Genomic DNA, 57,671 nt, shown 5'->3' on the forward strand with positions numbered 1-57,671 from the left:
CCCGAAATTATCTCAGTGTTGTGCATCTCTTGCAATGACCCTCTAAACATGGCCAAGAATAAGCCCCATGAATCGCACGCAGGAAAAGCGCGATGTATTTGTGGATAACCGTTTGAAAAGCTACAATCACAGCCCCGAAACCGTTCCTCCTATCCACAAAAAGTGCTCCCATTGAAATGACAGAGGAACCCTCCAACGACGCTGGCCTAGGCCTGTGGCTGGCATGCGTTGAGCAGCTCAGCCAAGACCTGCCCGAACAACAGTTCAACACCTGGATCAAGCCTTTGACCGCCGTCGTGGCCGAAGATTTTTCCAAGGTGACGGTCTATGTGGCCAACCGCTTCAAGCTCGATTGGATTCGCGCCCAGTACGCCGCCCGCATTTCGGGGTTGCTGGAAGATTTGTACGGCCAACCAGTCACCCTGGAGTTAGCGCTTGCTCACAGAGAAAGCGTTACCCGCACTTACGTTCGCCCTTATCAGGCAGAACGCAGCTCCCCTTCAGATGCGCCCACGCTGCTGCCCGTCAGCGCCAGTGCCGAAGAGGCGTCTGCGCCCGCCTTTCGCAACCGTTTGAACTCTGCCCTGACGTTTGAAACGCTGGTAGAAGGCACCGCCAACCGCATGGCCCGCTCGGCGGCCATGCACGTGGCAGGCTCGCCCGGTCATCTGTACAACCCGCTGTTCATTTATGGCGGAGTGGGCCTGGGCAAAACCCACTTGGTACATGCTGTGGGTAACCAGCTGCTCAAAGACAAGCCTGACGCCAAGATTCTTTACATCCACGCTGAACAATTTGTTTCAGATGTGGTCAAGGCCTACCAGCGCCGCACGTTTGATGAGTTCAAAGAACGCTATCACTCGCTCGATCTTTTGCTGATTGACGACGTCCAGTTCTTTGCCAACAAAGACCGTACGCAAGAAGAGTTCTTTAACGCCTTTGAGGCCTTGCTGGCCAAAAAGAGCCACATCGTGATGACCTCAGACACCTACCCCAAGGGTCTGACCAACATCCACGAGCGCCTGGTTTCGCGTTTTGACTCTGGCCTGACGGTAGCGATTGAGCCGCCCGAGCTGGAAATGCGCGTGGCCATCCTGATCAACAAGGCCCGCGCCGAAAACGCCGAGATGCCCGAAGAAGTTGCCTTCTTCGTGGCCAAGAACGTGCGCTCCAACGTGCGTGAGCTGGAAGGCGCGCTGCGCAAGATTTTGGCTTACTCGCGCTTCAACCAAAAGGAAGTCTCCATCCAGCTGGCGCGTGAAGCGCTGCGCGATCTGCTGAGCATTCAAAACCGGCAGATCAGCGTGGAGAACATCCAGAAAACCGTGGCCGACTACTACAAGATCAAAGTGGCGGACATGTACAGCAAGAAGCGCCCAGCGTCGATTGCCCGTCCGCGCCAGATCGCCATGTATCTGGCCAAGGAGCTGACCCAAAAGAGCCTGCCAGAGATTGGCGAGCTTTTTGGTGGCCGCGATCACACCACGGTGCTGCACGCTGTACGCAAGATTGCGGCAGAGCGCCAGCAACTGACCGAGCTGAATCAGCAATTGCATGTGCTGGAGCAAACGCTCAAAGGCTGATGGATTTTCCCCTCGCCCGGCTCCAGCCTTGCGGAGCAAAATGAGGGGGTTTGAGTGGCACGAGGGGGCGTGAGAAGATGCGCCGCCACTCATTCCTAAAGAGACCCGCTACTGAAACATAGAGGTTGACATGATCGTCCTGAAAGCCACACAAGACAAAGTTCTCGCGGTCCTGCAATCGGTGTCCGGCATCGTTGAGCGCCGTCACACCTTGCCCATTTTGGCAAACGTACTGGTCAAAAAGACCGGCAACGCCTTGCAGTTCACCACCAGTGACCTGGAAATCCAGATCCGCACCACTGCCGAGCTGGGCGGTGACACGGGCGATTTCTCCACCACCATCGGTGCCCGCAAACTGATCGATATCTTGAAGACCATGCCTGGCGACCAGACCGTGTCGCTGGAGTCACAGCAAAGCAAGATGATCTTGAAAGGTGGCAAAAGCCGCTTCACCATGCAGTCGCTGCCCGCAGAAGACTTCCCGCTGGTGCAAGAGGCCGCCAACTTTGGCCCCGCCTTCAGCGTGCCGCAAAAGGTGCTGAAAGACCTGATGGGCCAGGTCTCGTTTGCCATGGCTGTGCAAGACATTCGCTACTACCTCAACGGCATCTTGTTTGTTGCCGAAGGCAACACCCTGAGCCTGGTCGCCACCGACGGCCACCGACTGGCGTTTGCCAGCTCGGAGCTGGACGTGGATGTGGGCGACAAGCAAGAAGTGATCTTGCCGCGCAAGACCGTGCTGGAGCTGCAGCGCCTGCTCAGCGATGTGGGGGGCGAGAACTCGCCGCGCATCGAGATGCAGTTTGCCAACAACCAGGCCAAGTTCACCTTTGCCGGCATGGAGTTCGTGACCAAGCTGGTCGAGGGCAAGTTCCCTGACTACAACCGCGTCATTCCTCGCAACCACGGCAACAGCGTCACGCTGGGCCGCGCACCACTGCTGGCCAGCTTGCAGCGCACGGCCATCATGACCAGCGACAAATTCAAGGGCGTGCGCCTGACGATCGAGCCTGGTACTTTGCGCGTGGCATCGAACAACGCCGACCAGGAAGAGGCAGTGGACGAACTCGACATCGACTACGGCGGTGACGCCATCGACATCGGCTTCAACGTAACGTACTTGCTGGACGTGCTGGCCAATATGTCGCAAGACATGGTCAAGATTGAGCTGGCCGACGGCAACAGCTCTGCACTGGTCAGCATTCCCGGCAACGACAACTTCAAGTACGTCGTCATGCCCATGCGCATTTAAGGCGCTGGCACACCCGCCAACCAACTGGCCGATTGCGGCTAAAAAGGGAGCTGCCAGCGCAATCTGGCAGCCCTTTTCAAAGTGATTTATTGGTATATCCCAGGCAATACAAGCGTTAAAAGCTCTTGTATTTGCAGCAGCAAGGCACCTTCATGACCGACGAGAACAAGCCAGAAAACCAGACCATTCCCGCTGTAAGCGCACCCGCAGACACAGGCTATGGCGAAGGTTCGATCCAGATTTTGGAAGGCCTGGAAGCCGTGCGCAAACGCCCCGGCATGTACATTGGCGATACGTCAGACGGCACCGGCCTGCACCACCTGGTGTTCGAGGTGGTGGACAACTCCATCGACGAGGCCCTGGCAGGTCACTGCGATGACATCCTGGTCACCATCCACGCCGATGGATCACTGTCTGTCATTGACAACGGCCGCGGCATTCCCACGGGCGTGAAGATGGACGACAAGCACGAGCCCAAGCGCTCGGCCGCTGAAATCGCCCTGACCGAGCTGCACGCTGGCGGCAAGTTCAACCAAAACAGCTACAAGGTCTCTGGCGGTCTGCACGGCGTGGGCGTGTCCTGCGTGAACGCACTGTCCATCTGGCTGAAGCTGACGGTGCGCCGCGATGGCAAGGTCCATGAGATTGATTTCTCGCGCGGCTTTGTGCAAAACCGCCTGATCGAAGTGGTGGACGGTTTTGAAATTTCGCCCATGCGCGTCATTGGCGACTCTGACAAGCGCGGCACCAAGGTGCACTTTCTGCCTGACCAGGAAATCTTCAAGGAAAACTTCGAGTTCCGTTATGAAATTCTGGCCAAACGCCTGCGTGAACTCTCGTTCCTGAACAACGGCGTGCGCATTCGCCTCAAAGACGAGCGCGACGGCAAGGAAGACGACTTCTCAGGTGCTGGCGGCGTGCGCGGTTTTGTTGGCTTTATCAACGCCAACAAGAAAGTGCTGCACCCCACCGCGTTCTACGCCGAAGGCTCGCGCCCTGCAGAAACTTATGGCGGCATTCCCGGCACCGAAATTGGTGTGGAAGTGGCCATGCAGTGGAACGACGGCTACAACGAGCAAGTGCTGTGCTTTACCAACAACATCCCCCAGCGCGATGGCGGCACCCACCTGACCGGCCTGCGCGCCGCAATGACGCGTGTGATTGGCAAGTACATCGACCAAAACGAGCTGGCCAAGAAGGCCAAGGTTGAAGTCTCGGGCGATGACATGCGCGAAGGCCTGTGCTGCGTGCTGAGCGTGAAAGTGCCAGAGCCCAAGTTCTCCAGCCAGACCAAGGACAAGCTGGTCAGCTCTGAAGTGCGCGCGCCCGTGGAAGACATCGTCGGCAAGCTGCTGTCGGACTACCTGGAAGAAAACCCCAACGACGCCAAGCTGCTGTGCGGCAAGATCATTGAAGCGGCCCGCGCCCGCGAAGCCGCCCGCAAAGCCCGCGAAATGACACGCCGCAAGGGCGTGCTCGATGGCATGGGCCTGCCCGGCAAACTGGCCGACTGCCAGGAAAAAGACCCGGCGCTGTGCGAAATCTACATTGTCGAGGGTGACTCCGCCGGCGGCTCTGCCAAGCAGGGCCGTGACCGTAAGTTCCAGGCCATCCTGCCCCTGCGCGGCAAGATCCTGAACGTGGAAAAAGCCCGCTACGAAAAGCTGTTGTCCAGCCAGGAAATCATCACCCTGATTACCGCCCTGGGCACCGGCATTGGCAAGGTGAGCGCTGATTCGGGCAAGAGCAACTCGGACGATTACAACCCCGACAAGCTGCGCTACCACCGCATCATCATCATGACCGACGCGGACGTGGACGGTGCGCACATCCGTACGCTGCTGCTCACCTTCTTTTACCGGCAGATGCCTGAGCTGGTCGAGCGCGGCCACATCTACATTGCGCAGCCACCGCTGTACAAAGTCAAGAACGGCAAGGAAGAGCTGTATTTGAAGGACGGCCCCGCGCTGAACAAGTACCTGCTGAAAATTGCGCTGAACAACGCCTCGGTTTCCACCGGCGGTGCCAGCGCCCGCGTGCTGGAAGGTGAAGATCTGTCCAAGCTGGCCAATATGCACCTGGCTGCCGAAAACGTGATTGAGCGCCTGTCCAGCTTCATGGACGCAGAAGCCCTGCGCGCCATCGCTGACGGCGTGCAAATCAAGCTCGACACACTGCAAGAAGCCCAGGCCTGTGCCCCCGTGCTGGAGGCCAAGCTGCGCGAGTTGACCACCACCGGCATTCCTGCCGCAGTGACCGCCGAGATCGATCCGCAAACGGAAAACCCCATCCTGCGTATCAGCCGCCACCACCACGGCAACATCAAGAGCTCCATCCTGACGCAAGACTTTGTGCGCAGCAGCGACTACGCCGCCTTGGCCGACGAAGCCCAGCACTTCAACGGCTTGCTGTCTGAGGGTGCCAAGGTCACCCGCGGTGAAGGCGACAAGGCCAAGACCGAGAAAGTGGCAGATTTCCGCCAGGCCATGCGCTGGCTGATCTCTGAAGCCGAACGCACCACGGGCCGTCAGCGCTACAAGGGCTTGGGCGAAATGAACCCCGCCCAACTGTGGGAAACCACCATGGACCCGAACGTACGTAGCCTGCTGCAAGTGCAGATCGGCGATGCCATTGAGGCCGACCGCGTGTTCACCATGCTGATGGGCGATGAGGTGGAGCCCCGCCGCAACTTCATCGAAGCCAACGCGCTGCGCGCAGGCAATATTGATGTCTGACCTGTAGGTTCTCATTAATCCTGCAAATATTCTCAAATATTGCAAATGAAAAAAGCCCGGCATTGCCGGGCTTTTTATTTAACGATTAATTAACCGCCAGTAATTATTAAGACATGACTGGGGGCTGCTTAAGGCTGAGCTGAGACCTTCGCCATGGTCACGTGACCGACAGCTCTTGACCCGAAGTAGGCTTTTCGTTGCCAGATTCCCCGCCAAAAATTGTCGCTCAATGGTCTTGGATGAGCCGGCTCGTCTCTCTTTCGGGCTGGCACAAGGCCTTTGAGCTTCTTGCATAAGCTGTTATGCGGAAATTTCTGACACCATTGGACCGTCTGCACCAATAGCTTGAAAGCGGTAGAACTTAGCGGCCGCCCCCATGTGACGAAACTTATGCCGAGCAAGCTGCAACAGCTTCTCGTCGCAAGTAGAGATGACGAACTGCCGTTCGCCTTCCGAAGAACTCTGCAATCCAAGAATTAAATCCAGTAGGGCATACGTATTCAGATCGTCGAAGTGAGTGACCGGGTCATCCATCATGATGGACGAGAAGCCCGACCAGGTCTGCGAACTGCAGGCGGTGAGGAATAGGCCCAGAACGAGGGTCTGCACCTGCGACTGGCTGAAAAAGTCTGTCGGCCGCAGCGTCTCTCCCTTGCGATGGATGCGGATGCCGATGGTCGAATCCTTGCTGGAGACCTCAATGTCACCGAAGCCATAGACCGGACGAAGCCGCTGTTGAATGACGGCTGTCCTCGGTCCATACTCGGTGATGAAGTGCTCCGTTGCGAAGGCTTGTTGCGTGCTGAGAAGCTTCTTGACCTCAGCAAAATACTCGATCCATGGCTGAACTTTCTGCGCGCGGGCAGTTGCTTCCTGAACCACCGTCTCGTTGGCAAGAATGCGCTTGCGGATATTCTCGAAAGCAGCGGATGTTGCGGCGGTGTCAACGGCAACCTCCAATTCCGCAACGCGGTTTCGCAGCACTAACGCGGAGGCCTCGCGTGCCGCGGCGATTTCCACTTGTTTACGGAGCTCCTCCGGCGAAACCGCACGGTCAAACTTTGCAGCTCTCAGCTCCGACAGGACCGACTGAACGTGGACTTGATGCCTAGTCCAAGCTTGATTTGCCTGCTGGTGGCTAGTTCGAGCGGCTGTAACGGCCGCCTTTGCTGCCGCCTGGACTGCCTTCTGACGGTCGACCTGCTCGTTCGCCAATTGAGCTGCAGAACTCGTCGACACCATTTGTTCTTCTGTGGCGTGCCTCGCATCTGTCAGTGCCTGTAGGCTGCTTGCGAGGTTGATTGAGCCTCGATTGGCGTCATTGAGCAACTCAGTCAGGCGCTTCTGTGTATCGTTCAGTGCTGATTCGGTGGCCTGCTTCTGCTCGTCGAGTGCTTGATAGCCCGCCTGGGCAGATGCGAGTGCGGTTTCAGCCGTTTCTAGCAATTGCTTCGCAGAGCCGACGGCCCCCGCCGCGTTCAGCTCGTCCTCATGAATTTCGATATTGAGGCTCTGCACCTGCTGCGGTGTTTCACTGGTTAGCGAAAGCCCAGCTGAGCTCAGCGATGCCTGGTAGTTCGCGCGCTGTTTCTCCAATTGCGACCGCTGCATCTGTGCACGAGTGAACAGCATCTCCTCCTGCTTTACCCGCTCTGCGAGTGTCTCTCGCTGGCCTACGAGCGTCTGAAATGTCGCCCGCTGCATCGCTGCAACCTCGCTCAACTGGACGACGCGGTCGCCCTGCTGCATTCGCCGGTCGATAGCTGCCAACAGGCCTTCCGTACTTCCATGGTCGTGTCCGCACAGTTGGCAATTTGGTCCATCCACATGGCCCCGAAGCTCTGAGATGAGCTCCTTGAGCCTCGAGCCGCTGGTTCTGGCCTCCGCAAGCTCCCGCTCTGCCTGTGCGACCAAGAATTCCTGAGAATGTTCGGCCCGCTGGGCCTCTCCGAATTGCCTGCGTAGCTCCTCGATTGAGGCCTGAAATTGCGTCTCTGCGTTCAACAACTCTACGAAGGTGGGCGCAGCCTGTTCCCACGCTACGGAGATGTCCATAAGCGATTGGAAGCGAAGTCGCTTCTCCGATGCGGCCTTGAATGCGGTCTCGGCCCGTTGGACCGACGCTGCGGCTTCACGTTGAGCGGCTCGCGCTTGCTCCAGGGTAGTCCGTTGTTGGCTCACCTGCGAGGACAGTGTCGCCAGCCTCGCTGCGAGGCTCTGAGCCTGGCTTGTCCGCTCTTGGTACTCGGGCTGGACCGACACAGCCCAGGTGAGCCAGTCACGCCGAAGTTGAAAGCCCTGTTCCTGGGTCTTTAGCTGCGCCAATCGGCTAGACAAGGCGCCAAGGAGTTCTGACGCCTCCTTCTCGTGCGTTTCAGCCTGCTGCAGTTGGGCCTGCCGCTCAGTCAGTTGAGCTTGCATCGGCTCAAGTTGCCCGCGAAGGGTGTCCAGTGTCCCGATCTGCTCAATGGCGCGCGACAGCGCCGCCCGCCAAGCGATTGCCTCGGCCACCGCGGCATCCAGCATGGCCCGCAGGCCTCGAGTGTCGCGTGACGCAATCCCAGAGATGTCGAAACCGGCGGTTGAGATTGCTTCCGTCAGAACGGAGAAGCGGGCATCCAGCGCTTCTAAGGAGGTATCCGAGGCAGCAAGCCCCTCCAGACGCTCCAGTTCCTTACGCTCATGCGAGATGTCCTGCTGGGCATTGGCTATGTCACTGATCGCCTTAGCGTGTTCTTGCACTGCGAGCTTCAGCACGTCCTCAGTCTTCTTGAGGCCACTCGCATAGTCCTCGAAAGCGAGCATTCGTGAGACAAGATCTGACGATAACTCGCACTTTGACGCCACGTCCTGCGTGAGTTCTTGGTTCTCCTGACTGAACAGGTGGGTTGCCCGAAAAAGGTCCACCAGGCTGTCTACTCGGTCAGCGCCCGGAGTCGTCCCCCCGGTTAGCAAACTGAGGACCTCCTTGCGTGGTGTGGCCTTCCCGTTAACCAAGGCGTTGTTTTGATCAGCAAGATTGCGAGTTATGACATGCGTCTTGCCTTCCCGCTCGATCGTTAGTGAGACCTCGGTGGGTTCGCTCTGACTATCGAGGTGCTTGGCGACTCGGGCTAATCCGCCTGGTGCTCTGGTGAGGCGACCAACCCCACCGGTGACGACAAAGTCGAGAGCATCGAAGAACGATGTCTTCCCGAAGCCATTGGGACCGTAGAGTATGGTCACTGCTGAGCCGAGTTCGAACACCTTCTTCGTTCGATAGGCTCGAAAGTTTTGGATGGTGATGGACTTCAGGGTGGCTTGAGCCCTGTCGTCCACGACCTCGGCAATCGCGCTGGGGCTTGGTGCTGACCGCAGAGCTTCAGGAGGACCGTAGGTGCCAGCAACACATTCGGTCAGGATTTTCGAGGCGCTACTAGTCAACGGCACCACGAGCGCCTTAGCAAGTTCTGCCTTGAGATTGCGCTGACGAAGCAGAGTCTGGGCAGACGGCGGCCTTGTCTGGACTCCTGGGGTGATGGGCGAAAGAGGAAGAAAGGGAAGTCTGGCCAAGTTGTCGGCTAAGGCGCCATTAAGACGAACGACGTACTTCCTGCAGAAGTACACGTCGACTTCCACGCGGGAGCAGAAATCTGGGTCCACAGCCGCGTCCGCAGGGAGGCAATACACGAACGCCACGTCCTTCGTCGACCACTGTGCGCTGTTCTTCAAGTAGTGTCTCTTGAAGGCTTCATATAGCGGCTGATAGTCGGTTTGGTCACCGACCGCGAAGGCGGTTAGCGCATGCTGACGCAACATCACCACCACGGGCAGGTAGCCATCCAGCAAGACTACTTCGGAAAACGTCGCTCCCTTGATGAGGTTCGCCAAAGTGGACTGCAGTTCTTCCGGCAGACCAAAAATTTCAGGAGAGCTTTGCATCGAGTGCCTCTTTCAACTCCGCTTCGTTCGCCGCGTTCCGATATGCGTCGAGTACGTCGTGGTACCCAACACGAATGATGGCGCTGCTTGGCTGCGTAAATTTCGCCTCTGTGGACGGATCGTCTGGAGCTTGGTCATAGATTGACCTGAAGCGCGGGTCCCATGGGGTGTTGTCCTCGTCCCGGCTGACAACTACAAGTTGTCCTCTATGTGCCGGCAGGCGGTTAAGAACATGTTTGTCGCAGTCCTCATGGCTGGCTCCCATTACGGCGATGACCTCCAAGCTGGTTTCGCCTTTCACGATGGTCGCCTGGGCACCATTTCCATGAAAGGTAGCCGGATATTGAGCCACATCGAGAATTGAGAAGGTGTGCAGCAAATGCCTCACGGCATGGCCTTCACCAGCCTTCCATGCGTCCGGTGAACCCTTGCAAGCTGTCAGGCTCGCAAAGTTCACGGTGTTATCGAGTGCCTCCGCCTTGAGCGTTCGCAGCTCATCGACCGTCCGCTGATGTGCAGCACCGGCCGCAGCGGTCAAAGGCAGATGCGTGTACTTTGTGGCCAATGACTTTGAAGGTTCGTCCAACTCGTCGTTCATCCACTTGACGACGGCAGGAACGGCGCCGCTTGGTGCTCTAGGGTCATGCATGCCATTAAACGGATGCACGGTAGATTCGCGCAAGGCAACTCGACGGCCAGCGGAACCAGGAGGCAGGGTGGAGGGGTGGATGACCAAGAACGAGTGAATGCATGCTCCGCGCTCGCGAAAGACAGCATCGCGGAAGTTCTCCAAAATGTCTCCCCCTCGTTGCGACACACCTCCATTGCCATATGTAGGCATGCATCCTGGGCGTGAGAAGCGGCTCTGCGTGACAATGACTGCGGACTGGCCGAACTTCTCAGTCTTTCCCGGGGTTTCTTTGCCAGCAACATTCGCCATGATCAAGCATGCCTCATCCCGAGTAACTCTCGGATATCGGCTTGAGTCAAAGAAGGGCCCCACCTGACTCATGAACGAGGCATGAGAGGGGGCTGGATTACATTGCGCTACAAACAACCAAGTCAGCGGAAGGGTGCCGCCCAATTGGCCAGCGCGTACTGCAATCCCTTCAAGCAGCCACTCCCACATTCGTTTGGCGTTCGCTGACCCAATCCAGTCGAAGCAAAGCAGGGTGGCGAACTGATACGGTGCATCGGCGTTCGAGTGAATGCCCTTGAACACGTAAATTGAGCGGCCTTGATACATCGACATGTAGCTGACGTCCAACTCAACCCAGGCAGGTGAGAGCTTGGGTTGTACCCAACTGCGAACCTCTCCAGTCGGTAGCTTCACCCAGGTGACCACGCAGTTCACCCATTGATGAGGCTGTACGCGGTCAGGGTGGTTCCGATCGACGTCATAAGTAGTGTTCGGCTTTTGAACAAGTTCCGCGAACTGGTCTTTGGTCAACCCATCAACCCCGCCGATGATGACCGTTTCAGCTGGCCACTCCGTTGCCAGCATGGCAGCCGTAATACGGTCCACACCCTCTAATCCTGGAATCGTGCACTCTGGAAAGACGGTGAAGTGCGTTTTTTCCGCACCGTGTGAGCACCCACGTGACACCGCCAGAGTCTCCTCAATGCACTGAAGAGCCCGTTGCCGTTCGGGGGGAGTCCACGTAAAGGGCTCCTGCTGCACGAAAACAACATAGGGCTGCGCGATCACCATCGCAACCTCCCCGCGCGGAAGACGCACACCAAGGGCCTCCAAGTCAACTTCGACAACCGCAACCATCCCATCTCCTTATTACTTTTATAGGAGATTCTGACATGCGCGGTAAAAGTTGAACTCACGGGCCGCTCTACACGCACGTCGCTAAATTGCGGCAGCGCGAACGGTCCTTGTTGCATTCGCAGCAGCAGAATTGCCATAGAGCACGGTTAGCGTCTGCTGTGGCCGGCGGCAGCCGTTACGGCAATCCAACCGACCGACGCCTTCCGCTGCATTGCTGCCGTCCCTTTGATCCTAAAGATCTTGAAAAATCTCTCAAGGACCCAAAAGCATGCGCATGTGATAAGAAATGCCGCCTAACCTAGGCGCAAGAAAAATTCTGTCTTTATTTACAGCATCCGCTTGACGCTTCAGCCCATACCGGCCACCGATCAGGGTGAGTAGATCATCTTTGACTGCAAGCAATGCCTCGTCTTTACGGCATGCCCAATTAAGTAGGTGAAGCACATAGTTTTCCGCAGTAAACGACAACTCCGAAAGACCGATAGCTGGTGGGCACTGACACAACAGCAGTCCAAGAGCATCTCGATGCCAGAGGCGGCTAACTCGTCGAATCCCATAAAGACTTAGCGCCCCAGGGTAGTCACGCCAAGCATGCCTTACGGGTAACGCACGAAAATGATGTGCAAGCAATCGTGAGCGAACTTCAGGTGCTACCTGTTGGCAGGATTCAAGCCAAGCATTGGGCTCAGCAAGCGCCCGCCAAAGAATTGAGTTGTAAGCAGCGATAGCACCTGGCAACAGTGCTTCCGCATTTCGAACCACATCTGGTAGCCCCTCCAGAGATGAGCTCAAACCGCGTGCACCAGCAGCGACCTTCGATAACGAGTTTGGTTGTGAAAACCCTTCTCCGTGCTCACGCTGGGTAATCCTTAGATTCGGCAAAAGCTTGCGCTCAAGACTTGCATATGAGTCCTGAGGCAGATGACTTTTCAGGTAAAGCACCCAATAACGATCTCTCAGGGCTAGTGCCGCATCTTTAGGGGGGCGTCCTTGCTTTGTGGGCAACTTTTGCTTTTCCACATAGTCCTCCATGCATATCACACAGTCACGAAATTATTGACTATTGAGACTGCTGGACGAAACCACAGTTGATCTGAAGAATTCGTTACGACACATCAACTAGTACGTCAAATTCGTACCCGTAGCTCTCCGATGCCCCAGATTCCGCAAAGCCCATCGCAAATCTGCCCTGCATGCAAGGCGGATTTGCTCGCGCCTGCAGGGCCCAAGTTTGCAGATGAGGTTTGGAAGGATTTGCGCCAGCAAGGTTTGTCTGCCAAAGACTGGGCCTTGCAGCATGGATTTGAGCCGACCCTGGTTTACAGCGTTCTGTCTGGTAATCGGAAATGCCTGCGTGGCAAATCCCATCAAGTAGCGAAAGCACTAGGCCTCAAATGACCTACTCAGCTTTGCCCCAAGGACCGTAAAAAAAGTGGAGCCCGTGATGGGTGCAACCGTCACGAGCTCCTGTCCAGCCCGCCGGGAGTTGTCCAGCAGGAGTCGACAGCCATAGCTTATCCGCGTCTTGGATGCGGGTGCAACTCCCTCTTTGCCTAACTTTGCCAACCGGAACTTCCGGCCGGCAGGAAGAGCTGCACCCAATGAAATTTCTCGCCACTGGCCTGCAAAGGTCATCGTCATACTTTTTGCGACGCACGCAAACTAACAACTGTAAGCCTTTGTGCTCATCCAAGTATTTACGCAAGCGAAGTAAAGGCCAGCGCCTCCAAACTACCTCACCATCGCTTCACGGCATTGAACAACTCTGGGGGTGCATATGAGCATCACCCCAGTACGCCGCATCGTTACGCGTAGTGGCAAGAACAACAGAGGCAAATTTCCGAGCCGCAAGATGGGTTGCATGATCGAGTGGGAGTCACCCTTAGAAGGGGATGCCATTCGACTATTTGAGTTCAACCCCGGCGTGTACGCCTACTACAGCCAACCGAGTATTGAGCACTATCACGATGCTTGCGGAACCGCACGCAGCTTTGTCCCGGACTTTCGCCTCGACTGGCTGCACGGAGGCTCACTATTGGTTGAAGTGAAATCAGACGCTGATGCGGCCTATCCGCCCACCCAGCGTCTACTTGGTCTCAAAGCAATGGCGATGCAGCTCCAAGGCAAGCCCTACCGCTTGCTAACGCCAGCACTGTTCAATCGCCAACCGCTGTTTGAAAACCTCAAGCTGCTTGAGAGCCACTCAAGGGGCCTTTTATCTCCCGAGGCCATGGAAGAACTAGGCGCACTTTCAAATCACACGGTCTTTCACGTGCGCGATCTTGCTCGCCAGTTGGGTAGCACGCAGATGGTCTTCCGCGCCATTGCGCATGGCCTGCTAAGAGCCGATTTGCAGCAACCGCTAAACACGGAAAGCCACATCTGGCATCCAAATCACAGGGAGGCCGGCGATGGTTCGTTTCCGATTTAAGCGTGGTCTACGATTCTTCGAAGGTACCAAGCGCTGGGCCCTCGAAAAAATCAACGCCGTTGGCATGTTTGTCTTCGAGACTCAGGACAACACTTCAGAACGTATTACGAAATCCATGGAGGATGTGCATAAGGACTGGCTCACCGGTACATGGGTCATTGATGTCGAATCGCTCGGACCTGGAGCAGACTTGGTCTGGCATACAACACCCTGCTCATTGGACGATCTTCCGCCTGCGAAAAAAGCGATTGCATTACCGCGAGCCAAGGTCCTTCAGGCAGTCAAATCGCACTTTGATGCGCAGGGCACTGAGGTCCATTGCAATCCTTCAGTGCTGACGAGCATTGCCCAGAATCGCGCAGCAGAGTTTGGACTCAAGGCTGCTCCGCACTGGAGCACCATATGGCGTTGGTGGAAAAAACTCGAACCCACCGGATGCATGACAAAGCTTGTCGATGCTCCACATACAGGCCGCAAAACTGACCCGACTCAGTTCTCAATTTTTCAAGAGGTAGTTGACGCCCTTTACCTTTCTGATCAAAAACAATCTGGCAAAGACGTTATTGAGGAAATCGATCGCCACTACCAGAGATTGAATCGAGAACGACTTGAGGAAGATCGCCTTCAAGCCCCCTCCCCCGCCACTGTCTATCGCTGGCTGGGAAAGCTGCACTATTCCGTGGTCTCAGCAGCACGCAATGGAAAGGAGTTCAATCGACGTGAGCGACGGCAAGTGACGAAAGCGTTCAATGTCAAAAGAATCCTTGAGCGCTACGAGATTGACCACACGCCAGTGGATGTGCACCTAGTCTGCGAAAAAACTTGGATGGTTCTTGGGCGACCTTGGCTCACGCTCGTCATCGACAAACACAGCCGCATGATTGCGGGCTTCTATATTGGCTACCACACCCCTAGTGCCACTTCGGTGCTATATGCGCTGCGCCAGGCCATTCTTCCCAAAGAGGAGCTTCTTGCAAATTTTTCCGGCATTAAAAACTCATGGCCAGCTCGCGGTTGCCCACTCTCCTTGGCGCTCGACAATGGGATGGATTTGCATGCCAACGCTGTTGAAAATTTCTGCCTAGAGTCGCAAATCGAACTGCATTTCATGGGGGTGGCGAAGCCCGAATTGAAAGGCTCTGTAGAGCGCCTTTTCGGAACACTCAGTCGAGATCTCTTCCATAAACTTCCTGGCACCGTATTTCACAGCGTCGAGGCCCGAGGCGACTATCCATCAGAAGAACGTGCAGCTCTCACTCTTGAGGTTTTCACCGAGATCCTGCTGCGCTGGATAGTAGATGTCTACCACCAGACACCACATCGAGGCCTGAGCGGATACACACCTCAGATCGTTTGGAAAAAAGGCGAATCCTCAGCCGTATTTGATCTGCCTGCATACCCACGCCAACTGGATCTGATGGTGGGTCATGCTGCAACTCGGAGCATTTTCCATTACGGCATTGACTACGACTCTATCCGCTATAGCTCTTCGCCGCTTCTAGCAATCCGAGATCCTAAAAAAGACACGCCGCTCGCCGCTATCAAGGTATATGACGATGACGTGGGATACATCGATGTCCGTGACCCTAAAACAGGTGAATACCTGCGTGTACCGGCTATAGATCAGGAGTACGCATGCGGCATGAATCGGCACGTCCACTCTCTGGTCAGAGATGAAGTACGACGCCGCTTCGGGGATGAGCACACTCGCGAACAGCTGTTGCTGGTGAAAGCCGAAATTCAGGCCATTGTCAAAGCAGCCATTCGTCACAAAAAGGCCGGCGTGCGCAAGAAAGCAGCGGCACTGCGCCTAGAAAGCAGTGAGGCTTTTCTCGGAACTCAACCTGCCGAAGCATTCAACTCAACCTGTTTGTCACAGCCATCGGACACTGAAACCGAAATCACGCTATACGGCACTGGGACTGAAGTCTTGCCGAGCTACGGTCGCCCACTTGGTGGAGGCACGCAATGAAGCCAAATGACGACATCCTGGGTTTGCTGCCACCCAACCATCTAGCTCGCAAAACACATTCTCTGCACCACTTCACTCTGCGCAAAGAACTCATCGCGTTTCCGACTTTTCAGAAGACTGTCGAGGAAATCGCGCTGTTGCACTATCGCTGGAGGCAGTCTGAGGTAAGCGAAGGACTATTGGTATATGGGCAACACGGCAGTGGCAAGTCCACCGCCATAAAACACTACTTGGAGCAATTCAAGCGCAAGAGAGTTGGAGGCCTCAGCAAGATTCCAGTGCTGTTTTCCTTAACGCCCGAGACCCCGTCAGTTGTCTCTCTTTCTGATGTGTTGCTCACGTCACTGGGAGATCCCCTGGCCACACGCGGAACAGCTGCGACCAAACTAAACCGTATCGTTCATTTCTTCAAGGAATGTGGCGTGGAGATGCTTGTTCTGGATGAGTTCCATCACTTTTACGACACGCATCGAATCCTGGAAGGCCGACGAGTTTCCGATTGGCTGAAGAACCTGATGAACCTCACAGGCATCTGCATCGTACTTGTTGGACTCCCTAGATCCATTGCGGCCCTGAATGCAAATCCACAACTGCGGCGACGCTTCAGTGCACCACTCCACCACGCAGAGTTCACATTCAATGATGCACAGGCACAGCACGAGTTTCGAGGTTTGTTGAGCGCCCTGGAGCAACGACTACCGGTCCGCTGCGTACCATCGCTGACAGAACCTGAAATGGCACGCCGCATGTATTACGCTACGCACGGGTTGATCGACTATGTCGTAAAGATCATAGATGACGCTGTCGCGATGTCAGGCTTGAAGGTTGGCGAGTCTATCGGCTTGGAGGCACTGGCCAGCGCATTCAAACGCAAGGTGTGGGCAGAGTGTCCGGATTGGATAAATCCATTTTTGGCCGAAAAGCTTCGGCAACTGACACAAGACAAAGAGCCGTTCGGGGACTGGGATGACCCTGATCAATATCGGCTAAGTACGCGAACACGCACCACTGCACCTAAAAGTAATTTCAGTGCGGAAGGAGGTATGCGTAATGCCCATTATTGATCTTCAACCGTCATTTCTTGTGCGCCCCAGGCTTGCTCCGACAGAAAGCATCAGGTCTTTGCTGCATCGGCTTGCGGTGCAGAACAAGCTACCACTGAGCATGCTTGGACAACCTGGACGCTTAGGTGAAGCTACCCAAATAGCTTGTGAACTCGCATCTGCGGCAGACTGGGATCGTAGTGAACTCATACAGCGTGCGGCATCTGCATCGGCATGCGAATCCGATCAGTCAGATACCTGTCTACGCATCGGCACAGCATTGCTGGGAAAGCGCTGTGTCGTTGGTTTGCAGCGACGTATATGCCCTCTGTGCCTGGTCAGCACTACGTGGACACCTATTGATTGGGAGATACGCCAAAACGACGCATGCCACATCCACCAGTGCATGCTTGCTGACAAGTGCTCTGCTTGCGGAGCAAGCATTGCGTGGCTCTCACACCAGCATGCATGCGATCAATGTGGTCTGGCATGGAGCAATTTCGAAGTCCGGCCAGCATCGCAGTTGAGCTCAACGTTTGCCAAATGGACACATAGCAGCGTGGTCATGGCTTTGCGCGGCATTCAACGAGATGGGCACTCCAAAAACAACGGTGTTCGTCTGGAAAAGCTTTTGCTGATGCTAGAGGTCCTGCGTTGCGAAGTGCTTAGGCAATGGCTGAGTCCCAAGTTATGGGCGGATTTCGGCCATGTCTGGTCGATTCAGCTCCTCAAGGACTCCGACTACCGAAGCTGGCTGTGGAGCGAGATGTTTCTACACGCAGCCAAGGATCCGATGACTCTTAAAAAACGCTGCGTCCGACGGGATCTGTACTCATGATCTCAGCGTACTTCAATGGTTTTGCATCCACTGCACCAGTACCAGGCTTCATTCTTAACGCGTTGAAAAAACTGGGCGAGAACAAGCTACTACACAGATTAGCTTCACGTCCTGTTTTTGATGTTCGCCGACATGGCATCTACGGGGTATTTCAAGCACCAGAAGCTGGTTTATCAACTCCTCGCCATCGGGATGACAAAGGCTGGGATGACGAAGACGGTCAGCAAAGCGAATTAGAGCGATTCCTCGAGGTATGTTGATACTCCCTGAGGCTCTACCAATGGAAGTCCCTCGGGCCTTCCGTTTACGTACTCTAGAGGCCAACTTAGTGCACGGATCACTCTCTTCCTCTTGGATGAGGATCCAAATTTTTCCAACATAACTGCCGACCAAACGAGCCATAACGACTGGATCTATCGTCTGTGTCGATGGTGTCCCAATTGCCTGCAAGGCAGTGCATCGAACTATGGACGTATCGGATGGGAAATCCGATTCGCCGATGCATGCGCTGCCTGCGGCAATTGGCTGCTGGACCGATGCTCCGTCTGCGGTGATCAGGTGTCATGGTCACGAAACCAATACGCAAGATGCCGCTGTGGGACGCCACTTCAAACCAGCAGTTCTTCCTTGGCACCGAAAGCTCTTGTTGGGCTATGCAGAGCTCTCGAGATGCGTGCTTTGGACAAAGCTACGAATGAGTTACCGATTCTCAATGGACTCAGTTTGCATCAGTGCCTGCAACTCATTCGATGGCTTGGTACCTATGGGGCCCTAGCACCTCAGCGAGCACCGCAAAAGCTGATGACCTCCGACAGCATCAACGTATCCTGGTCTGTAACTACTCTGGCCGCCGAGGTCATCGCAAGCTGGCCCATAGGTTTTGTGCGATTGCTGGAGCAGCTGAAATCTGCTGGTGGCACCAAAAGTGCCGGTAGTCTTCAACGCACCTTTCAAGGCTTTTACCAAGCCCTATACGTCGTGTTCAGAGGTCCCGAGTTCCTTTGGCTAAGACGAGCTTTCGAAGACTACGTTGCCGAACATTGGAATGGAAGCATCGGCCGCCGCAACCGGAGGCTATATGACAGAGTCATCGCAAAGATGGAGTGGATACCAACGACAGTTGCCGCCCAACAACTGGGAGTCTCCGTTGCAGCCTTACATCGATTGGGATCACAGGGGCAAATTGATCTACACCGGTACGAAACAAGCATCGGCAGGCAATTTTCAAAAGTTAGCAGAACCTCTTTGAAAGAGCTGATTGCCGGTGGGTCCCTCACGGCAATTACCTTGCTGGAGGCTGCAAAATCACTTGGCTTGAAGAGACAGCGGCTGCAGTCGCTCCTCCCCATGATCTGTCCCGAAGCTTTCAAACTGAAGCCAACCAACATTTGGATGCTTCCGAGAACCTGGCTTGTGGAGATTCTCTCCATCATTCAGCAGTTGCCAAAGCCTGAATCCGAATTAGACAGCCAGTGGGTCTCCCTGGATTGGCTTTTACGTTACGAGGCTCCATGCGAACTCGCGATAGCAGCCCTGATCAACGCACTTCGCAACGGCACCGTACAAGCCGCACGTGAGAAGGAGACGGCTTATTTGTCACAGGTCCACTTTGTTCGCTCGGAAGTTCAGGCTATCTGGTCAAAGCAGGTACCACCTCCGACGACACGGATCAGCCTTATGGAAGCGGCATCTCGATTACGCATCAAGCAAGAGGTTGTATACGCAATTACTCGATCTGGCTTGCTCGAGGCAAAGCACATGAAGATTGGACGACGCAAATCGCTTTGGCTTGAACTAGCCGAACTAGATAGGTTTTCAAGTACCTATGTTTTTGCTCGCGACCTTGCTGATCAATTTAAAACATCGTCGCGAGCTCTAGCAGCCAAACTCAGAAGCCTCGGCATCAGACCAGTCGCAGGTCCGGGAGTTGACACTTGCCGTCAGCTCATATTTCGAACTACAGACATTGGTATGGTCATCCATGTGCGTACGGATTCCAGTTGAGTTGATCATCTGTACTTGTTACGGCTGACCAGCCTACTGGTGGTTGTCGGTTTGATGTTGATCAACGGTCAGCGCGGATGCTTATAGGAACGCAAACGCATTACCTCGCGCATCGTGAAGTGCGTGATGCTCTCCGCCATGTGCTGCCCTGTGCTGGGCCAAGCGCTCGGGGTCAATCTTCAAAAACACATTTTCATGTTGCCATCCCCGGGGCAACGCACCACCAAGCAGCTCGGTCAGCAGTTCGTAATCTCCACCGTAGTCGTAGCAGAGGACAGGCTTGGGTTTGGTTGGTATTGCAAGCAGCCAATCACGTAGCTCTAAAGCCAGCTGCGAAGTTGGCATCGAGCGGCCAGGAAAGCTGCCGAGTTGCGGCAGAACAGTTGCCTGCACGAACGCATTACAAGCAGGCAGATGGAAATCCGAGCATTCGCCGTAGAACTCTTTCCCATCCTCACTCACGATGGCGATGCTGATGAGCTGGCGGTCTTTCCAGTCGGTAAATTCAGTATCAATAAAATATCGCGTCTTCCAAGGACTGCGTGGACTTCTATGCACCACCGGCTCATTTGGGGTCATGCTCATCATCCTTATGCGATTTTCTGGGTAGTGCATTGCTTAAGTGCGGGTCAGCACTTTGCGAAGCGGCGTCGGCTTGAATAAGTTTTTAGAACACCGGTTGCAACCTCTCGCTTACCAGCTTCTTTGCATCCTCAATTTCCTGATCGCTCGGAATGATCTGGCCGACGCATATTCTTCGAGTTTCCGGAATAACGCAGTATGAGGATGAGCCGCGGTCTTCAACAGCATTCGGATACGTAACTGCTGTGATGCCCAATGGCCCCAGCGCGTTACTTAGCTGCAGCCAGCCAACGCTCATGAATTCTTGGCTCGCGAGCTTCCTATCAATCAAATCGCTTCGAATCTCTTCGAAGATTTGGCTTCTCGTTTGGTCAATATGTTCAAAGTGCTTCTTAAGAGCATTAGCCATCGCAATAGGTTGATTTGAGCCCCAGTCGCCAGAAAGATGAAGCACGCTTCCAGGCTTGAATCGAAAACATATCTTTAGAATCAGTGGATCGCCGGTATGGCCGTCGAAAAGGCGGCGCCCTATGCGATCCACAGCTGCCTTGTAAGTGCCAAAGTGTGAGAATGCGGCAAACCGCAGCTTCTTAGCTTCAAGCATCCCATGATAGAGGTGCATCATATTTAACTTTCGTTCTAAAGAATCAGCTAAGCCAACCGCCGTAGGCGGGTCGACTTGAGTGATGGGTCAAACCTAATAGTCGCCTCTCGCGCCTATTAGGCGCTTGCTCTATTTTTCTTTACAGGTGCTCATCCTCAGGCCTGCCGCCACAGTTAGGAAAGCCGAGTTCGAACAGAGCGGAGAGCGGGGCTAGTGGATCACTTCTGGGTGGAAATCAACAGTCCTGCGCTATCTAACCAAGCACTCCCGGGACGTCCTAAACGAATTTGATCGCATCGTTACCACGACGAATCTAAGCAGTTGATCCAGAGGCCGTGAGCAGGCTACCAGAGTGGTAGCCTCCGGGTGGTGAGATATCAAGCGGATCTAGTAAAGCGACAAAAGTTCAAGCTCATTGTGCACATGCAGATCACAGAATTACCCGCCACCTCGAAGTTGTGGTGACGGGCAGTACGGCCCCAGCTTATGCAGCCACTAGCATAGGGAATGCCCGGAATCCATACTGACGCGCCCAGATACGCTGTCCATTTGGCAATGTGCGATAGGGACGAAACACTATCTTCATACCGGCAGGGATCGGGAAATCAAAACTCATCTGCTTACTCATACTGCGGTACCTCCTTTCCCAGACGAAATTTGCCTATGGAAAGATGAACTGAGATAGACTCGCGGTCGCCAAACACGCATTGAGATTTCAGTGCACCTTCCTTAACACCCGTCGCCTGGCGCGTGTCTATAGGATGACAATGGGTCATACGCTTTTGCTTATGACCCATTGTTTTTTCTGCCTCAGACATAGTGCTTCATGAAGCGATCAAGCTTCTTGCCGGCAATCGTCAACCAAACACCCAGCCCGAATGCAGCAATCAGCAAAATGAAGCTGATGGGGTGCTCCGGGATCCACCATGTCGGCAAAGACGGATAGAGCTGGCTAATCGATGCTTGGGATGCTTCTGAACCCTTGGCAGTTGCGGAAACGATAGACACTGCCTGAGCGCCAACCTTGGCATACAAGCCAGCAACAAGCCACCCAACAGCGACGTTCCAAAGCACAGTTCCTAGTGCAATCAGCCGCTTTGGCTTGCTCCAAAAGTAGTGATGAAGTCTTTCCAACAGAGCATCGATCATTACTTTTGCTCCTTGCGAACGCCTTTGAACGGCTCCTTACTGGACGTTTTCACGTCCATAAAGCGACCTGTCGTTGTGTCACGTTTGACGTAATTACCAGCCGGTGTCTGGGTTTGACTACGCTGGCGTACAGCACCAACACGGTGTCCATCACCAACAGGCGGATTCTTAGCCATAGCAATTCCTTTAAAAGCACGACTAAATGCAGTCGTACTGATAAATATATGTAGTCGAAACGACTATGTCAAGCATTCGTAAACTTGCTATATTTCTGCCACTGCTATGATCTTGAACATGCCTAGCACCCAAGACAAAGACTCAGAACACGCCTCCTCACTCACGCTGAAGCAGCGCGAGCGCTTAGCGTTTATTGACTTTCAGCTTTATTTCCTGGGAGAGCTTCGCCGCAATGACTTGGTTGAGCGGTTTGGCATTTCGGCGGTAGTCGCTACGCGCACAATCGCCGAGTACCTCGCTTTGGCTCCAAATAACTGCAAGTTGGATAACAAGACTAAGGTTTACCGCCCAGAGCCTGGCTTTAGTCCATGGCATCAGCATTCCGTAGGTCAGGCTCTAGCGACCCTTGCTCAAGGTCTCACACTGAGCTTTGGACACGAGCAGAACGCGCTTCTGCCAAGCGAGCTTTCGCCCGAACTATCAATGCCTCGGCTCGAAATTCTTGCGCCAGTGGCCCGCGCAATTCATCAAGGCAAAGCCATCAAGGTCAAGTATGTCTCTTTGAGTAGTGGCGAAACAGAGCGAGAAATTGTTCCATTTGCACTTGTCAATAATCGCGTGCGCTGGCACATACGGGCATATGACCGCAAAAACAATAAATTTCTGGACTTTGTTTTACGCCGAATTCTTTCAGTGTCGATTCTTGAAGATGAACCGGTTCGCGAACATGAGCGAGCCACTTCTGACATTGAATGGAACCGAATCATTGGCCTAGAACTGGTTCCTCACCCCAAGCTCAAACGGCCAGAAGTAATCTTGCACGACTACGACATGACTGACGGAGTGCTCAAGGTCAACGTTCGCGCTGCAAATGTTGGGTACCTGATGAGGCTGTGGGGAGTTGATTGTTCTCCTGACCACTCAGCATCAAAAGACAACGCAGAAGAATTTCATCTTTGGCTACGAGACCCGCTCTCCATTTATGGAGCTCCGGGCTTGGCACTTGCTCCCGGATATGCTCGCCCAGTGACGCCATAAATCGCCTAGGATTCCGTAGACACTTTTGAGCCGTTGGGAATGGCGTCGTTCAAACACTACCGGCGGAGTGCCGCCAGCAGTGCTGTAGCGCCGCTTGGGGTTGTAAAACATCTCGATGTAATTAAAGACATCGGTCCTCTCATCGTTACGACTCACATTTTGAGCCGTATTTGTTATATTGCGGCTCATGATAAAGGATCAAAAATGGGTTTGGCAGCTTTCTGAATGGCCCAAGTTTGTCTATGACGGTAAGTTGCTTGCTCCTGCGTTGGCTGAAGCCCATTGGATGCATGGCATGTTGGCAGGAAAGTCACAAACCATTGGGTTTGAAGGCGTCCAACAAATTGCGCTGGATGCTCTCGTCGATGAGGTCATCTATACGGCCGCCATCGAGGGGGTGCGATTCCCGCGAGAGCTTGTGCATTCCTCGGTGGTGCGCAAGCATGAATTCTCCTCAAGCAGGACGGATAGCAGAAACGTCGATGGTTTAGTTGACGTTATTGACGACGCCATAGCTCATGCAGATCAGCCGTTGGACGCTGACAGACTGTGTCGCTGGCAGTCTGCGTTATTCCCAGGAGAGGTTTCCCACACCCTAAAGTGCGTGGTTGGACACTTCAGAGATGGCCATGGGCACATGCGGATCGTGAGCGGCAGCCATGGACAAGAAGTTGTTCACTATGAAGCCCCACCGTCATCGGACGTCCCCAAGGAGATGGCGCGTTTTCTCCAATGGTTCGACGATACGAAACCTACTCAAAAGCAACCCCAAGATTTGTACTATGACGGTTTTGCGCGAGCAGCAATTGCTCATCTCTGGTTCGAATGCATCCACCCGTTTGAAGACGGCAATGGCCGTGTGGGACGAGCTATTGTGAGCATGGCTCTGGCTCAGAGTTTGCGGGAGACAACCGGGCTGTACAGCCTGTCATGCCAGTTGTTCACTGCTAGGAACGAATACTACGAAGCCCTAAATTCAGCCCAGCGTGGAGAAATGAAAGTGAGTGACTGGGTGAAGTGGTTCATAGGCCAAAGTACCAAGGCATGTGCCATTGCAACCAAGAACATAGACCAAATTATTGAAAAGCGTCGCTTCTGGGAAAAGGTCCAAGACAGTGCTCTGAACGAGCGCCAAAAACGAGTGCTTCATCTCTTGCTAGACACAGGGAGCCGCACAGCCCCTGATGGTTTAAACGCTGAAAAATACATGGCCCTAACAGGCGTGTCTAAAGCTACAGCAACGCGAGATCTTTCCGCGTTGGTGAATGTAGGGCAACTCTGCACCCATGGAGTTGGTAGAGCACTCCGCTACTATTTGGAGCTAAATTTCCGTGAGGCCGGTCCGCATCCTGCGCCATGTGTAAAGGGCTAAAAGCGCTGATAATTTAGGCTAAATGAATTGGCACTATTTTTCCGAATTGCTCTCGCCTAGGAATTTTGTAGTCCTATGAGAAATGTCTGCCTCCAAATTTTCACTAACGTTGCCAACCTCCGCTGCAGGCGGTCATCTAGTTTGCAAGCATTTTGATAAACAACATGACCTGGTTTAGGTTCTCAGAAGCCCTGCAACGACTCTCAATCGTTGCGAACAAGAAAAGCCCGGCAATGCCGGGCTTTTTTATTTTGAAATCACTCAGTCTGAACTTATCGCTAAATAATATTTTTTGGACTGCAACTGCGGCAAAAGGCCAATCGCCATCATCACAGGTTCAAGTCCATACCGAGCATGTTGGCAAGACCAAAGGTGAAGAGCCCTACGAGCAGCAGCGCGACCAAGAAGAGGGCGACCACCATGGCGCTCTTGCGTAGCAGCACGCGCCTGTCTGCGCCCTTCTTGCCTTGGTCGTAGTGCCACTTGATGGCAAAGAACATGCACGTGCCGAACATGAGGACTTTGAACGTAACGAAGACTACGGGGACCCAATCGATCATTTTGAAAATTTCCAGCCTATGACTTAACACTGTCTATCGCAAGGAGCGCAACCTCCCACAGATCAGAGGAGCGCAAACGTCAGCGGCTGCCATACACGGATGAGGTTGCTGCACGTTCCGGGACATGGTACTTAAAAGCAATTTCCATACATCGAGACGAAACATCGCCCTTAAAAACCATGCAAGATGACAATTTGCCCATCTGGTTGCCACGATTAGCCGTGCAGGGCGGAACACGTTTTTTACAGATCGCAGATGCGTTGCAGGCAGCAGTGGCCAACGGATCTTTGGCCCCGGGTGACCGCCTGCCACCGCAGCGCCAGCTGGCCGCACAACTGGGCGTTGACCTGACAACCATCACGCGCGCATACGACGAAGCCAGGCGCCGCCACCTGCTGGAGGGACGCGGGGCACGCGGCACTTATGTTGCGGCACCCAAAGTCGAGCTGAATCCCATCCTTGATCTGAGCATGAACACCCCGCCTCCGCCGGATGGCGTGGACTTTGACGACATGCTCAAGCAAGGCTTGTCTCAGGTTTTGATGAGGGCAGATACTGAATTGCTGATGGCTTACCACCTGGGTGGAGGCAGCGATTCAGACCGCAAGGCTGCAGCCCAATGGCTGGAGCCGATGTTTGGGCATCTGGATCCAGAAGAGCTTGTTGTCTGCCCGGGTGCGCAAGCGGCGATTGCCGCATTGATTCTTGCGCTGACGCAGCCTGGAGACGTGATCCTGGCAGAACCACTCAGCTACCCCGGCTTGCTTGCCGCAGCGAGCCAGTTTGGCCGGCGCATCATTGCAGTGCCTGCGGACGAGCAGGGCATGCTGCCAGAGATGCTTGAGCAGGCATGCCGCCAGCACAAACCGGGGCTGGTCTATCTGAACCCGACGCTGCAAAACCCGACCGCCATCACCATGGCAGAAAGCAGGCGCTTGGCGCTTGCCAGCACCGCCAAGCGCTGCAATGTACGCATTGTTGAGGATGACCCCTACTGGCTCCTTGCCGATGCGCCACCACCACCGATTGCCACGTTTGCCCCGCAGCAGGTGGTCTACATATCCACCCTGTCCAAATGCCTGACGCCCGGCTTGCGTGTTGCCTTCGTGCTCATCCGTAATCGGCATGAACGTGAGCGTTTTCTGGTCGCGCTGCGCTCATTTGCGCTGATGGTTGCGCCTCTGACGGCTGCGCTGACCACGCAGTGGATTTTGGATGGCTCGGCTGCCCAATTGATGGAAGGCGTGCGCAAGGAGGCACGTCTGCGCCACCGGATGGCCAGAGATATTCTGGCGGGGCGCTACAGCGGCGCTGGAGACGGCCTGCATGTCTGGCTGGAGTTGCCTGGGTATTGGAGCTGCGCACAGCTGGCGCATGCCGCCGAAAGCGAGGGCATAGCCGTCACGCCGGCGCAGGCATTCGCCACGGGCAGCGCATCCGTAAATGCCATACGGATCTCTCTGGGCAGCATCAAGGACCGTGCACGCTTACGGGCGGGCCTGCAACGGCTGTCTCACCTGCTGGCGCGGCGACCAGAGTCATTCAGCGCCGCTCCATCGAGCTGAATGCGGCCATTGCTGCCCTCTCTTTTTGTGGTGCACATAGCTTTTGCACGCTGCAATGTTCTGCAGCCGATCCCCATGTGCATGACATTCGGACAACAGATACAGAAAACACCCACCACCATGGCCCCCGGCATGCGCTATGGTTAACCCCTCTTCACGGATACGTGCTCCAGCACGCAAAGCACCATGTTCCATCTTCGTACGACCACTTCCGCCGCCTTGCTCGCCCTGTCTCTTGGCCTGAGCGCCCATGCAGATACCCCCGCGCAATGGCAGGCTCTGACCGCTCCGTTGAAAGTCAACCTGGAGCAAGCTATTGCCAACACCACGCAAGCCGTGCCAGGCACCGTTATTGAAATTGATCTGGACGACGGAGATGGCGCTGGCGTGCGCTACGAAGCCCAGGTACTGACAGCGCAAGGCGAAAGCGTAGAAGTGTGGGTGGACGGCGTGACCGGCCAGGCCCGCATGCATGAAAACGACGGCAAGGCCAAGCGCCGCGATGCAGAACGTGCCAAAACCGCCAAAATCAGCATCGTGCAGGCCATTCAGGCAGCCACCGCACACACGCCGGGTAAGCCTGTCAAAGCCGAGCTGGACAACCACTGGGGCAACGTCAGCTATGAGGTCGATGTGCTCAAGGCTGACCACACCGTCATGGCAATCAAAGTGGATGCCATCAGCGGCAAAATTTTGCGCGCCAAACCCGACTAAAGACTCTGCCTGACCCTTCAGGCCGCTGTACAAGCCTGTGCCCGGTGCACAGGCTTTTTTACGTCGCTACAAACGTCTGGGTGCGGCGGGCTATAGTGCGGCCCGCAAGCATGCATTAAGGTGGCCCAGCACGGGCGATTGCGCTTGTCATCGCACCCGCCATTGCAAGCGCTGGCGATTGACTGTTTTGTCATCCTTGCAAACACCTTTAAAACAATAGCTTTTAACGCTTACCAGTCAATGTTTTCAGATAGTTTTCTATTTGAAAACGTTACCTAGCAAGCACAATACGCTCCTTTTTCTTCTTAAAGCAGCCAGGCTGCAGTACCCGCGCCATGAAATCCGCCATCCGCATCGTGGACGTTGACCGCCTCGAAACCTGGAGCAAATACAAACCCGGCATGTGCGACACCTGTGGCGCCAACTGCTGCACCATGCCACTGGAAGTGCAATTGACCGACTTGGTACGTCTGGGGCTGGTCGATCCCTTTGAGGTAGACAACGTCGAGCCCAAACTGATTGCCAGGCGATTGCTCAAAGCCAGGCTGATTGACCACTACACCCCCCGGCACAACATCTTCACCATGGCCCGTCGTGCCAGTGGTGACTGCAGCTTTCTGGATGCGCAGACACGCCGCTGCACGGTGTATGACAAGCGCCCCGAAACGTGCCGCCTGCACCCCAAAAAAGGCCCAAAACCGGGCTGGTGCGCCTATGGTGACCAGCGCATGCGTTGATGGTTACAACTTGGAATGACAAGGCAGGCCTGGCAAGATATCGCCATGCCTTTGCACATCCCACATACCCCCTGGAACCCCACCGAAGTACAGGCCACGGTTCGCAGTTATCTGGACATGCTGGTTCAAGAGCTGGCAGGCCAGCGCTACAACAAATCAGCATGCAGACAGTTGCTGTTCGACGCATTGGCAGGGGAAAGATCACACGCTTCGATTGAGTTCAAATACTGCAACATCAGCGCTGTTTTGCAGTTGCTGCACTACCCCAGCATCAATGGCTACAAGCGCCGCATCAACTTTCAAAAAAGTTTAATGCAAGAGGTAGAGCGGCAAATTCCGCTGTACCCACAGTTATCGGCCATTGTGCAAGCTGCGGTTGAGCAACCGGCAGCAGAACCGATGGCACCCAAGTTCGAACAAGCACTTCAAACGCCGCCTTCTAAAACCCATCAAGTCAGCGAAGCACTTGCGCAATATGCCGTGCGCAGCCCCGTCAAACGTGACTACCTGGCACAGGAAGCGCGCAATCAGTCGCTGGGTCTGGCGGGAGAGCAGTTTGCTTTGGCTTACGAGCAATGGCGCTTGCAACAGCAAGGCTTGCCCGGTTTGGCACTGCGTGTTGAACATGTCTCGCAAACGCTGGGCGATGGGTTGGGCTTTGACATTCGCTCTTTTGATGCCCAAGGCAATGAGCAAATGATTGAAGTAAAAACCACCCGCTTTGCCAAAGACACACCGTTTTTTGTCACGCGCAATGAGCTGGATGTGTCGCAGCAAGCCGCTGAGCGCTTTCACCTGTACCGCATCTTTGAGTTTAGACAGCAGCCTAGGCTGTTCACCTTGAAAGGTGCCATTACCGAGCACTGCCAGCTCGATCCTGTGACATTTCGCGCTTGTTTTTAAAAGCCAATCACACCGCCATCCAATCACCGTTTTGCACCACAGGCCGTGCAGATGCAAAGCGCCGGCAAGGCAAAGACACTGCGTAGCAAGGCATGTGTTTCGGGCTAAGCAGCCCATAAAAAAAGCAGCCTTAAGGCTGCTTTTTTTGACAAGGAATTCTCAGCGGCTTATGACTCGCCAGACAGTTCAACCTGGGGGTTATCCAGCTTGGTGGCCTGAATCTTGTCAATGATCTTGCCATCCATGTCTACCACCTCAAACTCCCAGTTTTCCCAGACCACTTTGTCTGTTTCCGCTGGCAGTTTGCCGGTCAGCAGCATCATCATGCCGCTCAAGGTTTGGTAGCGGCCCTTTTCTTCTTCCGGCACCGACCTAAGGCCCAGGCGGTCTTTGAGTTCAACGATCGGGATGTGGCCATCGAGCAGCCAGGAACCATCCGTGCGCTGCACGGCCCATGCATCGCTGGGGTCTTCGGTCACGAATTCGCCAGTGATGGCTTCGGTCAGATCGCGCACCGTGACAATGCCCTGCATTTCGCCGTATTCATCAATCACAAAGGCCATGGGCGCACCAGACAGCTTGAAGCTCTCCAGCAGTTCCATGCCGGTGATGGTTTCCGGAATGTAGATCGGCTTTTGGATCAGGTCCTTGGATTCCAGCAGCTCGCGCTGGCCCTTGAGGGCATTGGCCAGCCACTGGCGCGAATTGATCACGCCCAGCAGGTTTTCAAAACTGCCATCAATCACGGGATAGCGTGCGTGGTCGTGCGACTCCACAATCGCCATGTTTTCTGCAAACGGCAGGTTCACGTCCAGGCACACCACATCAGAGCGCGGCACCATCAGTGAGGAGATCTGGCGATCGTCCAGACGGAACAGGTTGCGAATCATGGTGTGCTCGTTTTGCTCAATCGCACCCGATGTGGTGCCCTCAGCCAGCACGGCATGAATTTCATCTTCCGTCACGGTGGAATCGTTGCTCTCACGCACCCCCAGCAGCTTGAGCAAGCCGTGGGTGGACGAGGTCAGCAAAATGACAAATGGCTTGGTGATTTTGGCCAGCAAATTGATGGGCTTGGCCACCAGGCGGGCAATGCTTTCGGGGTTGGTCTGGCCCAGACGCTTGGGCACCAGCTCGCCAACCACAATCGATACATAAGTGATCAGCACCACCACAATGGCAGTGGACAGGGTGCTGGCGTATTTGAGCGCCATGCCTTGTTCAACCATCCACATGGATAAAGGCTGGGCCAGAGCGGCTTCACCAAAAATACCGTTCAGCACACCGATAGAGGTGATACCAATTTGAATGGTCGAGAGAAAACGTGTGGGGTTTTCGCCCAGCTGCAGCGCGGCAGCAGCAGCAGTATCGCCCTCATCTATCAGCTTTTGAAGCCGTGCCCTGCGTGCTGTCACCAGCGCGATTTCGGACATGGCAAAGACGCCGTTCAAGATGATGAGGGCGATAAGTATAGGAATTTCCATGATGGTGTTGAGCGTCCTTTCAACGTCGCTCTATTGCAAACAATAACAGTTAGAGATTACTGGATAAAACCAAAGTACAGGCCCAGCAAAATTGCAACCCCCAGCAGAACGCGGTAGATCACAAAGAATCCGAAGCCCTTGCTCGAGATCAGGCGCATGAACCAGACAATGACTGCATAGCCCACCACGAAGGCAATCACGGTGGCAGCAAGCGTCATGCCCCACTGTTCAGAGGTCATGGGTTCGCGCTTGAACAGCAGCATGTAAAAGCCCGACATCAGCACTGCAGGAATGGCCAGCAGGAACGAAAAGCGTGCCGCAGCCTCGCGGGTCATACCCAGCAAAAGGGCAGCAGTAATCGTGCCACCTGAGCGCGAGACGCCCGGAACCAGTGCCATGGCCTGTGCCAGGCCCAGCAAGACGCCATCTTTCCAGCCCAGATGGCCAATTTGGCGGGTTTGTGTGCCGCGCTTTTCCGCCCAGCCCAGCAGCAGGCCAAAGACGATCAGCATGGTGGCTGTCACCGCCAGCGTTCTGAATGAGGTTTCAATCCAGTCGCGCAAGAGCAGGCCCAGCACACAGATAGGGATGGTGCCCAAAATAACAAGCCACGCCAGCTTGGCATCCGTGTCCAAGGCCTCGCCGCTCTTGCGGCTGCCAATCAAAGGCAAGCTGGCAAACCATGCAAGCAGCATGCGCATCACATCTTTGCGAAAGTAAATCAGCACCGCCAGCTCTGTGCCCAGCTGGGTGATGGCTGTAAAAGCAGCCCCTGGATCTGCACCACCAGGAAGCAGGGGGCCAAGAATGCGCAGGTGAGCGCTGGAAGAAATAGGCAAAAACTCGGTCAAGCCTTGGACCAATCCAAGAATGATCGCGTCCAGCCATCCAAAGGTGGCATGCATAGCGTAAGTGGGTAAACCATCAAAAAAGCAGTCCAGCAGTGTAGCGCCAGCGCTTCTTAAACACTGCCGCCAGGGTGGCGCTACAGGCGCTGACGCGCGCGCATCCACACATGCCAATGGAATGCAAGGCGGATGCAGCCAGAGCAGACCCAGCCTTCAAGGGGCGCACAGCAGCCGGACGATCCGTTTTCTTGATGCATCGCTGCTCATCGAATTTATGTTCATGTTTTTTTATATAAATCTAGTGTTCAAGCACTTTAAAAATAATAAAAAATACATTTCATGGATCAAGAAATGCTTTAAAACACTTTTTTCAAGCATTTTTTCTGCCATGACGGTCAAGTGTTTTGCAAAAAAATATCTTTTGATACGACTAGATTCTGAGTGAAATCTGGCTTGAATGCATGCCTTAGAGCTGAAGATGGCTGGTCTTTTCTGCCAACTTTGCACACAGCATGTGGATAACTTTCTTCAAAAAATTGTGGATAGCTTTCGGCTACACCTGCATCGCTCGGATGGCACTTATCCACAATGTTCTTGTTTCACTGGCTTGTGAGTAAGTGAGCGATGATTGAAAAGATTTTTTCAACACTCTCACCCTCTTTATTCTTTACTTTTCCACATGCTTATCTGGAAGATTTAAGGCATATGCATGCAGTGATTCCCTTGGCAAACCACCTCACTCATCCACAATCTATAATGATTTTTCCACAGCGTAGATCTGCTTGAATTTGTTGCCGTTCACTCAGAAAAGCGATGGAGCATTGCTTAAATTTTCAGCGAATTTACGCATGCCAGTCATCCAAGAAATAAATAAAAAGATGAAATGCATGCGTTTGACTTGTATTGAAAATAATTTTTCACACCCTGCAGCACAGCTTTCTCGTTCAAAACCTCACAATGAGTCAAAAAAAATGGGCCACGCAGGCCTTGGATTCCTTTGATTCCGTGGTCGCATCCATCCCCGGTTTTCGTGTCCGTGAGGGACAGCGAAAAATGGCCGCCCAGATCGCGCAGACGCTCTCCAATGCGCAGCTGGGCAAGGTGGAAGAGGGCGCTGCAGACCCGCAGCGCGCCATCGCGGTCATTCAGGCTGGAACCGGCGTAGGCAAGTCACTGGCATATGCAGCGCCTGCCATTGCCATGGCTTTGGCACGGGGCACACGCGTGCTGATTTCTACGGCCACCGTGGCTTTGCAAGAGCAGCTGGTCAACAAGGATCTGCCCGCGCTGGCGCAGCAACTGCCCACGCCTTTCAAATTTGCACTGGCCAAGGGCCGAGGCCGCTTTGTCTGCAAGCTGAAGCTGGAGCGTCTGGCCAGCTCGGGAGAAAACAGCGACGAAGTGGATGACCTGTTTGCCGAAGAAGCCACAGAACAGCGCAAAACACGCCCCAAGGCAGAGACCGAGGCGCGCATGCAGTTCTACACATCGATGGCTGACGCACTGGCCACTGGCCAGTGGAATGGCGACCGCGACAGCCTCACCCCGCCGCCGGAAGCCGAGGCATGGGCACCGCTGGCCGCCGAAGGCAGCTCTTGCACGGGGCGCCATTGCCCGGCCTTTGACAACTGCACGTATTACGAACGCCGCAAAGAGATGGTGGCCGCGCAAGTCATTGTGGCCAATCATGATTTACTGCTTTCCAGTCTGGGAGCACGCTTGCTGCCAGAGCTGGACAACAGCCTGCTCATCCTGGACGAAGCCCACCATTTGCCGCAAACCGCGTTGTCACAATTTGCGTGTGATATGGACATGAGCCGGCTGACATGGATCGACAAGCTGGCCAGCCGTGCATTGCGTGTAGGCCAGTTGATGGAGGTCGATGAGATTGCCGACATTGCCGGTTACAGCAGCGGGCTGCGTGAGCACCTGACTGAGCTGGCACGTCTGGTCATGTCGCTGTATGGCGAACAGCTCAAAGGCCAGAAAGACAGCTGGGGCCCTGCGCGAGTGCGCGTGCCACGTGGTGATTTGCCAGACCCCTTGCTGGAGCCTTTGGCGCAAGTCATGCACAACGCCAGCGGCTTTCTGGATGTGTTGCGCGCCATTGCCAAGGCGCTGAAAGCTGAGATCAAAGACAAGCCCGATGAGGCGCAGCGCCTGTCTGCACTGTATGCCCAGGTGGGCACGCTGGCCCCGCGCCTGGAGGCCGTGCACGACACCGCCCAGTTGCTCAGCCAGCAGCCAGAAACCCGTGAAGACGGCTCCCAGAGCGTGCCCAATGCCAAATGGTTCACGCTGGAAATAGATGGCGACTTCATCGTGGTCAAAGGCCACGCCAGCCCCATCTTGCCCGGTGCCACGCTGCGCCACCACTTGTGGAGCCAGGTGCGCGGCGCGGTGCTGACCAGCGCCACGCTGACCAGTTGTGGCGACTTTGATTTCTTCTTGCGAGAGGCCGGTCTGCATGGCGATGCAGCAGTGCAGACGCTGGAAGTAGCCAGCCCGTTTGACTATGCCGCCCAGGGCACTTTGGTGGCCCACCAGACGCAGGCCGACCCGCGCGAAGCCGCTGCGTTTACCCGTGAGATGGTGGAGCGACTGCTCAATGACTTGAGCCGCGTGCAAGCCGGTGCGCTGGTGCTGTTTACCTCGCGTGATCAGATGCGCCAGGCTGTGGATGCGCTGCCCAGCGCCATGCGCAATTACGTGCTGGTGCAAACGGCCATGCCGCGTTCCATGTTGCTGGCCGATCACCGTGCGCGGGTAGAGCAGGGCTTGCCTTCCATCATCTTTGGCATGCAGTCGTTTGGTGAAGGGCTGGATTTGCCCGGTGCGCTGTGTGAATCGCTGTTCATCACCAAGCTGCCGTTTTCGCCACCCGATGACCCTGTGGGTGAGTCACGCGCTGAATGGCTGCGCAGCAGCGGGCGCAACCCGTTCAACGAGCTGGTGGTGCCCGCCACAGCCATTCGACTGGCGCAATGGGTAGGGCGCGCTATTCGTACCGAAGAAGACCAGGCCCACGTCTATTGCTACGATCGGCGTCTGGTGGCTACCAGCTACGGAGCACAGTTGCTTAAAGGCCTGCCACCGTTCACGCTGGAAAAACGCATGGCATGAACGTGCAACATCACAATAAAAGGAGCTACCAAGGCTTACCAATACTAGTTTTCAATGTGATTTCATATTGAAACATAGACTGTTAAAGCGCTAGCAGCTCATTTTTTAAAACTCCATTGAATGAAAGACATCTCTTGAGCACCACGACTTTCCCATCCTGCCCCCAATGCGGCCAAGACAATACCTACCCTGACGCAGCGCTGTTCATCTGCCCTGACTGTGCCCATGAGTGGTCAGAGCAAGCTGCAGCTAGCGACGATGATGATGGCCCCCGCGTAATCAAAGATGCCAATGGCACCCCTTTGGCCGACGGAGACACGGTGTTGCTGGTAAAGGATTTGAAGGTTAAGGGATCGTCCACCGTCATCAAGAAGGGCAGCAAGATCAAAGGCATTCGTCTGGTCTATGACAACGGCGACCACGACGTGGACTGCAAGACCGACCAAGGCCCTTTCATTCTGAAATCTGAGTTTCTGAAAAAGGCGTAAAGCCGCAGCCATTTGTGCTGATTTTGCGAAGGTGCATCAGCGCAGATGCCCTTCGCCACCAAGGCACTGCATCCAAAGCCTTCAGCGCCAGACCCTCGCTGTGGGGGCTGTTTGAACGCCCCCGCGCTCAGGGCGGCACCCATTCGCAAATCATGGTTTTTTGTGAAGGTGGCAGTTCGTCAAGAACGCTCTAACTTACTGAAGGCAAATAAGTTTCTTGTACTTATCGCCATATTTTTCACAACAAAAATGGCTGGTGCTTTCCAAAAATAAACGTTAGCGCTAACTCTCGCCAGCACGCATTCGCTGCGCGACATACGATGACGCCCCCGACGGCCAACCGCTACTTTCTCTGACTTGTGCTCACCCCTGTGCACAAGACACTGGTGAGTACCGGCGCCGTCGGTTTTTTTTCTCCCTAAAAAACCATACATCAAAAAATCATGACAAGCGTGATCCAACTGATACCTCAGGAGCTGCTGCCATGCGTGCATTGACACTCTTGCTTCTGGCCATTCTTGGCCTGCCACTGACTTTCGGCGGCAGCTACCTGCTTGCCTTGGGTGGCAGTCCTTTCTACCTGTTGAGCGGCGTGGTCGTATTGATCGCGGCGTTCGGTGTTCTCAAGCGCAAGCGCTGGGCTACGCCGGTATACGCCATCTGGCTGCTGGTGCTGCTGGCCTGGTCACTGTGGGAGTCGGGACTGCACTGGTGGCCACTGGCAACCCGTCTGGGCCTGCCTGCCATCATTGGTTTCATCATGGCGATTCCTGCTTCGCGCCGCAGTGCTGCTGCGGGCACAGCGCCTTTCGCTGCGGGCATGCCTGTGCTGGCAGCGTCGATCCTCTCGGCTGTAATCGCCTTCATCGGCATTCCTTTTCACCTCCATGAGACGGCCGGCAAGCTGTCAATGGAAGTGGTCAATCCCGATGCCAAAACTGGCGATAGCCCAGCCGCTGAAGGCGACTGGACCGCTTACGCGGGATCACACCACGGCCAGCGCTTTTCCAAGCTCACACAGATCACGCCTGACAACGTGAACCAGCTGGATGTAGCCTGGCAGATCCGCACAGGTGACATGAAGGGCCCGGGCGACGTGGGTGAAACCACCTACCAGGCCACGCCACTGAAAATTGGCGACAGCCTGTACCTGTGCACCCCGCACAGCCTGGCCATTGCTCTGGATGCTGATACGGGTGCCGAAAAATGGCGCTTTGATCCGCAAGCGGGCATGGAATCTAACCGCCAGCACCAGACCTGCCGCGGCGTTGCTTTCCATGCAGATGCGCCAGCTACTTCTGCTGCAACTGCAGTGGCAGCGACGACTGCGACAGCCAGTGCAGCACAGTGCAAGCACCGCATCTTCCTGCCATCTTCCAACGCCAAGCTCTATGCGCTGGATGCCGAAACCGGCAAGTTGTGCGAAGACTTCGGTGACAAGGGTGCGATCGATCTGACGCACAACATGCCCAACAAGCAGCCCGGTTATCTGAACCCCACATCGCCACCCGTGATTGCGGGCGATACGCTGATCATTGGCGCATCGGTCAACGACAACTACGCCGTGGAATCCCCCTCGGGCGTGATTCGTGCGTACGACGTACACACCGGCAAGCTGCTGTGGAACTGGGATTCTGGCAACCCTGAGGCCACCGAGCCTTTTGATCCAGCCAACCCCAACCAGGTCTACAAGGCATCTTCGCCCAACAGCTGGACGGTGTTCTCTGCCGACACCGAGCTGGGCATGGTCTACGTGCCCATGGGCAACCGCGTACCGGACCAGCTGGGTCAATACCGCAACGCTGACGAAGAAAAGTACACCGCCGCCATCGTGGCGCTGGACTTAAAGACCGGCAAGCTGCGCTGGTACCAGCAAACCGTGCACCACGACCTGTGGGACATGGACCTGGGATCGCAGCCCGTGCTGCTGGACCTGGATCTGCCCCAGGGCCGTACACCTTCACTGGTGCTGCCCACCAAGCAAGGTGATGTCTATGTGCTGGACCGCCGTGACGGTACGCCCATTCATGCGGTCACCGAGCGTCCTGCACCTCAGGGTACCGACGTGCCCGGCGAACACACCGTGCCCACACAGCCTGTGTCGGCTTTGAGCTTTGAGCCTCCCAAGCTGACGGAGTCAGACATGTGGGGTGCCAGCTTGATCGACCAGATGATGTGCCGTATTCAGTTCAAGAAACTGCGCTACGAAGGCCGCTACACCGCACCTTCACTGCAAGGCACACTGGTGTATCCCGGAAACTTTGGCACCTTCAACTGGGGCTCCGTGGCGGTGGATCCACAGCGCCAGGTGATGTTTGGCATGCCAACCTACCTGGCTTTCGTCTCGACACTGATCCCCCGCGACCAGCTCAAGGGTGACACCGTGATGAATCTGGGCGAGCAAGGTATCAACGCCAACGAAGGCGCTGGCTACGCTGTCAAGATGCACCCCTTCCTGTCGCCCATGGGCGTGCCTTGCCAGACTCCTCCATGGGGAACCGTGGCAGCAGCAGATTTGCGTACCGGCAAGATTGCCTACCAGTACCGCAACGGCACCATCCGCGACCTGTCACCCATCCCTCTGCCCATCAAGGTAGGTGTTCCCGGTATCGGTGGCCCCCTGATGACGGCTTCAGGCGTTGCCTTCCTGGGCGCTGCAGTGGACAACAACTTCCGCGCCTATGACGTTGCCACGGGTGATGTGCTGTGGAATGCCCGTCTGCCTGCAGGTGGCCAAGCCACTCCCATGACTTACCTGAACAGCCAGGGTGAGCAGGTGGTGGTGCTGGTGGCCGGTGGTCACGGCTCCATTGGCACCAAGGCGGGTGATTACGTGATCGCCTACAAACTCAAGAAGTAAACACGCTGCATGAACAGGGCTGATGCACTCAGCCCTGCAAGCAAGGCCTCTTCAACCTCTTTAGGGAGTGTTTGAAGAGGCCTTTTTTTGGGCTTTATTCGGCCATCCCTGCACACAGGCCATGCCTCTGTACGGTACCCCAGTCCTCGGCATAGACAGCCCATAGACAGCCAGTAAATCGTTGGCAGCCGCATGGCCAGGCAGTGCGCAGGCCCTCATTGCTCCTGCAGTCCTGCGTTGAAAACATCCGCATGACCGCTGCCTTGTCAGCAACAGACAGCCAGGACAAGGTCACAAGCGCCTGACAGGCCTGCACCAGCAGGACATGGGGGGTAGGGTGCCGAACCCCTTAACAGGCACGTACAGGCTTGCTCTGCTGCTGCAGACAGGCCTGTCAAGCTGAGACCAGCCTTGAGCTGGTTCCGGTACTGCCCAGGCACCGATCACTGAACGGTTACTGAACTGAGAGATTTCTTCTTGCTTGCTGCAGCTTCAAAAAAATTGCTTTCTGCGATCTGTCCTGATTCGATAGCTGCAAACGTCCAGAGCGTAGAGCTCATCCCCTTGAACGCCGGAAATCAGATCGAACGTGTTGTGAACGCACATGGTGCTTTTCACACAAGCACCGCAGTGATCGTTGAATATTTTTGAATGACTCTTTGGCACGTCTCTACGCTGGCTAAAACACTGTCCACTGCTGTGCATAACAAGCTGTGCATAAGTTTTCATGACAGAGAAACTTTGCACGCTCTGGCTGTCTGGCAGCTGAAAACAAATTTTCAGCCTCGCTGGTACGAAGGCTCTTGGATTTTCAGCTCAATGAACTCTTTTTTCCAAAGTCTGACAAGCCCTTGAAGCGCTCCTCATCTGTTTACTGCTTTGGATTTTGAGTTTGAGGTGACTTGTTCTTTTAAATTTTTTATAAGAATAGTAGGTAGTAGTAGGTCTCTACATTTTTTGTGGATAACTTCACATTCAGACCTGATTTCAACTACTTGCCTACGGCCAAATCATGTGGGCCAGACCCTGTTGCTGTTGTCGTGCAAACAGGGATAACTTCCAAATTTTTTGAATTTTTGTGGATATCTATGTTTTCTTCAGTGATCTATCCACAAGTACTGCTTCACTCTGATGTAACTTAGTTTTATGCGTTTATCTACTATGAAATAAGCGTTTAAAGCTATCAAATTTGATGTGAATAACTTTTAAAGCAGCACTTTTCCTAAGAAGAGCCATCCTGTGAACATCCCGAAACCCTGCGGGAAGACAAAGAGGCCATTGAAAAACGGAACAGATCCTGGATAGAGGCTTCATTTGCGCGAATTTTTTCGCGCGGTTGTTATTCTTTATGTTTTCTATTTTTAATTAGTAGTAATAGTAAGGATGGCTTGCTTCTGTGGATAACGTGAAAACGCTTTTTCAGATCAAGACGTTACAAAATTTCAAAGTATGTGCTGCAAGGCGGGATGAACGGTCACGCTTTTGGGTACAACTTCAGCACATGTCACCTTGGTGTGGATAAGTAGGTAGTTGCTCTTTTTTTCCACACAAAGTTATGCACAGGCAAAAATTGCCTTGCATGCCGTTCTTTCTGCACGACTTCAATGCAGGTAACTGCGTTACAAAAAAGTGAGCAACGCGGCGATGTAACCCAGTTACCGGGTAAACCCTCGGTTACATGGCGTGCTGAATTGGATGGTTAAGTCGTTGTTTTTATTTTTGTTTTTGGATGTACCCAATGTGGGTGAACACCCACATTGAAAGTGACGGCCATCGGCTGTTGCATTCCTCAATAGGTTTCAGCCATTGCAGTGCCCGCCCGCTATGCGGTGTCTACGGCATCAATGCGCACAGGGCTGTGGGCGAGACAGCAGGGCTGTGCACAATGAAAGATTTTTTTCAGCCACAAAAAAAGCAGGCCGAAGCCTGCTTGTGCAAAACGCCCGAAGGTTTTATGCAGCCGGTGAAGCGGTCACTGGTGCATGACTGGCGGGGCCATGGCCATGGTGACCACGTTTGCCATCCATGCGCTTTGCGCCAGAGCCTGCGTGGTGCTTGCCTGGGTGGCGTGCTGTCAGCTCATCAAAAGCTTTTTGCTGGCTGGGGTTGAGGCTGCTGTAGAAACTGCGCGTGGCTTGATCGCGCTGTTCGGCTTTGGCGGAGCGTTCCTTGCGCAGCTTTTGCGCCAGATCGAGCCGCTCGGGTGTTGTCAGCTTGCGCAGATCGGCTCGCTCGCCATGGGCCTTGGTGCGAGGCTCAGGGGTGATTGCCTTGGCATATTTGTCCCAGGCTGCCTGTTGATTAGGCTGGATCTGCAAAAGTGTTTTCATGCGCTCTGTGCGTTCTGCATGAAACTTGGCAAAGTCGGGTGCCGTGTGGCGTGGACTGTGCTGGACTGCGGAATGGGCAGGGGCTGATACGGCAGGCTGTGCAGTCTGGGCGTTGGCGCTGAGGGCAAACGTGCCTGCCAAGGCAGCAGCGGCGACAGTGGCGGTCAAAGTACGTTGGAAGCGTTTCATCACAAGTTCCTTTCAAGCGGTGTTGCGGTGAGACAAGCGTTTGCTGTGTCCTTGGATGCAAGTTTGAGGGCACTATGTAAGGGACTCGTGAGGCTTTGCTGCTGCTGTGTAAAGTAATACAAAGCTGCATGTGGCACGGTATGAAGGCTCAAGCGTTTTTTGCTCACGAGCACATATGGTGTAACTGCCAGTAGCTCATAAATTGATAAGACAGGCCCGCCCGTGCTGGGCCTGTCTTGGTTTTGTTTGAATGAATCAGGAAGAGGTGGCTGCGTGTTCAAAAACATGATCGTGTACCGCATGGCGGCGCAATGGGAAGGCTCACTGGAGCAGGTGCAAGAGGCTCTGCAAAAGACGCCTTTCATGGCTTGCGGCGCAACGCAGGAACAATCGGCAGGCTGGGTGCCGCCACGCGGTGAGGAGCACGGCCTGCTGGCTGAAAGCGTTGGTGGTCAGTGGATCCTGCGCTTTATGAGCGAGTCCAAAATGCTGCCCGCCAGCGTGCTCAATCGCAAGGTGCAGGAGAAGGCTGACGCGATTGAAAAAGAGTTTGGCCGCAAGCCCGGCAAGAAAGAAAAGCGCGACCTCAAAGACGAGGCCAAGCTCGATTTGCTGCCCATGGCTTTCACCAAGCAAAGCAGCCTGTGGGTGTGGATCGATCCGCAAGCCAAGTTTTTGGTGCTCGATACCGGCGCTCAGGGCAAGGCTGACGAAGTGGTCACGCTGCTGGTAGAAGGGCTCAAGGGCTTTGGCGTGGCCTTGCTGGACACACAAACCAGTGCCCAGGCTGCCATGGCCCATTGGCTGTTGACGCAGGAAGCTCCTGTGGGCTTTAGCATTGACCGTGAGTGTGAGTTGAAGGCGGCTGACGAATCCAAGGCGGTGGTGCGTTATGCCCGCCACCCGCTGGATATTGATGAAGTCAAGCAGCATGTGGAGCATGGCAAATTGCCAACCAAGCTGGCTATGACGTGGGACGACCGCGTGAGCTTTTTGCTGACCGACAGCCTGCAAATCAAGAAAATTGCATTCACTGATACGGTTCTGGATCAAGCCGGTGATGAAGGTGGCTTTGACACCGATGTGGCCATTGCGACGGGCGAGCTGTCCAAGCTGATTCCAGACTTGATCGAAGCCTTGGGTGGCGAAGGCCGCACCGAGATTGGCCAGCCCGCACCGGGTGCAGAAACTCTGGCGGTGCGAGTGGCAGGCAAAGGTGCTGTGACAGGCCCGGCCCTTGCTCCGCAAGACACAGACCCGCAAGACGCACCGTTCTAAGGCATGGCGGCCGCTGTGTGCGACTGCATGGTATGCACAGTGGCCGACATGGCTACGCGGTCACGGCCATTGCGCTTGGCCACGTACATGGCTTCATCAGCCGCACCGACCAGACGCTCCCATGAGCTGCCATGCGTGGGTGTGCCTGCATACACTCCCACGCTGATGGTGGTGTGCAGCAGCTTGCCGTTGGGCAATGGCATGGGAGATTTGCGCACTGCCTGGCACAGGCGCTCAGCCAGATGGAACGCCTCACGGGCGTGCGTATTGGGCAATACGACCACAAACTCTTCACCGCCGTAGCGGGCGGCAAAATCGCTGGTGCGACGGTGCTGCATGACAGTGCGCGCAATGCTTTGAATGACGTAGTCACCCACCAGGTGCCCATAACTGTCATTGACGCTTTTGAAGTGGTCGATGTCCAGAACCATGATGGACAGTGCCTGTCCCTGCTGCGCAGCCGCTTCAATGGCGTGTTGCAGGATCTGCACCAAAGCTGCACGGTTGGGCAGTTGGGTGAGTGGGTCAAGCTGGGCTTTGCTTTGCTCCATCACGGTCTCCCGATCCCGCAGCATGATCAAAAAACCAATGCTGCGAACACTCAACTGAAGCAGCACCCCCAGGCACAGCGCCCATAGCAGCAGCGTGTTTGCTGGCGAGGTACTGGCGGCGCCGTCAAAGAGCGCGGTGGTTCTGAAAAGCTCCACGGGCAAGATCGCGAGCATGTGTACCAGCACTGCGCCTGTAACCAGAATCCAGCCCCTGCCGGGCGTGCTTGTGCGTATGCGCAGCAGCACCACCACGGCGAAAACCAGCTGCAGCGCAACCATCGCTGCATGCAGCTGGTGAAAGCGCGTTAGGTCCTGAGGCAGCAGCCATGCCGCCAGCAACAGCGACACTCCTGTAGGTAGCAGTACGGTGGTGGCATCGCGGCCCCTGTCGCTGCTTTGCCTGAAGCGCTGGATGGCCACAGTGAACACGCCAATGGCCATGCTCAAAAGCGCTTGAGAGACCACCAGCAGTGCGATCAGGTTCCATCTGGTATGCAGGGCAAGTAGCCCGTAGGCAAGCGCACTGAGCAGTGTGCTGGCCAGCGTCAAAGCCATGCCTTGTTGCCAGTACTGGCGGCCCAAGGCCCACATGACCCACACCACCGTGAAAGCAGACAGGCAGGCCATGCCATAGGCCGTAAAAAAGTCTGGGAGCAGGGGAGTCATGGCGATGCCTTAGATAACAAGAGACAAGAAATGTGTCTGCATGTATCTCAACGGCAAAACATGCCTCAGCTTGTAGGCTGTATCCGCTTTTTAGTCAGGGGGCAATGCTCAGTGCTCGACGGCGCTCCTTGTCGGCATACATGGCCATATCGGCCTGATGAAAGGCCTCATCGACGCTGGTAAAGCCCGAAACATGGACCAGACCCACGCTGGCTCCCGGGTAGTGCAGCGGCTGTCCATCATCGAGCGTGATCTCGCATGCAGAGGCTTGTCGCAGGCGCGTTTCTAAGGCGGTGAGCGCGTGTTTGAGCCCTTCATCAAAAGGCGCAGGCCCTGGGGTGACCACCACAAACTCATCACCTCCCATGCGTGCCACCATGTCGCCGCCGCGCAGGCTGTGCTGCAGGCGCTGTGCCAGCTGGCACAGCAGCCGGTCGCCTGCGGCGTGGCCATGTTCATCGTTGATTTGCTTGAAGCCGTCAAGATCTACGAAAGCCACCAGCACAGACTCGCCACTGCGCTGTGCGCGTGCCAGCAGGCGCTGCAGCTCATTGATCAAGGCCGTACGGTTGGGCAACTGGGTGAGCGAGTCAGTCAATGCCAAATGCGTCAGCATTGAGTTGCGCTCTTTCAGCAGCTCCAGCAATTGCTCTCTCTCTACATGGTGGCCGATCAACTGGGCAAACAGCTGCAGCACCACTTCTGTTTCAGAGGGGAGCGTGGCATCGCTGGCACTGGCGGCACACAAGGTGCCATAGACGCTGCCATCAGACATGCGCACCGGGGCACTGACATAGGTGCGTATGCCCAGCGCTTGTGCGGCCTGCGAATCACCCCAGTGCTCCTGCACATTGCTGGTACACATGCGTCCTTCTGCCAAAGCGCGCTGACACAGCGTGTCGTTCCAGGGAACGCTCAGCCCCTCAGGAATCTGCATTTGCTGCGTATTGCGGGCATACAGCACATGCTGCAGCGCTTGCTCGAAGTCGATGGTGGTCAGGTAGGTGGATTCCAGCCGCGTTACCTGCCCGAGCATTTCAAGCAGTGGACGGACCAAATCTTCTTGGCTTTTGGCAAGCTTTAAAGATTGAGAAAGGCTAGTCAGCAGGTTATCCATGGTCAGGCAGTGGGAAAGAAGAATGAAAAACGCTGTGACACAGGCGTTCTTGTGAGGTTTTCAGGTGCATGGCAACACTGAAAGCATAGGCCGCTTTGCGGGGTTATGAAGGCAGAGTTTGTCTACTTTGTGATGCCAGTGTTGCTGAATGTTCGGGTGCTTTCCGCTGGGTTGGTTTGATTGTTTTTGTGTGAGCGCTTCAAGTGATCGATAAAACACGAGGCCATGCTCTATTCCTTAGAATGCCTTGAGTGTTTGCTATCGGTTTTGAGTTTTGACAGTAATTTCTTCACAAGCAATGGACCTCGTTGCTGCACCTTCCCCCTGGGGAACCCCTGTTCAGCGTGTGGCCCAGCGCCGCAACAAGCGAGATGCGTTGCTTGTCACCGCAGCCCGGCTGTTTAAGCAGCAGGGATTTGCATCGGCCTCGCTGGATCAGATGGCCGCACAGCTGGGCATTACCAAACCGACGCTGTACTACTACGTGCGCAGCAAATCGGAGCTGGTCCAGGCCTGTGCGCTGGCCGGTTTTCAGCAAGCGATTGAAGGAGTGCGTGAAGCCCTGCAATCGGCAGGAGAGGCAGGTCTGGAAGCCGCTCTGAAGGCCTATGCGCGGGTGCTCTCAACAGATTTTGGATGGTGCATGGTGCGCATTGATGAGTGGGAGCTACCCGCTGCATCTGCCCAGCACATGCAGCAGCAGCGCAGCATTCTGGAGAAAGGACTTGCATCAGCGGCTGCGTCGGCCACGCAAGTGGCGGTATGGCTGCGAGCACTGGAAGGCGTGGTGCTGAGTTTGCCCAAGGCCCATGTCAACAGCTTGATTGCGCTGCTTTGTGCGCAGCACCGGCCTCTGCAATCTCGCAAGGAGGAGCCTGCGCCATCGACCGAGCAGCCACGCAGTGATCGACAGGCAGGGCGCAAGCGGCCAGTGGTGGCACAGGGCCAGGCGGCTCTGGCTGCACCTGCTGTGCAGCCTTCGTCTCTTGCTGCTGCTCAAATTTCAATGCTGCCCAGCCAGGAGTGCTCTGCCCCTGCCGTTGCCCAAGTGCCGCTGGCTGGTGCAGTGCAGCGGATCATGGAGCGCCCCGATCCGGCTGAAGTCAGGAAGGTCAAGCCGGCGCTGAAACCGCGTGCGAAGTCCATGCAGACAACGGCACAGATCAATCTTTTCTGATGCGAATCTTGGATGCAAAAAATGTGCGTGACTTTGCGCCGCGCCACAGTCCGCCAAGATGGATGGACAGACGCATCCAGGAATAAAAGCGCGGGCAACGCAGATAAAAAAAGGGCCAGCAACCCCAAAGATTGCTAGCCCTGACGTTGCCTGCGCAGGCCTTATACGCGTTCAAAAATGGCGGCAATCCCCTGGCCACCACCGATGCACATGGTTACCAGTGCGTAGCGGCCACCTGTGCGGTGCAGCTCATAAATCGCCTTGGTGGTAATGATGGCGCCAGTCGCTCCCACGGGGTGACCCAGCGAGATGCCAGAGCCATTGGGGTTGACCTTGGCGGGGTCCAGCCCCAGCTCCTGAATGACCGCGCAGGCCTGGGCTGCGAAGGCTTCGTTGGCCTCAATCACATCCATGTCCTGAATCTTCAGACCTGTGCGCGCCAGCACCTTTTGTGTTGCGGGGACAGGGCCAATGCCCATGTAGGCGGGGTCAACGCCAGCGTGCGCATAGCCCACCAGACGCGCCAGAGGTTTCACCCCCAGGGCCTGAACACGGTCACCGGCCACCAAGGTGACTGCGGCTGCGCCGTCGTTGATGCCTGAGGCATTGCCCGCAGTGACGCTGCCGCCTTCTTTCTTGAAGGCCGGTTTCATGGCGGCCAGGGTATCAACAGTGGTGCTGCCACGCACGTGTTCATCCGTGTCAAACACGATGGTGCCTTTGCGCGAGGCGATTTCCACGGGAACGATTTGCTCTTTGAAGTAGCCTGCGGCAATGGCTGCTGCTGCGCGGGTTTGGCTGAGTACGGCCAGCTCGTCTTGCATCTGGCGGCTGATTTTGTAGCGATCGGCCACGTTCTCTGCCGTGATGCCCATGTGCATTTTTTGCCAGGGGTCATGCAAGATGCCCAGCATGTAATCCACGCTCTTGGCATCGCCCATGCGTGCACCCCAGCGCGATGCGGTGTCGAAGTAGGGGCCACGGCTCATGGATTCAGAACCCCCGCCAATGGCCACATCACAGTCACCCAGCGCAATGGATTGGGCTGCAGACACAATGGCTTGCAGGCCAGAGCCACACAGGCGGTTCACGTTGAAGGCGGGCGTCTCGATGGGGCAGCCGGCATCAATGGCTGCCACGCGAGCCAGGTAGGCATCTTTGGTATCTGTGGGAATGACATTGCCCATGACCACATGGCCCACGACATCGGGGGAGATTCCGGCCCGCTCTATCGCAGCCTTGACGGCTGTGGTGGCCAGCTGGGTGTTGGCTACATCTTTGAGAGCACCACCAAAAGTGCCAATGGCGGTACGTGCAGCGCTGACGACAAAAATTTCACGGGTGCTCATGCGTTGTCTCCAATGGTTGTTTAGGCAAAGCTGACAGCCATTGTGCGTTTGCAGCAACCAACTGCCAATCGTGCGTGTGACAGAGACAACGTGCAGCCGCTGCCACCTGCACAGTGGCGGCCACGGCTGCTGGGTTCAGGCGACGGTGTAGCCTTCTTCGGTAATAGCACTGGCCAGCGCTGCACGCGGGCTATCGCTGTGCACCACCACCTGCCCCGTGGTTCTGTCGATGGTGGTCTGGGCTTGTGCATCTACCTGACTGATGGCTTGCTGGACAGCGCGTTCGCAGTGGCCGCAAGTCATTCCCTGCACTTGAAAAACATGTTCCATGGTTGGCTTTCAATGGTTCGAGATGCCGCTAAATGTACCGCGCAACGCACATGTGTTTCACGTGGAACGCCGGGTCGGTGGCGCACCTGTTTAGTCATAGCAGCTTCGAGTCCGGAGAAGTAGCCCCAAGAAGGGGTTTTCTTTAGGCTTGTTTGTCAGACTTGTCTGGCAAACTTGCCAGACTGTTCCTGTTGCCTGTGTGCTTAGCTCTGCACCTGGGAAAGACGGTGAACAAGAAGCCTTGGTGGCGATACCAGGGCTTTGCGTCTTTTTAAGTGTGAGCGATAGAGAGGAACTCAGATCATGGATCTGTTTGCGCTGATGCGGATGTTCACGATCAAGGTGCGCATGTTGGGTGCCATTGCCGTGGTGCTGGTGTTGCTGGGCCTTTTGGGTGGGGCAGGCATGTTTGGCATGTTTCGCCTGCATGACCTGAACCAGAGTTTTCTGAACGGACCTTTTCAGCAGGTGGGCCTGATGACCAAGGTGCAAACCAGCTTGGCATTGGTGCGTTCTCTGGAAAAAGACATGGTGATTCAGTACGAGCAGCCCGAGCAGCTCCAAAAGACCCATACAGACTGGCAGGCCAGCTTGCAGGCGGTGCGTGCTGCAGGCGAGGAATTTGCCAAAGCTGCGCCGCAGCAAGATGTGCAGGTGATTCAAACACTGCTCAAGCACCTGGACCAATACCAGGAGCTGTTTGTGCCTGTGGCACGTCAGCTGCTTGCAGGCGGGTACGACAGTGCCACCGTGGCGCAGCGCGTAGGGCGGCGTGCCAGTGCCGAGTTTGTTGAGGCAGAAAAACAGTTGCAATCGCTGGAGCAGCTTTTGCAGACCCAGGCACAGGAGGCGCAGGCGCGTGGTGTTGAGGTGGCTTCACAAACGCAGTGGCTGTTCATCTTGGCGCTGATCATTACCACGGCAGTGGTCGCTCCGCTGACCCTGCTGAACATGGTGTCCATTTGCCGCCCGCTGCAAGACGCGAAAAGGCTGGCAGATGCCATTGCCCAGGGCGACTTGACCGAAAAGCTGGATGTCGTGGGTAAAGATGAGGTCTCTGATCTGCAAAATGCACTCAAGACCATGCAGACCAACCTCAATGGCATGGTGGGGCGTGTGCGCGATGCCAGCGGCAACATCGCAACCGCAAGCCAGGAAATTGCCACGGGCAACGGTGACCTGTCGGCGCGCACTGAGCAAACCGCCAGCAACCTGCAGCAAACCGTAGCGTCGCTGTTGCAACTGACATCCACCGTACAGCAAACGGCATCGTCCGCGCAGACAGCCAATCAACTGTCTGCATCGGCCTCGCAAACAGCGGCGCAGGGCGGTACTGTTGTCGCGCAGGCGGTGCAGAGCATGCATGAAATTGCCGCATCGAGCCGCAAGATTGGCGACATCATTGGTTTGATTGACTCGATTGCTTTTCAGACCAACATCTTGGCGCTGAATGCCGCAGTGGAAGCGGCCCGCGCCGGTGAACAAGGCCGGGGCTTTGCCGTGGTGGCCGGTGAAGTGCGCTTGCTTGCACGGCGCAGTGCCGAAGCTGCCAGCGATATCAAGCGGTTGATTCAAAGCAGCGTGAATGCGGTCGATGGCGGTGTGAAACACGTGGAATCTGCAGGAAAAACCATGCAGGAAGTCGTTGGCAGTATTCAGCGTGTGGGCGACATCATTGGCGAGATCACCGCTGCAGCCAACGAGCAGTCGGGTGGCATTTCTCAGGTCAACCAGGCCGTGGGAGACATTGACCGCATGACACAGCAAAATGCCGCCCTGGTAGAAGAGTCTGCGGCTGCGGCCGAATCGCTCAAGGAGCAAGCAGAGCGTCTGGCGGGCGTGGTGCAGCAGTTCAAACTCGACCACCAGGCCAGTGCAGGCTATGCACAGTCCCACACAGGTTTTTCTGGCGTGGCCCAGCCTCAGGCACTGCGAAAACCTGCGCAGGCACTGTTGAGCTAAATAAAAGATAGCTACTAACGCTTGCGTGTACTTGTTTTCAGATATCTAGAGCATTGAAACTCAATGTAGTAAAGCGCTGATAGCTATCATTATGGTTTAACCATTAAAAAAGGGCTTCCGTACGGAAGCCCTTTTTGCATGCGGCAAAGCAGCGGGGTGTGTTTAGGGCTTGAGCAGGCCTTCGGCGCGCAGTGCAGCTTGAACGGCGGGGCGGGAAGAGACACGTTGCTGGTAAGCCTGCAGGTTTGGCAGGTCAGACAGATCCAGGCCCACCACTTTTCCCCAGTTAGTGATCGTGAACAGGTAGGCATCGGCCACAGTGAACTGGCTGCCCATCAGGTAATCCTTGCCTGCCAACTGCTGCTCTACCCATTCAAAGCGGCCACGCAGCGCTTGGCGCACCGTGGGCTTGTATGCCTCGGGGGTGCTGGGCCTGAACAGTGGGCCAAAGCTTTTGTGCAGCTCGGTGCCAATAAAGTTGAGCCATTCCAGAACGCGATATCGCTCCATCGTGCCCACGGCAGGCAAGAGCTTTTTCTCGGGTGCTCGGTCTGCCAGGTATTGCACGATCACCGGGCCTTCACGCAGGCTCTGGCCATCATCGAGCACCAGAAAAGGTACATAGCCCAGTGGATTGATGGTGTAGAAATCTATGCCATCTGGCAACTGGTGGCTTTTGGTGCTGGTCAGAATGTATTCGCAGGCAATGCCGGCCTCCTCGGCAACGATATGGGGCGACAAAGAGCAGGCACCTGGGCTGAAATAAAGCTTCATGTTTCTCAAACCTTTCTTGCAATGCTGGGCGATAAGGCCAAGGCCATGCTACGCCTTATGCGCGGTGCAATAGTGCCAAGAAGCCGTACCTCAGACGCGGTGGCGTGCAGCGCCAAGACAAGATAGGCAAAGGATGGGAAAATTGGGGGTTTGCCTGCGCCTGAAAGTTTTTGGTGGCGCGCGGGCTGCATCAAGCGCACGCCTGCAACGGTTGCGAAGGGCGGGTGAACCACCACGCCGCCTGCGACGGAGAAAACCATGCTGTACCCCCAAGAATTTGATGTGATCGTCGTCGGCGGCGGTCACGCTGGCACCGAAGCGGCGCTGGCCGCAGCCCGTATGGGCTGCAAAACTTTGCTTTTGACGCACAACATTGAGACCTTGGGTCAGATGTCGTGCAACCCTTCCATTGGTGGCATTGGCAAAGGCCACCTGGTCAAGGAAGTGGACGCCATGGGCGGTGCCATGGCGCTGGCCACCGATGTTGGCGGTATCCAGTTTCGCATTCTGAACAGCTCCAAAGGCCCGGCTGTGCGCGCTACCCGTGCGCAGGCAGACCGCATTCTGTACAAGGCGGCCATCCGCGAGATGCTGGAAAACCAGCCCAATCTGTGGCTGTTCCAGCAGGCGGTGGACGATCTGATGGTGGAGGGCGATCGCGTGGTCGGCGCCGTTACGCAGGTAGGCATCCAGTTCAGATCCAAGACCGTGGTGTTGACGGCTGGAACCTTCCTGGACGGCAAGATCCACGTGGGCCTGGACAACTACGCCGCAGGCCGTGCGGGCGATCCGCCAGCCGTTTCACTGTCTGCGCGTCTGAAAGAGCTGAAACTGCCCCAGGGCCGCCTGAAGACCGGAACCCCTCCGCGTATCGACGGCCGCTCGATCGACTTCAGCCAGTGCACCGAGCAGCCAGGCGATGGCATGCCCGGTGGCATGAATGAAGGCCATGTGCCAGTGTTCAGCTACCGTGGTCACGCAGACATGCACCCACGACAAATGCCGTGCTGGGTCACGCATACCAACGAGCGCACGCACGAGATCATTCGCAGCGGTTTTGACCGCAGCCCCATGTTCACCGGCAAGATTGAAGGCGTGGGCCCGCGCTACTGCCCCAGCGTGGAAGACAAGATCAACCGCTTTGCAGACAAAGACAGTCACCAGATCTTTCTGGAGCCAGAAGGTCTGACCACGCACGAGTTTTACCCCAACGGTATCTCGACCTCTCTGCCTTTTGATATTCAGTATGCGCTGGTGCGTTCCATGAAGGGGCTGGAGAACGCGCACATCTTGCGCCCCGGCTACGCCATTGAATACGACTACTTTGATCCACGTGGTCTGAAGTCCAGCTTTGAAACCCGCCAGATCAACGGACTGTTCTTTGCCGGCCAGATCAATGGCACGACGGGGTACGAAGAGGCCGCGGCCCAGGGCATGTTCGCCGGCATCAACGCTGGCTTGCAAGCGCGCGAGATGGGTGCCTGGTTGCCCCGCCGCGATGAGGCTTACCTGGGCGTGCTGGTGGATGACCTGACCACGCAAGGCGTGACAGAGCCTTACCGCATGTTCACCAGCCGTGCAGAGTTCCGCCTGCAGCTGCGTGAAGACAACGCCGACATGCGCTTGACAGAAATTGGTCGAAAGCTCGGTGTAGTAGGTGATGCACAGTGGGAAATGTTCAATCGCAAACGTGACGCTGTTTCACGTGAAACAGAACGCCTGAAGGCCACGTGGGTGAACCCCCGCAGCCTGCCCGCAGCTGAAGCAGAGCGTGTGCTGGGCAAGAGCATTGAGCATGAGTACAGCCTGTTTGACTTGCTCCGTCGTCCCGGCGTGTCTTACCCCGCCTTGGCTCAGATGAGCGAAGGCAAGTACCAGTCCGCCGAAGTTTCACGTGAAACACTGGGAGACCTGCACGCAGCGGTGATCGAGCAGGTTGAAATTGCAGCCAAGTACTCGGGCTACATTGATCGTCAAAAAGACGAGGTCGAACGTGCCGCTCACTATGAAACACTGAAGCTGCCCGCCGAGCTGGATTACATGCAGGTGGCAGCCTTGTCGATTGAGGTGCGCCAAAAGCTGCAAAAGCACCGGCCCGAAACACTGGGCCAGGCGTCGCGCATTTCCGGGGTCACCCCGGCTGCGGTTTCTCTGCTGCTGATCCACCTGAAAAAAGGCGGCTTCAAAGACTTTGCACCGTTGAAGGAGTCGGCATGAGCGAATTGCGCAGGCAGCTGGAGCAGGGCGCAGCAAAGCTGTCGCTGAACCTGTCGATAGAGCAGCTCGATAAGCTGATGGACTTTCTGGATCTGCTGCAAAAGTGGAACAAAGTCTACAACCTGACGTCGGTGCGTGACCCGCAAGAGATGATGTCGCTGCACATGCTAGACAGTCTGGCGGCAGTGCCTGCGCTGCGCCGCCATGTGGCTGAACTGAGCAAGCCTGCGGGCAAGCGTGTGATGCAGCTGGACGTTGGCTCTGGCGGTGGTCTGCCTGGTGTGGTGTTTGCAGTGTGCTGCCCCGAGGTCGATATCCACTGTGTAGACACCGTGGGCAAGAAGGCTGCCTTCTTGCAGCAATCGGCAGTGGCGCTGAAGCTGCCCAACCTCAAAGGCATTCACGCGCGTGTGGAAACGCTCCATGGTCCCTATGACATTGTCAGTTGCCGTGCCTTTGCATCATTGGTGGATTTCACTACCTGGTCGCGCGCGGCGATTGCGGCTGATGGCATCTGGTTTGCCATGAAGGGCAAGCACCCACAAGATGAAATAGATGCACTGGGTAACAACGTGCATGTGTTTCACGTGGAACCTTTGAACGTTCCTGGGCTGGATGCGGAGCGCTGCATCGTGTGGGCGAAACCCGTCGCCGACACACTTTGAACCGCCACTGAACGCACTCCTGGCATAAACTCGGGTTTTCGTGAAACCTTGTTTTGCGAAACAGAGTTTTCAATGCGGGGGTGGCGTTGGCAAGATACACGGCATGCCCTGTGTGCCGCATTGAAAGGCCAAAGCTTACGCGCTTGGCCTTTTTCCTTTGTGTAGCAATGCTTTGCAGCACAAAGGGTGTTTCATAAAGAGCGCATGGCGCCCTTCACCAGCTTTTTCTCATGGCCCAAATTTTCTGTATAGCCAACCAAAAGGGTGGCGTCGGCAAAACAACAACAGCAGTGAATCTGGCCGCCGGCTTGGCCAAGGTAGGCCAGCGGGTATTGCTGGTGGACCTGGATCCGCAGGGCAACGCCACCATGGGTTCAGGCATTGACAAGCGTGCTTTAGAGCTGAGTGTGTACGACGTGCTGCTGGAGTCTGCCTCTATTCAGGAAGCCGCCGTGCTGTCTGAAAAGTGCGGCTATCACGTGCTTGGTGCCAACCGTGAATTGAGTGGTGCAGAGATTGAACTGGTAGCGCTGGAGCGCCGCAATGAGCGCCTCAAGACGGCGCTGGATGCAGTCAAAAACGACTTTGATTTTGTGCTGATTGATTGCCCGCCAAGCTTGTCCATGCTCACGCTCAATGGCTTGTGTTCGGCCCATGGCGTGATCGTGCCCATGCAGTGCGAGTATTTTGCGCTGGAAGGCCTGACCGATCTGGTCAACACCATCAAGCAGGTGCACGCCAACATGAACAAAGAGCTGAAGATCATTGGCTTGCTGCGCGTGATGTTTGACCCCCGCACCACCCTGCAGCAGCAGGTGAGTGACCAGCTCAAGGCCCACTTTGGCGACAAAGTGTTCGACACCGTGATTCCCCGCAACGTACGCCTGGCTGAAGCCCCCAGCTACGGCGTGCCCGGCGTGGTGTTTGACCCTTCCGCCAAGGGCAGCAAAGCGTTTATTGACTTTGCCAAAGAGATGGTCAAACGCATTGACAAGAAATAGGTCTTCACGGAAAACGCCCTCTGAGACAGATACAACAAGCGTTAACAGCTACGAAAAAGCAAGTGACTGATTCTGTGAATTCTCCCCGTGTATTGCTGCTGCCTGGCTGGCAAAACTCTGATGCCGGCCACTGGCAAAGCCGCTGGGAAGCGCTGCATGGCTACGAGCGTGTGCAGCAGCATGACTGGCAGCGCCCGCTGCGCGGAGACTGGTCTGCGCGCCTGCAAGACACGGTGATTGACAGTGCCCAGCCCGTGGTGCTGGTGGCACACAGTCTGGGCTGCATATTGACCGCATGGTGGGCAGCGCATTCCCCTGTGGCCAAAACCCGCGTGCAGGCTGCTTTGCTGGTTGCTCCGGCGGATGTGGAACAAGCGCACATTCGCAATCTGTTGCCCGGCTGGTCACCGCTGATGCTGCTGCGCCTGCCATTTCCCAGCGTGCTGGTGGGCAGCCAAAATGACCCGTATTGCACACCGGCGCGCACACAGCAGATGGCACAGGCCTGGGGATCGCAATTTGTGGACCTGGGCTGTGCAGGTCATATCAATACCGACAGCGGGCTGGGCGATTGGACCGATGGCCATGCTTTGCTGCAATCACTGATGAAAGATTAAGACCATGGTGACCAAGAAACCCAAAGGCCTAGGACGTGGTTTGGAAGCGTTGCTGGGGCCCAAAGTAGAAGATGCACTGGCTGCCGCATCCACGGATGTGCCCAGCAGCTTGCCGGTCACCGAGATGGTGGCAGGCCAGTACCAGCCACGTACGCGCATGGATGAGGGTGCGCTGTATGAACTGGCCGAGAGCATCAAAGCGCAGGGCATCATGCAGCCAATTTTGGTGCGCAAACTGCTCAAGGGCGAGCATGCCGGCAGGTATGAAATCATCGCGGGGGAACGCCGCTTTCGCGCCTCAAAAATTGCAGGCTTAGACAGCGTGCCCGTGCTGGTTCGTGATGTGCCGGACGAAGCCGCCGCCGCCATGGCGCTGATTGAAAACATTCAGCGCGAAGACCTCAACCCGCTGGAAGAAGCGCAAGGTCTGGCACGGTTGGTCAAAGAGTTCAATTACACGCACGAGCAGGCGGCTCAGTCCATTGGTCGTTCGCGTTCTGCTGCATCCAACTTGCTGCGTTTGCTGAATCTGGCAGAACCGGTGCAGACCATGCTGATGGCCGGTGACATCGACATGGGCCACGCCCGCGCTCTGCTGGCTTTGGACAAGGCAGAGCAGATCAGCGCAGGCAACCAGATCGCAGGCAAGAAGCTGTCGGTGCGAGAGGCCGAGGGGCTGGTCAAAAAAATTGCGGAAAGCAACGACGGTACGGCGGCAGCCAAGGGCAAAAAAGTAGCCAAATCGCGCGATGTGCAGCGCGTGGAAGAAGAGCTTTCTGACCTGTTGATGGCGCAGGTGGAGGTGCGTGTGAAAAAGCGCGTCAAACGCCACGGCAAGCTGCAGGACATGGGCGAGCTGGCCATCCAGTTTGGCTCGCTGGAAGAGCTCAATGGCCTGATCGAAAAACTGCGTGGCTAAGATCTGCGCACCATGCAAAAAGGGCTTCCGAGGAAGCCCTTTTTTGTTGCCTGTCAGCGCTGTTTACTTGCCCACTTTCAGCTGACCGCCGCGGCCAAGGCCACCCTTGACTTCCTGGGCCTTGTAGTTGCGCAGAGACACCACCATGTTGTTGTAGGCATCCATAAAGGCGGCAACAGTTGCCTTGCCTTCTGGGGTGCGCGAGAACCCGCCCAGACCGGCTGCTGCGCCACCACCAAACGCCCCCAGTGCTGCGCCATAGTTGGTGGCTGTGGCATTGCCTTCGGAGATGGACAGCTGCACACCGGAGCGGATGTCAAACATGGTCATGGTGACCACCGACTGCTTGCTTTGCAGGTTGCCTGCCAGTGCGCCCGCTACACCACCGAACAAGCCGCCCAGACCTGCGGCCAGACCACCCACCGATTCGTTGCTGATGATGATGGCGGGTTCCAGGTAGTAATCGGCGGCAACGCGCTGCCCCTTTTGCTGGCGCGAGCCGGCACGGAATTCGCCGGAATTGCGTTGCTTGTTCGTGATGGCAGAAAGCTTGCCTTCCGTGCGGCTGTTGCCAATGGAGGTGATCACAAAGCAGTTGGACTGCTGGACCGCCAGACGGATCAGGGGCTCGATATTGGTCACCTGTGTGGCCTGCCCAAAGCTGGCAAACCATTCCTTGCCGCGGCCGTCGTCAACGGCCAGCGTGCCCAGGGGTGCATCGCAGCGTTCCAGAGATGCATTGGCGTTGACGCTTGCGGCACCGCCTGCAGCACCTGTGGCGGCTGTGGCTGCATTGCCTGTGGTGATCTGGCCACCACCGGGGGTCACGCAGGCAGTCAGAACCAGGGTGCTGGCAGCTGCCAGCAAAGTCAAAGTCTTCTTGGACATGGATGAGGTCTCTTTCAGTCAATAAAAACGGATAACAAAACGGGGTGCGACACAGCTCAATGCAAGTACCAGCTGGAGCCTCTCCAGTGCCAGTAATACGGTGCTGTGGTGTACCAGGCTCCCCATGATTTGCGATCCGCCTCGCGGACCTGGTACTGTTCGTGTTCATTTTTCTTGGCGGCCTGGGCCTGGGGCAGCAGGCGCAGGGCCTCTTTATGGCCTTTGGCCGCTGCGCGCGAGAGCCACGCTTCAGCCTCGGCGGGGTCTGAGCCCATTTCCTCAAAGCCGAGCAGATACAGGCGGCCCAGTGCAAATTGCGCGTCGACCAGACCCTGATCGCCAGCGCTGCGCAGCCACTCTATGGCTTGGAAGCTGTTGCGCTCTACGCCGTCGCCGCGCAGAAAACGCAGTGCCAGGTCATAGGCTGCTTTGGGATTTTTCTCTGCCAGCTGGCTCAAGGCTGCGAGCCTGCGTTCCGCCTCTGGGTCGGAGGGCGGACTGACGGCAGTCACGGTGTTGCGATGCTGGTCCACACACTGGCTGCCCGTGCAGACGCGAACGGTTTCTTGGCGAGACAATTGCTCTGCCGGTGGCTGTGCTGCGCAGCCTGCCAAGATGAACGCAGGCAGTACATACCATCCAAAAAATTTGGACATAGCTCTCCCCCCCCTCTTTCTCTCATTTATGTAAACGGCGTAATTTTGTGGTTTTTCTTGCGAAAAGGAAACTTTGTTTCTTTTAGAAGCTTATCGAAAGATTTCTACTATTCTTTGTGAGAAGTCATAGGGTAATTAATGTGCGTGGTGCATGGTCGCGGGTTGCTGCCTGCAGGTGCTGTGGCATTGATCTTTCGGGCAATATCGCGGCATGCATTTTCTGAACAAGCTGATATGGCCAATCCCCGCATTACTGGCCTGGGGCCTTGCCTGGGCCAGCTTTGCCGTGGGCCAGGTCTGGTTGCCATGGTGGGGGGCGCTGTGCGTTGCCTGTACCTGCGCTCTGGCAACCAGCCTGTGGGGGGGCACATGGTGGCGCCGCGTGATGATCGCCTTGGGCTTTCCTCTGTCATGGATGGTGCTGGCAGCAGGCAGCTTTCCCGCGTGGCTGTGGCTGCTGCCGCTGGCGCTGCTGCTGCTGGTGTACCCCATCAATGCCTGGCGCGATGCGCCGGTATTTCCGACACCCAAAGGTGCTCTGGACGGCTTGGCTGCGCACATTGCACTGGCTGAGGGTGCGCACGTGCTGGATGCCGGTTGCGGGGCGGGTGATGGTCTGAAAGCCTTGCGCAGCGCCTGGCCGCAGGCGCGTATTTATGGTGTGGAGTGGAGCTGGCCGCTGCGCTGGCTGAGTGCACTGCGCTGCCCATGGGCGGTGGTGCGCAGGGGTGATTTGTGGCAAAGCAGCTGGGGTGATTTTGATCTGGTCTATCTGTTTCAGCGCCCGGAGAGCATGAGCCGTGCTGCGGTCAAATCATTGGGTGAAATGCGCCATGGCTCGTGGCTGGTGAGCTTGAACTTTCCCATCCCGGACGTGGCACCGGTCTACGTTGCCGAACTGGAAGATGGCCGTGAAGTCTATGCCTATCAGGCCCCTTTGGCCGAGGTGGACTACGACAGTGTGCTGAGCGACGAAATCGCGGGCATGCTGCCTGTGCGCCCGCAGGGCATTGTGGTGCAAGGCCAGAGTCTGTACCCCCGCAAAGGCCGCCCCGGCGGCAATATGCACAGGCACTAGGGCGCTGTGGGCGCAGACTGCTGCTGCCCTAAAAAGGTGGCCGCCGTCATGCCTACGGTGCGGCGCACCAGGGCGCTGAATGCGCTGTGCGTGTAGCCCAGCTCAGCCGCGATGTGCGCAATGGGCAACTGCTGTGCAGCCAGTGCC

48 protein-coding genes and 1 pseudogene (1 of these 49 cut by a window edge) are annotated in these 57,671 nt (G+C 55.9%); 29 read left to right on the forward strand and 20 right to left on the reverse strand.

What is annotated here, in order from left to right:
- Positions 1-176: 176 nt before the first annotated feature.
- The 3 genes from dnaA (at position 177) to gyrB (ending at position 5,570) form a co-directional block, all read left to right on the forward strand.
- Positions 177-1,583 (forward strand): chromosomal replication initiator protein DnaA, encoded by a 1,407-nt coding sequence (dnaA, locus tag H9646_RS03420; protein ID WP_191721938.1) that lies wholly within the window; start codon positions 177-179, stop codon positions 1,581-1,583.
- Positions 1,584-1,713: 130 nt separating this feature from the next.
- Positions 1,714-2,835 (forward strand): DNA polymerase III subunit beta, encoded by a 1,122-nt coding sequence (gene dnaN / locus H9646_RS03425; RefSeq protein WP_191721939.1) that lies wholly within the window; start codon positions 1,714-1,716, stop codon positions 2,833-2,835.
- Positions 2,836-2,987: 152 nt separating this feature from the next.
- On the forward strand, positions 2,988-5,570 hold the full coding sequence (gyrB, locus tag H9646_RS03430; RefSeq protein WP_191721940.1) for a DNA topoisomerase (ATP-hydrolyzing) subunit B: 2,583 nt from the start codon (positions 2,988-2,990) through the stop codon (positions 5,568-5,570).
- Positions 5,571-5,870: 300 nt separating this feature from the next.
- Here gyrB and H9646_RS03435 read toward each other — a convergent pair whose 3' ends face one another.
- From H9646_RS03435 to H9646_RS03445, 3 genes are all read right to left on the reverse strand, one after another.
- Positions 5,871-9,491 (reverse strand): AAA family ATPase, encoded by a 3,621-nt coding sequence (locus tag H9646_RS03435; protein WP_191721941.1) that lies wholly within the window; start codon positions 9,489-9,491, stop codon positions 5,871-5,873.
- Positions 9,475-11,016 (reverse strand): hypothetical protein, encoded by a 1,542-nt coding sequence (locus tag H9646_RS03440; protein ID WP_191721942.1) that lies wholly within the window; start codon positions 11,014-11,016, stop codon positions 9,475-9,477. The genes H9646_RS03435 and H9646_RS03440 overlap by 17 nt, the downstream gene beginning before the upstream one ends.
- A 504-nt stretch (positions 11,017-11,520) precedes the next feature.
- A complete protein-coding gene (locus tag H9646_RS03445) occupies positions 11,521-12,288 on the reverse strand; it encodes a hypothetical protein (RefSeq protein ID WP_191721943.1) in 768 nt (255 codons plus the stop codon).
- Positions 12,289-12,420: 132 nt separating this feature from the next.
- Between H9646_RS03445 and H9646_RS03450 the strand changes: the two genes are divergently transcribed.
- The 7 genes from H9646_RS03450 (at position 12,421) to H9646_RS03480 (ending at position 19,556) form a co-directional block, all read left to right on the forward strand.
- On the forward strand, positions 12,421-12,666 hold the full coding sequence (locus H9646_RS03450) for a DNA-binding protein (protein WP_191721944.1): 246 nt from the start codon (positions 12,421-12,423) through the stop codon (positions 12,664-12,666).
- A gap of 379 nt (positions 12,667-13,045) precedes the next feature.
- On the forward strand, positions 13,046-13,699 hold the full coding sequence (locus tag H9646_RS03455) for a PDDEXK family nuclease (protein WP_191721945.1): 654 nt from the start codon (positions 13,046-13,048) through the stop codon (positions 13,697-13,699).
- Positions 13,680-15,671 (forward strand): DDE-type integrase/transposase/recombinase, encoded by a 1,992-nt coding sequence (locus tag H9646_RS03460; RefSeq protein WP_191721946.1) that lies wholly within the window; start codon positions 13,680-13,682, stop codon positions 15,669-15,671. The genes H9646_RS03455 and H9646_RS03460 overlap by 20 nt, the downstream gene beginning before the upstream one ends.
- Positions 15,668-16,735 (forward strand): TniB family NTP-binding protein, encoded by a 1,068-nt coding sequence (locus tag H9646_RS03465; RefSeq protein WP_191721947.1) that lies wholly within the window; start codon positions 15,668-15,670, stop codon positions 16,733-16,735. The genes H9646_RS03460 and H9646_RS03465 overlap by 4 nt, the downstream gene beginning before the upstream one ends.
- A complete protein-coding gene (locus tag H9646_RS03470; protein WP_191721948.1) occupies positions 16,722-17,552 on the forward strand; it encodes a TniQ family protein in 831 nt (276 codons plus the stop codon). The genes H9646_RS03465 and H9646_RS03470 overlap by 14 nt, the downstream gene beginning before the upstream one ends.
- Positions 17,549-17,812 (forward strand): CBS domain-containing protein, encoded by a 264-nt coding sequence (locus H9646_RS03475; RefSeq protein WP_191721949.1) that lies wholly within the window; start codon positions 17,549-17,551, stop codon positions 17,810-17,812. The genes H9646_RS03470 and H9646_RS03475 overlap by 4 nt, the downstream gene beginning before the upstream one ends.
- 541 nt (positions 17,813-18,353) lie before the next feature.
- Positions 18,354-19,556, forward strand: coding sequence for a hypothetical protein (locus H9646_RS03480; RefSeq protein WP_191721950.1), 1,203 nt, complete (start codon positions 18,354-18,356; stop codon positions 19,554-19,556).
- Positions 19,557-19,637: 81 nt separating this feature from the next.
- Here the strand turns inward: H9646_RS03480 and H9646_RS03485 are convergent, their stop codons facing one another.
- From H9646_RS03485 to H9646_RS03500, 4 genes are all read right to left on the reverse strand, one after another.
- On the reverse strand, positions 19,638-20,135 hold the full coding sequence (locus H9646_RS03485; protein WP_191721951.1) for a 3'-5' exonuclease family protein: 498 nt from the start codon (positions 20,133-20,135) through the stop codon (positions 19,638-19,640).
- An 88-nt stretch (positions 20,136-20,223) separates the two neighbouring features.
- On the reverse strand, positions 20,224-20,763 hold the full coding sequence (locus H9646_RS03490; RefSeq protein WP_191721952.1) for a hypothetical protein: 540 nt from the start codon (positions 20,761-20,763) through the stop codon (positions 20,224-20,226).
- Positions 20,764-21,552: 789 nt separating this feature from the next.
- Complete coding sequence (locus H9646_RS03495) at positions 21,553-21,891, reverse strand: hypothetical protein (RefSeq protein WP_191721953.1); 339 nt, start codon at positions 21,889-21,891, stop codon at positions 21,553-21,555.
- A complete protein-coding gene (locus H9646_RS03500) occupies positions 21,891-22,067 on the reverse strand; it encodes a hypothetical protein (RefSeq protein WP_191721954.1) in 177 nt (58 codons plus the stop codon). The genes H9646_RS03495 and H9646_RS03500 overlap by 1 nt, the downstream gene beginning before the upstream one ends.
- 118 nt (positions 22,068-22,185) lie before the next feature.
- Here H9646_RS03500 and H9646_RS03505 point away from each other — a divergent pair, with 118 nt between their 5' ends.
- The gene (locus tag H9646_RS03505; protein WP_191722288.1) at positions 22,186-23,106 is read left to right on the forward strand and encodes a WYL domain-containing protein; all 921 of its coding nucleotides are present in this window, start codon (positions 22,186-22,188) and stop codon (positions 23,104-23,106) included.
- A gap of 18 nt (positions 23,107-23,124) precedes the next feature.
- Here H9646_RS03505 and H9646_RS03510 read toward each other — a convergent pair.
- Positions 23,125-23,259: pseudogene (locus H9646_RS03510) on the reverse strand (IS3 family transposase); the annotation flags it as partial.
- A gap of 34 nt (positions 23,260-23,293) precedes the next feature.
- Here H9646_RS03510 and H9646_RS03515 point away from each other — a divergent pair.
- On the forward strand, positions 23,294-24,478 hold the full coding sequence (locus H9646_RS03515) for a Fic family protein (RefSeq protein ID WP_191721955.1): 1,185 nt from the start codon (positions 23,294-23,296) through the stop codon (positions 24,476-24,478).
- A 329-nt stretch (positions 24,479-24,807) separates the two neighbouring features.
- Here H9646_RS03515 and H9646_RS03520 read toward each other — a convergent pair whose 3' ends face one another.
- Positions 24,808-25,038, reverse strand: coding sequence for a BPTI domain-containing protein (locus H9646_RS03520; RefSeq protein ID WP_191721956.1), 231 nt, complete (start codon positions 25,036-25,038; stop codon positions 24,808-24,810).
- Positions 25,039-25,217: 179 nt separating this feature from the next.
- On the opposite strand from H9646_RS03520, the gene H9646_RS03525 reads away from it, so the two are divergent.
- The 4 genes from H9646_RS03525 to H9646_RS03540 all read left to right on the forward strand — a co-directional run bounded on the left by H9646_RS03525 (position 25,218) and on the right by H9646_RS03540 (position 28,957).
- A complete protein-coding gene (locus H9646_RS03525; protein WP_191721957.1) occupies positions 25,218-26,603 on the forward strand; it encodes an aminotransferase-like domain-containing protein in 1,386 nt (461 codons plus the stop codon).
- Positions 26,604-26,789: 186 nt separating this feature from the next.
- Positions 26,790-27,317, forward strand: a complete 528-nt coding sequence (locus tag H9646_RS03530; protein ID WP_191721958.1) for a PepSY domain-containing protein — start codon at positions 26,790-26,792, stop codon at positions 27,315-27,317.
- 335 nt (positions 27,318-27,652) lie between these two features.
- On the forward strand, positions 27,653-28,054 hold the full coding sequence (locus H9646_RS03535) for a YkgJ family cysteine cluster protein (RefSeq protein WP_191721959.1): 402 nt from the start codon (positions 27,653-27,655) through the stop codon (positions 28,052-28,054).
- 45 nt (positions 28,055-28,099) lie between these two features.
- Positions 28,100-28,957: a DUF3883 domain-containing protein gene (locus H9646_RS03540; protein WP_225213972.1), complete on the forward strand. Its 858-nt coding sequence runs from the start codon at positions 28,100-28,102 to the stop codon at positions 28,955-28,957.
- A gap of 167 nt (positions 28,958-29,124) precedes the next feature.
- On the opposite strand, the gene H9646_RS03545 is transcribed toward H9646_RS03540, so the two are convergent.
- Both H9646_RS03545 and H9646_RS03550 read right to left on the reverse strand, forming a co-directional pair.
- The gene (locus H9646_RS03545; RefSeq protein ID WP_191721960.1) at positions 29,125-30,441 is read right to left on the reverse strand and encodes a hemolysin family protein; all 1,317 of its coding nucleotides are present in this window, start codon (positions 30,439-30,441) and stop codon (positions 29,125-29,127) included.
- A 56-nt stretch (positions 30,442-30,497) separates the two neighbouring features.
- A complete protein-coding gene (locus H9646_RS03550) occupies positions 30,498-31,346 on the reverse strand; it encodes an undecaprenyl-diphosphate phosphatase (protein ID WP_191721961.1) in 849 nt (282 codons plus the stop codon).
- A gap of 7 nt (positions 31,347-31,353) precedes the next feature.
- Here H9646_RS03550 and H9646_RS03555 point away from each other — a divergent pair, with 7 nt between their 5' ends.
- The 4 genes from H9646_RS03555 to H9646_RS03570 all read left to right on the forward strand — a co-directional run bounded on the left by H9646_RS03555 (position 31,354) and on the right by H9646_RS03570 (position 37,760).
- The gene (locus H9646_RS03555; protein ID WP_191721962.1) at positions 31,354-31,734 is read left to right on the forward strand and encodes a hypothetical protein; all 381 of its coding nucleotides are present in this window, start codon (positions 31,354-31,356) and stop codon (positions 31,732-31,734) included.
- Positions 31,735-32,246: 512 nt separating this feature from the next.
- Positions 32,247-34,412 (forward strand): ATP-dependent DNA helicase DinG, encoded by a 2,166-nt coding sequence (gene dinG, locus H9646_RS03560; protein WP_191721963.1) that lies wholly within the window; start codon positions 32,247-32,249, stop codon positions 34,410-34,412.
- Positions 34,413-34,546: 134 nt separating this feature from the next.
- Entirely contained in the window at positions 34,547-34,900 is a 354-nt protein-coding gene (locus tag H9646_RS03565) for a zinc ribbon domain-containing protein YjdM (protein WP_191721964.1), read from the forward strand.
- Between the two features lie 484 nt (positions 34,901-35,384).
- Entirely contained in the window at positions 35,385-37,760 is a 2,376-nt protein-coding gene (locus tag H9646_RS03570) for a glucose/quinate/shikimate family membrane-bound PQQ-dependent dehydrogenase (RefSeq protein ID WP_191721965.1), read from the forward strand.
- 1,952 nt (positions 37,761-39,712) lie between these two features.
- On the opposite strand, the gene H9646_RS03575 is transcribed toward H9646_RS03570, so the two are convergent.
- A complete protein-coding gene (locus H9646_RS03575; RefSeq protein ID WP_191721966.1) occupies positions 39,713-40,279 on the reverse strand; it encodes a Spy/CpxP family protein refolding chaperone in 567 nt (188 codons plus the stop codon).
- 273 nt (positions 40,280-40,552) lie between these two features.
- Between H9646_RS03575 and H9646_RS03580 the strand changes: the two genes are divergently transcribed.
- Positions 40,553-41,557: a recombination-associated protein RdgC gene (locus H9646_RS03580; RefSeq protein WP_191721967.1), complete on the forward strand. Its 1,005-nt coding sequence runs from the start codon at positions 40,553-40,555 to the stop codon at positions 41,555-41,557.
- On the opposite strand, the gene H9646_RS03585 is transcribed toward H9646_RS03580, so the two are convergent.
- Positions 41,554-42,774: a GGDEF domain-containing protein gene (locus H9646_RS03585; RefSeq protein ID WP_191721968.1), complete on the reverse strand. Its 1,221-nt coding sequence runs from the start codon at positions 42,772-42,774 to the stop codon at positions 41,554-41,556. The two genes, H9646_RS03580 and H9646_RS03585, sit on opposite strands and share 4 nt — an antisense overlap.
- 94 nt (positions 42,775-42,868) lie before the next feature.
- The gene (locus H9646_RS03590; RefSeq protein ID WP_191721969.1) at positions 42,869-43,891 is read right to left on the reverse strand and encodes a sensor domain-containing diguanylate cyclase; all 1,023 of its coding nucleotides are present in this window, start codon (positions 43,889-43,891) and stop codon (positions 42,869-42,871) included.
- Positions 43,892-44,189: 298 nt separating this feature from the next.
- On the opposite strand from H9646_RS03590, the gene H9646_RS03595 reads away from it, so the two are divergent.
- Positions 44,190-45,068, forward strand: a complete 879-nt coding sequence (locus H9646_RS03595) for a TetR/AcrR family transcriptional regulator (RefSeq protein ID WP_191721970.1) — start codon at positions 44,190-44,192, stop codon at positions 45,066-45,068.
- A 161-nt stretch (positions 45,069-45,229) separates the two neighbouring features.
- Here the strand turns inward: H9646_RS03595 and H9646_RS03600 are convergent, their stop codons facing one another.
- Together H9646_RS03600 and H9646_RS03605 are read right to left on the reverse strand one after the other, a co-directional pair.
- Entirely contained in the window at positions 45,230-46,417 is a 1,188-nt protein-coding gene (locus tag H9646_RS03600; protein ID WP_191721971.1) for an acetyl-CoA C-acyltransferase family protein, read from the reverse strand.
- A gap of 135 nt (positions 46,418-46,552) precedes the next feature.
- Positions 46,553-46,747 carry a heavy-metal-associated domain-containing protein gene (locus tag H9646_RS03605; RefSeq protein WP_191721972.1) on the reverse strand — a complete coding sequence of 65 codons (195 nt, stop codon included), beginning with the start codon at positions 46,745-46,747 and terminating at the stop codon, positions 46,553-46,555.
- A gap of 303 nt (positions 46,748-47,050) precedes the next feature.
- Between H9646_RS03605 and H9646_RS03610 the strand changes: the two genes are divergently transcribed.
- The gene (locus H9646_RS03610; protein ID WP_191721973.1) at positions 47,051-48,709 is read left to right on the forward strand and encodes a methyl-accepting chemotaxis protein; all 1,659 of its coding nucleotides are present in this window, start codon (positions 47,051-47,053) and stop codon (positions 48,707-48,709) included.
- Between the two features lie 162 nt (positions 48,710-48,871).
- Here H9646_RS03610 and gstA read toward each other — a convergent pair whose 3' ends face one another.
- The gene (gene gstA / locus H9646_RS03615; RefSeq protein WP_191721974.1) at positions 48,872-49,483 is read right to left on the reverse strand and encodes a glutathione transferase GstA; all 612 of its coding nucleotides are present in this window, start codon (positions 49,481-49,483) and stop codon (positions 48,872-48,874) included.
- Between the two features lie 258 nt (positions 49,484-49,741).
- Between gstA and mnmG the strand changes: the two genes are divergently transcribed.
- The 5 genes from mnmG to H9646_RS03640 all read left to right on the forward strand — a co-directional run bounded on the left by mnmG (position 49,742) and on the right by H9646_RS03640 (position 54,902).
- Positions 49,742-51,700 (forward strand): tRNA uridine-5-carboxymethylaminomethyl(34) synthesis enzyme MnmG, encoded by a 1,959-nt coding sequence (gene mnmG / locus H9646_RS03620; RefSeq protein WP_191721975.1) that lies wholly within the window; start codon positions 49,742-49,744, stop codon positions 51,698-51,700.
- The gene (rsmG, locus tag H9646_RS03625) at positions 51,697-52,365 is read left to right on the forward strand and encodes a 16S rRNA (guanine(527)-N(7))-methyltransferase RsmG (protein ID WP_191721976.1); all 669 of its coding nucleotides are present in this window, start codon (positions 51,697-51,699) and stop codon (positions 52,363-52,365) included. Before mnmG ends, rsmG begins: the two co-directional genes overlap by 4 nt.
- A gap of 230 nt (positions 52,366-52,595) precedes the next feature.
- Positions 52,596-53,366: a ParA family protein gene (locus tag H9646_RS03630; protein ID WP_191721977.1), complete on the forward strand. Its 771-nt coding sequence runs from the start codon at positions 52,596-52,598 to the stop codon at positions 53,364-53,366.
- 74 nt (positions 53,367-53,440) lie between these two features.
- Positions 53,441-53,983, forward strand: coding sequence for an RBBP9/YdeN family alpha/beta hydrolase (locus tag H9646_RS03635; protein ID WP_191721978.1), 543 nt, complete (start codon positions 53,441-53,443; stop codon positions 53,981-53,983).
- A gap of 4 nt (positions 53,984-53,987) precedes the next feature.
- Positions 53,988-54,902 carry a ParB/RepB/Spo0J family partition protein gene (locus tag H9646_RS03640; RefSeq protein ID WP_191721979.1) on the forward strand — a complete coding sequence of 305 codons (915 nt, stop codon included), beginning with the start codon at positions 53,988-53,990 and terminating at the stop codon, positions 54,900-54,902.
- Between the two features lie 63 nt (positions 54,903-54,965).
- On the opposite strand, the gene H9646_RS03645 is transcribed toward H9646_RS03640, so the two are convergent.
- Both H9646_RS03645 and H9646_RS03650 read right to left on the reverse strand, forming a co-directional pair.
- Positions 54,966-55,790 (reverse strand): hypothetical protein, encoded by an 825-nt coding sequence (locus H9646_RS03645; RefSeq protein ID WP_191721980.1) that lies wholly within the window; start codon positions 55,788-55,790, stop codon positions 54,966-54,968.
- Positions 55,791-55,846: 56 nt separating this feature from the next.
- Complete coding sequence (locus H9646_RS03650) at positions 55,847-56,446, reverse strand: SEL1-like repeat protein (protein ID WP_191721981.1); 600 nt, start codon at positions 56,444-56,446, stop codon at positions 55,847-55,849.
- Between the two features lie 211 nt (positions 56,447-56,657).
- Between H9646_RS03650 and H9646_RS03655 the strand changes: the two genes are divergently transcribed.
- Positions 56,658-57,524: a class I SAM-dependent methyltransferase gene (locus H9646_RS03655; RefSeq protein WP_191721982.1), complete on the forward strand. Its 867-nt coding sequence runs from the start codon at positions 56,658-56,660 to the stop codon at positions 57,522-57,524.
- Here the strand turns inward: H9646_RS03655 and H9646_RS03660 are convergent.
- Positions 57,521-57,671, reverse strand: the 3' portion of a protein-coding gene (locus tag H9646_RS03660; RefSeq protein ID WP_191721983.1) for an AraC family transcriptional regulator. Its footprint extends 761 nt past the window's final position; the window shows 151 of its 912 coding nt (coding positions 762-912); its start codon lies off the right edge, out of view; the stop codon is at positions 57,521-57,523. The two genes, H9646_RS03655 and H9646_RS03660, sit on opposite strands and share 4 nt — an antisense overlap.

Source organism: Comamonas avium, from assembly GCF_014836675.1.
GTDB classification, from domain to species: Bacteria; Pseudomonadota; Gammaproteobacteria; order Burkholderiales; family Burkholderiaceae_C; genus Comamonas; species Comamonas avium.

What these genes read in the sequence shown, in the direction of transcription:
- dnaA (WP_191721938.1), top strand. Translation starts at nt 177, where the DNA reads ATGACAGAGGAACCCTCCAACGACGCTGGCCTAGGCCTGTGGCTGGCA.
- dnaN (WP_191721939.1), top strand. Translation starts at nt 1,714, where the DNA reads ATGATCGTCCTGAAAGCCACACAAGACAAAGTTCTCGCGGTCCTGCAA.
- gyrB (WP_191721940.1), top strand. Translation starts at nt 2,988, where the DNA reads ATGACCGACGAGAACAAGCCAGAAAACCAGACCATTCCCGCTGTAAGC.
- H9646_RS03435 (WP_191721941.1), bottom strand. Translation starts at nt 9,491, where the DNA reads ATGCAAAGCTCTCCTGAAATTTTTGGTCTGCCGGAAGAACTGCAGTCC.
- H9646_RS03450 (WP_191721944.1), top strand. Translation starts at nt 12,421, where the DNA reads ATGCCCCAGATTCCGCAAAGCCCATCGCAAATCTGCCCTGCATGCAAG.
- H9646_RS03455 (WP_191721945.1), top strand. Translation starts at nt 13,046, where the DNA reads ATGAGCATCACCCCAGTACGCCGCATCGTTACGCGTAGTGGCAAGAAC.
- H9646_RS03460 (WP_191721946.1), top strand. Translation starts at nt 13,680, where the DNA reads ATGGTTCGTTTCCGATTTAAGCGTGGTCTACGATTCTTCGAAGGTACC.
- H9646_RS03465 (WP_191721947.1), top strand. Translation starts at nt 15,668, where the DNA reads ATGAAGCCAAATGACGACATCCTGGGTTTGCTGCCACCCAACCATCTA.
- H9646_RS03470 (WP_191721948.1), top strand. Translation starts at nt 16,722, where the DNA reads ATGCCCATTATTGATCTTCAACCGTCATTTCTTGTGCGCCCCAGGCTT.
- H9646_RS03475 (WP_191721949.1), top strand. Translation starts at nt 17,549, where the DNA reads ATGATCTCAGCGTACTTCAATGGTTTTGCATCCACTGCACCAGTACCA.
- H9646_RS03480 (WP_191721950.1), top strand. Translation starts at nt 18,354, where the DNA reads ATGACCTCCGACAGCATCAACGTATCCTGGTCTGTAACTACTCTGGCC.
- H9646_RS03485 (WP_191721951.1), bottom strand. Translation starts at nt 20,135, where the DNA reads ATGACCCCAAATGAGCCGGTGGTGCATAGAAGTCCACGCAGTCCTTGG.
- H9646_RS03490 (WP_191721952.1), bottom strand. Translation starts at nt 20,763, where the DNA reads ATGATGCACCTCTATCATGGGATGCTTGAAGCTAAGAAGCTGCGGTTT.
- H9646_RS03495 (WP_191721953.1), bottom strand. Translation starts at nt 21,891, where the DNA reads ATGATCGATGCTCTGTTGGAAAGACTTCATCACTACTTTTGGAGCAAG.
- H9646_RS03500 (WP_191721954.1), bottom strand. Translation starts at nt 22,067, where the DNA reads ATGGCTAAGAATCCGCCTGTTGGTGATGGACACCGTGTTGGTGCTGTA.
- H9646_RS03505 (WP_191722288.1), top strand. Translation starts at nt 22,186, where the DNA reads ATGCCTAGCACCCAAGACAAAGACTCAGAACACGCCTCCTCACTCACG.
- H9646_RS03515 (WP_191721955.1), top strand. Translation starts at nt 23,294, where the DNA reads ATGATAAAGGATCAAAAATGGGTTTGGCAGCTTTCTGAATGGCCCAAG.
- H9646_RS03520 (WP_191721956.1), bottom strand. Translation starts at nt 25,038, where the DNA reads ATGATCGATTGGGTCCCCGTAGTCTTCGTTACGTTCAAAGTCCTCATG.
- H9646_RS03525 (WP_191721957.1), top strand. Translation starts at nt 25,218, where the DNA reads ATGCAAGATGACAATTTGCCCATCTGGTTGCCACGATTAGCCGTGCAG.
- H9646_RS03530 (WP_191721958.1), top strand. Translation starts at nt 26,790, where the DNA reads ATGTTCCATCTTCGTACGACCACTTCCGCCGCCTTGCTCGCCCTGTCT.
- H9646_RS03535 (WP_191721959.1), top strand. Translation starts at nt 27,653, where the DNA reads ATGAAATCCGCCATCCGCATCGTGGACGTTGACCGCCTCGAAACCTGG.
- H9646_RS03540 (WP_225213972.1), top strand. Translation starts at nt 28,100, where the DNA reads ATGCCTTTGCACATCCCACATACCCCCTGGAACCCCACCGAAGTACAG.
- H9646_RS03545 (WP_191721960.1), bottom strand. Translation starts at nt 30,441, where the DNA reads ATGGAAATTCCTATACTTATCGCCCTCATCATCTTGAACGGCGTCTTT.
- H9646_RS03550 (WP_191721961.1), bottom strand. Translation starts at nt 31,346, where the DNA reads ATGCATGCCACCTTTGGATGGCTGGACGCGATCATTCTTGGATTGGTC.
- dinG (WP_191721963.1), top strand. Translation starts at nt 32,247, where the DNA reads ATGAGTCAAAAAAAATGGGCCACGCAGGCCTTGGATTCCTTTGATTCC.
- H9646_RS03570 (WP_191721965.1), top strand. Translation starts at nt 35,385, where the DNA reads ATGCGTGCATTGACACTCTTGCTTCTGGCCATTCTTGGCCTGCCACTG.
- H9646_RS03575 (WP_191721966.1), bottom strand. Translation starts at nt 40,279, where the DNA reads ATGAAACGCTTCCAACGTACTTTGACCGCCACTGTCGCCGCTGCTGCC.
- H9646_RS03585 (WP_191721968.1), bottom strand. Translation starts at nt 42,774, where the DNA reads ATGACTCCCCTGCTCCCAGACTTTTTTACGGCCTATGGCATGGCCTGC.
- H9646_RS03590 (WP_191721969.1), bottom strand. Translation starts at nt 43,891, where the DNA reads ATGGATAACCTGCTGACTAGCCTTTCTCAATCTTTAAAGCTTGCCAAA.
- H9646_RS03595 (WP_191721970.1), top strand. Translation starts at nt 44,190, where the DNA reads ATGGACCTCGTTGCTGCACCTTCCCCCTGGGGAACCCCTGTTCAGCGT.
- H9646_RS03600 (WP_191721971.1), bottom strand. Translation starts at nt 46,417, where the DNA reads ATGAGCACCCGTGAAATTTTTGTCGTCAGCGCTGCACGTACCGCCATT.
- H9646_RS03605 (WP_191721972.1), bottom strand. Translation starts at nt 46,747, where the DNA reads ATGGAACATGTTTTTCAAGTGCAGGGAATGACTTGCGGCCACTGCGAA.
- H9646_RS03610 (WP_191721973.1), top strand. Translation starts at nt 47,051, where the DNA reads ATGGATCTGTTTGCGCTGATGCGGATGTTCACGATCAAGGTGCGCATG.
- gstA (WP_191721974.1), bottom strand. Translation starts at nt 49,483, where the DNA reads ATGAAGCTTTATTTCAGCCCAGGTGCCTGCTCTTTGTCGCCCCATATC.
- mnmG (WP_191721975.1), top strand. Translation starts at nt 49,742, where the DNA reads ATGCTGTACCCCCAAGAATTTGATGTGATCGTCGTCGGCGGCGGTCAC.
- rsmG (WP_191721976.1), top strand. Translation starts at nt 51,697, where the DNA reads ATGAGCGAATTGCGCAGGCAGCTGGAGCAGGGCGCAGCAAAGCTGTCG.
- H9646_RS03630 (WP_191721977.1), top strand. Translation starts at nt 52,596, where the DNA reads ATGGCCCAAATTTTCTGTATAGCCAACCAAAAGGGTGGCGTCGGCAAA.
- H9646_RS03640 (WP_191721979.1), top strand. Translation starts at nt 53,988, where the DNA reads ATGGTGACCAAGAAACCCAAAGGCCTAGGACGTGGTTTGGAAGCGTTG.
- H9646_RS03645 (WP_191721980.1), bottom strand. Translation starts at nt 55,790, where the DNA reads ATGTCCAAGAAGACTTTGACTTTGCTGGCAGCTGCCAGCACCCTGGTT.
- H9646_RS03650 (WP_191721981.1), bottom strand. Translation starts at nt 56,446, where the DNA reads ATGTCCAAATTTTTTGGATGGTATGTACTGCCTGCGTTCATCTTGGCA.
- H9646_RS03655 (WP_191721982.1), top strand. Translation starts at nt 56,658, where the DNA reads ATGCATTTTCTGAACAAGCTGATATGGCCAATCCCCGCATTACTGGCC.